At 64.9% G+C, this 55062-nt stretch carries 59 protein-coding genes, 4 tRNA genes, 1 pseudogene and 2 riboswitches (1 of these 66 only partly in view); of the genes and pseudogenes, 26 read left to right on the top strand and 38 right to left on the bottom strand.

Annotation, left to right across the window (positions count from 1 at the left end; all coding sequences use genetic code 11):
• From CH286_RS04075 to CH286_RS04065, 3 genes are all read right to left on the bottom strand, one after another.
• Positions 1–411: the beginning of an AAA family ATPase gene (locus tag CH286_RS04075; protein ID WP_176458130.1), read on the bottom strand. 726 nt of this gene lie to the left of the window's left edge; 411 of the gene's 1137 nt are visible here — the first part of the coding sequence; it begins with the start codon at positions 409–411; its stop codon lies off the left edge, out of view.
• Positions 408–614: a hypothetical protein gene (locus tag CH286_RS04070; RefSeq protein ID WP_094608425.1), complete on the bottom strand. Its 207-nt coding sequence runs from the start codon at positions 612–614 to the stop codon at positions 408–410. Before CH286_RS04070 ends, CH286_RS04075 begins: the two co-directional genes overlap by 4 nt.
• A gap of 551 nt (positions 615–1165) precedes the next feature.
• Positions 1166–1393, bottom strand: coding sequence for a helix-turn-helix transcriptional regulator (locus CH286_RS04065; RefSeq protein WP_094608424.1), 228 nt, complete (start codon positions 1391–1393; stop codon positions 1166–1168).
• Between the two features lie 236 nt (positions 1394–1629).
• Between CH286_RS04065 and CH286_RS04060 the strand changes: the two genes are divergently transcribed.
• Both CH286_RS04060 and CH286_RS04055 read left to right on the top strand, forming a co-directional pair.
• Positions 1630–2199: a hypothetical protein gene (locus CH286_RS04060; RefSeq protein ID WP_176458129.1), complete on the top strand. Its 570-nt coding sequence runs from the start codon at positions 1630–1632 to the stop codon at positions 2197–2199.
• Positions 2196–3356 (top strand): annotated as a pseudogene (locus CH286_RS04055) (tyrosine-type recombinase/integrase); the annotation flags it as partial. The gene CH286_RS04060 and the pseudogene CH286_RS04055, both read left to right, overlap by 4 nt.
• Before the next feature lie 221 nt (positions 3357–3577).
• Here the strand turns inward: CH286_RS04055 and CH286_RS04050 are convergent.
• Both CH286_RS04050 and CH286_RS04045 read right to left on the bottom strand, forming a co-directional pair.
• Positions 3578–3653: transfer RNA gene (locus CH286_RS04050), tRNA-Lys, on the bottom strand.
• Positions 3654–3720: 67 nt separating this feature from the next.
• Positions 3721–4974: a lipase family protein gene (locus tag CH286_RS04045; RefSeq protein ID WP_094608422.1), complete on the bottom strand. Its 1254-nt coding sequence runs from the start codon at positions 4972–4974 to the stop codon at positions 3721–3723.
• Positions 4975–5645: 671 nt separating this feature from the next.
• On the opposite strand from CH286_RS04045, the gene CH286_RS04040 reads away from it, so the two are divergent.
• The 6 genes from CH286_RS04040 (at position 5646) to CH286_RS28005 (ending at position 7870) form a co-directional block, all read left to right on the top strand.
• Positions 5646–6314 carry a TetR/AcrR family transcriptional regulator gene (locus CH286_RS04040; protein WP_032377441.1) on the top strand — a complete coding sequence of 223 codons (669 nt, stop codon included), beginning with the start codon at positions 5646–5648 and terminating at the stop codon, positions 6312–6314.
• 79 nt (positions 6315–6393) lie between these two features.
• Positions 6394–6466: transfer RNA gene (locus tag CH286_RS04035), tRNA-Glu, on the top strand.
• A gap of 124 nt (positions 6467–6590) precedes the next feature.
• Positions 6591–6664 (top strand) — tRNA-Asp (locus tag CH286_RS04030).
• Positions 6665–6720: 56 nt separating this feature from the next.
• Positions 6721–6797: transfer RNA gene (locus CH286_RS04025), tRNA-Phe, on the top strand.
• 117 nt (positions 6798–6914) lie between these two features.
• Positions 6915–7484, top strand: a complete 570-nt coding sequence (locus CH286_RS04020; RefSeq protein WP_094608421.1) for a DUF6584 family protein — start codon at positions 6915–6917, stop codon at positions 7482–7484.
• An 83-nt stretch (positions 7485–7567) separates the two neighbouring features.
• A complete protein-coding gene (locus CH286_RS28005) occupies positions 7568–7870 on the top strand; it encodes a hypothetical protein (RefSeq protein ID WP_032377439.1) in 303 nt (100 codons plus the stop codon).
• A gap of 14 nt (positions 7871–7884) precedes the next feature.
• Here CH286_RS28005 and CH286_RS04010 read toward each other — a convergent pair whose 3' ends face one another.
• Positions 7885–8184 carry an ANTAR domain-containing protein gene (locus CH286_RS04010; protein ID WP_032404421.1) on the bottom strand — a complete coding sequence of 100 codons (300 nt, stop codon included), beginning with the start codon at positions 8182–8184 and terminating at the stop codon, positions 7885–7887.
• Positions 8185–8274: 90 nt separating this feature from the next.
• Positions 8275–8859 carry a helix-turn-helix domain-containing protein gene (locus CH286_RS04005; RefSeq protein WP_032377437.1) on the bottom strand — a complete coding sequence of 195 codons (585 nt, stop codon included), beginning with the start codon at positions 8857–8859 and terminating at the stop codon, positions 8275–8277.
• A 90-nt stretch (positions 8860–8949) separates the two neighbouring features.
• Here CH286_RS04005 and CH286_RS04000 point away from each other — a divergent pair, with 90 nt between their 5' ends.
• Positions 8950–10068 carry a hypothetical protein gene (locus tag CH286_RS04000; protein ID WP_255182560.1) on the top strand — a complete coding sequence of 373 codons (1119 nt, stop codon included), beginning with the start codon at positions 8950–8952 and terminating at the stop codon, positions 10066–10068.
• On the opposite strand, the gene CH286_RS03995 is transcribed toward CH286_RS04000, so the two are convergent.
• The 6 genes from CH286_RS03995 to metE all read right to left on the bottom strand — a co-directional run bounded on the left by CH286_RS03995 (position 9995) and on the right by metE (position 16396).
• Positions 9995–10912, bottom strand: a complete 918-nt coding sequence (locus CH286_RS03995) for a pseudouridine synthase (protein WP_037154942.1) — start codon at positions 10910–10912, stop codon at positions 9995–9997. The genes CH286_RS04000 and CH286_RS03995 overlap by 74 nt on opposite strands.
• Before the next feature lie 89 nt (positions 10913–11001).
• Positions 11002–11997 carry an NADP-dependent oxidoreductase gene (locus CH286_RS03990; RefSeq protein ID WP_037154945.1) on the bottom strand — a complete coding sequence of 332 codons (996 nt, stop codon included), beginning with the start codon at positions 11995–11997 and terminating at the stop codon, positions 11002–11004.
• An 11-nt stretch (positions 11998–12008) separates the two neighbouring features.
• Positions 12009–12434: an organic hydroperoxide resistance protein gene (locus CH286_RS03985; protein WP_032377436.1), complete on the bottom strand. Its 426-nt coding sequence runs from the start codon at positions 12432–12434 to the stop codon at positions 12009–12011.
• A complete protein-coding gene (locus CH286_RS03980) occupies positions 12431–12889 on the bottom strand; it encodes a MarR family winged helix-turn-helix transcriptional regulator (protein WP_094608420.1) in 459 nt (152 codons plus the stop codon). Before CH286_RS03980 ends, CH286_RS03985 begins: the two co-directional genes overlap by 4 nt.
• 97 nt (positions 12890–12986) lie before the next feature.
• Positions 12987–14033 (bottom strand): ABC transporter substrate-binding protein, encoded by a 1047-nt coding sequence (locus CH286_RS03975; RefSeq protein WP_094608419.1) that lies wholly within the window; start codon positions 14031–14033, stop codon positions 12987–12989.
• A 107-nt stretch (positions 14034–14140) separates the two neighbouring features.
• Positions 14141–16396, bottom strand: coding sequence for a 5-methyltetrahydropteroyltriglutamate--homocysteine S-methyltransferase (gene metE, locus CH286_RS03970; RefSeq protein WP_094608418.1), 2256 nt, complete (start codon positions 16394–16396; stop codon positions 14141–14143).
• Between the two features lie 128 nt (positions 16397–16524).
• A riboswitch (cobalamin riboswitch) is annotated at positions 16525–16735 on the bottom strand.
• Positions 16736–16972: 237 nt separating this feature from the next.
• Here metE and CH286_RS03965 point away from each other — a divergent pair.
• Positions 16973–18064, top strand: coding sequence for a 3-deoxy-7-phosphoheptulonate synthase (locus CH286_RS03965; protein ID WP_094608417.1), 1092 nt, complete (start codon positions 16973–16975; stop codon positions 18062–18064).
• Here the strand turns inward: CH286_RS03965 and CH286_RS03960 are convergent.
• Positions 18061–18681, bottom strand: coding sequence for an alpha-ketoglutarate-dependent dioxygenase AlkB (locus CH286_RS03960; RefSeq protein ID WP_032404933.1), 621 nt, complete (start codon positions 18679–18681; stop codon positions 18061–18063). The genes CH286_RS03965 and CH286_RS03960 overlap by 4 nt on opposite strands.
• A gap of 58 nt (positions 18682–18739) precedes the next feature.
• Between CH286_RS03960 and CH286_RS03955 the strand changes: the two genes are divergently transcribed.
• A complete protein-coding gene (locus CH286_RS03955; RefSeq protein ID WP_094608439.1) occupies positions 18740–19165 on the top strand; it encodes a VOC family protein in 426 nt (141 codons plus the stop codon).
• Here CH286_RS03955 and CH286_RS03950 read toward each other — a convergent pair.
• Positions 19158–20183 carry an AraC family transcriptional regulator gene (locus CH286_RS03950; protein ID WP_037154954.1) on the bottom strand — a complete coding sequence of 342 codons (1026 nt, stop codon included), beginning with the start codon at positions 20181–20183 and terminating at the stop codon, positions 19158–19160. The genes CH286_RS03955 and CH286_RS03950 overlap by 8 nt on opposite strands.
• Positions 20180–21352: a pyridoxal phosphate-dependent aminotransferase gene (locus tag CH286_RS03945; protein WP_094608416.1), complete on the bottom strand. Its 1173-nt coding sequence runs from the start codon at positions 21350–21352 to the stop codon at positions 20180–20182. The genes CH286_RS03950 and CH286_RS03945 overlap by 4 nt, the downstream gene beginning before the upstream one ends.
• Before the next feature lie 62 nt (positions 21353–21414).
• Here CH286_RS03945 and CH286_RS03940 point away from each other — a divergent pair, with 62 nt between their 5' ends.
• The gene (locus tag CH286_RS03940) at positions 21415–22401 is read left to right on the top strand and encodes an LLM class F420-dependent oxidoreductase (protein WP_094608415.1); all 987 of its coding nucleotides are present in this window, start codon (positions 21415–21417) and stop codon (positions 22399–22401) included.
• Here the strand turns inward: CH286_RS03940 and CH286_RS03935 are convergent.
• The 3 genes from CH286_RS03935 to CH286_RS03925 all read right to left on the bottom strand — a co-directional run bounded on the left by CH286_RS03935 (position 22382) and on the right by CH286_RS03925 (position 27147).
• The gene (locus CH286_RS03935; RefSeq protein ID WP_037154960.1) at positions 22382–23071 is read right to left on the bottom strand and encodes a DUF3239 domain-containing protein; all 690 of its coding nucleotides are present in this window, start codon (positions 23069–23071) and stop codon (positions 22382–22384) included. The two genes, CH286_RS03940 and CH286_RS03935, sit on opposite strands and share 20 nt — an antisense overlap.
• Positions 23072–23110: 39 nt before the next feature.
• A complete protein-coding gene (locus tag CH286_RS03930) occupies positions 23111–24766 on the bottom strand; it encodes a DNA repair helicase XPB (protein WP_032378320.1) in 1656 nt (551 codons plus the stop codon).
• Between the two features lie 89 nt (positions 24767–24855).
• Positions 24856–27147 carry a helicase-associated domain-containing protein gene (locus CH286_RS03925; RefSeq protein WP_094608414.1) on the bottom strand — a complete coding sequence of 764 codons (2292 nt, stop codon included), beginning with the start codon at positions 27145–27147 and terminating at the stop codon, positions 24856–24858.
• A 61-nt stretch (positions 27148–27208) separates the two neighbouring features.
• Between CH286_RS03925 and CH286_RS03920 the strand changes: the two genes are divergently transcribed.
• Positions 27209–27397, top strand: coding sequence for a hypothetical protein (locus tag CH286_RS03920; RefSeq protein ID WP_032395857.1), 189 nt, complete (start codon positions 27209–27211; stop codon positions 27395–27397).
• A 79-nt stretch (positions 27398–27476) separates the two neighbouring features.
• Here CH286_RS03920 and CH286_RS03915 read toward each other — a convergent pair whose 3' ends face one another.
• The 3 genes from CH286_RS03915 to CH286_RS03905 all read right to left on the bottom strand — a co-directional run bounded on the left by CH286_RS03915 (position 27477) and on the right by CH286_RS03905 (position 29186).
• The gene (locus tag CH286_RS03915) at positions 27477–28088 is read right to left on the bottom strand and encodes a transglycosylase family protein (protein WP_032377425.1); all 612 of its coding nucleotides are present in this window, start codon (positions 28086–28088) and stop codon (positions 27477–27479) included.
• 8 nt (positions 28089–28096) lie between these two features.
• A riboswitch (cyclic di-AMP (ydaO/yuaA leader) is annotated at positions 28097–28298 on the bottom strand.
• A 276-nt stretch (positions 28299–28574) separates the two neighbouring features.
• Positions 28575–28949, bottom strand: a complete 375-nt coding sequence (locus CH286_RS03910; protein ID WP_032377424.1) for a YccF domain-containing protein — start codon at positions 28947–28949, stop codon at positions 28575–28577.
• A 3-nt stretch (positions 28950–28952) separates the two neighbouring features.
• Positions 28953–29186, bottom strand: a complete 234-nt coding sequence (locus CH286_RS03905; protein WP_032404930.1) for a hypothetical protein — start codon at positions 29184–29186, stop codon at positions 28953–28955.
• 188 nt (positions 29187–29374) lie between these two features.
• Here CH286_RS03905 and CH286_RS03900 point away from each other — a divergent pair, with 188 nt between their 5' ends.
• Positions 29375–29791, top strand: a complete 417-nt coding sequence (locus tag CH286_RS03900) for a cold-shock protein (RefSeq protein ID WP_008719325.1) — start codon at positions 29375–29377, stop codon at positions 29789–29791.
• Between the two features lie 12 nt (positions 29792–29803).
• Here the strand turns inward: CH286_RS03900 and CH286_RS03895 are convergent, their stop codons facing one another.
• From CH286_RS03895 to CH286_RS03885, 3 genes are read right to left on the bottom strand one after another with little or no spacing between them, the layout of a single operon-like run.
• Complete coding sequence (locus CH286_RS03895) at positions 29804–30316, bottom strand: DUF2771 family protein (protein WP_032404410.1); 513 nt, start codon at positions 30314–30316, stop codon at positions 29804–29806.
• A complete protein-coding gene (locus CH286_RS03890) occupies positions 30313–32010 on the bottom strand; it encodes an MFS transporter (protein WP_176458128.1) in 1698 nt (565 codons plus the stop codon). The genes CH286_RS03895 and CH286_RS03890 overlap by 4 nt, the downstream gene beginning before the upstream one ends.
• Before the next feature lie 4 nt (positions 32011–32014).
• The gene (locus CH286_RS03885) at positions 32015–32863 is read right to left on the bottom strand and encodes a glutaminyl-peptide cyclotransferase (protein ID WP_441347103.1); all 849 of its coding nucleotides are present in this window, start codon (positions 32861–32863) and stop codon (positions 32015–32017) included.
• Positions 32864–32904: 41 nt separating this feature from the next.
• Here CH286_RS03885 and CH286_RS03880 point away from each other — a divergent pair, with 41 nt between their 5' ends.
• From CH286_RS03880 to CH286_RS03870, 3 genes are read left to right on the top strand one after another with little or no spacing between them, the layout of a single operon-like run.
• Positions 32905–33939 (top strand): DUF3027 domain-containing protein, encoded by a 1035-nt coding sequence (locus CH286_RS03880; RefSeq protein ID WP_094608412.1) that lies wholly within the window; start codon positions 32905–32907, stop codon positions 33937–33939.
• Complete coding sequence (locus CH286_RS03875) at positions 33936–36665, top strand: sacsin N-terminal ATP-binding-like domain-containing protein (protein WP_094608411.1); 2730 nt, start codon at positions 33936–33938, stop codon at positions 36663–36665. The genes CH286_RS03880 and CH286_RS03875 overlap by 4 nt, the downstream gene beginning before the upstream one ends.
• Positions 36655–37206 (top strand): phosphatase PAP2 family protein, encoded by a 552-nt coding sequence (locus CH286_RS03870; protein ID WP_170944571.1) that lies wholly within the window; start codon positions 36655–36657, stop codon positions 37204–37206. Before CH286_RS03875 ends, CH286_RS03870 begins: the two co-directional genes overlap by 11 nt.
• Here the strand turns inward: CH286_RS03870 and CH286_RS27750 are convergent.
• Both CH286_RS27750 and CH286_RS03865 read right to left on the bottom strand, forming a co-directional pair.
• Positions 37175–37318 (bottom strand): hypothetical protein, encoded by a 144-nt coding sequence (locus CH286_RS27750; protein WP_155289340.1) that lies wholly within the window; start codon positions 37316–37318, stop codon positions 37175–37177. The two genes, CH286_RS03870 and CH286_RS27750, sit on opposite strands and share 32 nt — an antisense overlap.
• A gap of 141 nt (positions 37319–37459) precedes the next feature.
• Positions 37460–37699: a DUF2530 domain-containing protein gene (locus tag CH286_RS03865; RefSeq protein ID WP_032377420.1), complete on the bottom strand. Its 240-nt coding sequence runs from the start codon at positions 37697–37699 to the stop codon at positions 37460–37462.
• 59 nt (positions 37700–37758) lie between these two features.
• On the opposite strand from CH286_RS03865, the gene CH286_RS03860 reads away from it, so the two are divergent.
• From CH286_RS03860 to CH286_RS03850, 3 genes are read left to right on the top strand one after another with little or no spacing between them, the layout of a single operon-like run.
• A complete protein-coding gene (locus CH286_RS03860; protein WP_094608410.1) occupies positions 37759–39210 on the top strand; it encodes an NCS2 family permease in 1452 nt (483 codons plus the stop codon).
• Between the two features lie 34 nt (positions 39211–39244).
• Complete coding sequence (locus CH286_RS03855) at positions 39245–39691, top strand: MarR family winged helix-turn-helix transcriptional regulator (protein WP_032377418.1); 447 nt, start codon at positions 39245–39247, stop codon at positions 39689–39691.
• Positions 39692–39748: 57 nt separating this feature from the next.
• Complete coding sequence (locus CH286_RS03850; RefSeq protein WP_032377417.1) at positions 39749–41020, top strand: MFS transporter; 1272 nt, start codon at positions 39749–39751, stop codon at positions 41018–41020.
• 6 nt (positions 41021–41026) lie between these two features.
• On the opposite strand, the gene CH286_RS03845 is transcribed toward CH286_RS03850, so the two are convergent.
• The 5 genes from CH286_RS03845 to CH286_RS03825 are packed head-to-tail and all read right to left on the bottom strand — an operon-like array spanning position 41027 to position 44733.
• On the bottom strand, positions 41027–41632 hold the full coding sequence (locus CH286_RS03845; protein ID WP_032404407.1) for a response regulator transcription factor: 606 nt from the start codon (positions 41630–41632) through the stop codon (positions 41027–41029).
• Entirely contained in the window at positions 41629–42765 is a 1137-nt protein-coding gene (locus CH286_RS03840) for a sensor histidine kinase (RefSeq protein ID WP_052077780.1), read from the bottom strand. The genes CH286_RS03845 and CH286_RS03840 overlap by 4 nt, the downstream gene beginning before the upstream one ends.
• A gap of 38 nt (positions 42766–42803) precedes the next feature.
• Positions 42804–43577 (bottom strand): ABC transporter permease, encoded by a 774-nt coding sequence (locus tag CH286_RS03835; protein ID WP_037154971.1) that lies wholly within the window; start codon positions 43575–43577, stop codon positions 42804–42806.
• Positions 43574–44509: an ABC transporter ATP-binding protein gene (locus tag CH286_RS03830; protein WP_094608409.1), complete on the bottom strand. Its 936-nt coding sequence runs from the start codon at positions 44507–44509 to the stop codon at positions 43574–43576. The genes CH286_RS03835 and CH286_RS03830 overlap by 4 nt, the downstream gene beginning before the upstream one ends.
• Positions 44506–44733: a hypothetical protein gene (locus CH286_RS03825; protein WP_170944570.1), complete on the bottom strand. Its 228-nt coding sequence runs from the start codon at positions 44731–44733 to the stop codon at positions 44506–44508. The genes CH286_RS03830 and CH286_RS03825 overlap by 4 nt, the downstream gene beginning before the upstream one ends.
• A gap of 167 nt (positions 44734–44900) precedes the next feature.
• Between CH286_RS03825 and CH286_RS03820 the strand changes: the two genes are divergently transcribed.
• The 4 genes from CH286_RS03820 to CH286_RS03805 all read left to right on the top strand — a co-directional run bounded on the left by CH286_RS03820 (position 44901) and on the right by CH286_RS03805 (position 48608).
• The gene (locus CH286_RS03820; protein ID WP_032404404.1) at positions 44901–45455 is read left to right on the top strand and encodes a CcdC protein domain-containing protein; all 555 of its coding nucleotides are present in this window, start codon (positions 44901–44903) and stop codon (positions 45453–45455) included.
• Positions 45452–46594, top strand: coding sequence for a sensor histidine kinase (locus CH286_RS03815; RefSeq protein WP_094608408.1), 1143 nt, complete (start codon positions 45452–45454; stop codon positions 46592–46594). The genes CH286_RS03820 and CH286_RS03815 overlap by 4 nt, the downstream gene beginning before the upstream one ends.
• The gene (locus CH286_RS03810; protein ID WP_032404402.1) at positions 46591–47238 is read left to right on the top strand and encodes a response regulator transcription factor; all 648 of its coding nucleotides are present in this window, start codon (positions 46591–46593) and stop codon (positions 47236–47238) included. The genes CH286_RS03815 and CH286_RS03810 overlap by 4 nt, the downstream gene beginning before the upstream one ends.
• A gap of 98 nt (positions 47239–47336) precedes the next feature.
• Positions 47337–48608, top strand: a complete 1272-nt coding sequence (locus CH286_RS03805; protein ID WP_094608407.1) for an MFS transporter — start codon at positions 47337–47339, stop codon at positions 48606–48608.
• On the opposite strand, the gene CH286_RS03800 is transcribed toward CH286_RS03805, so the two are convergent.
• On the bottom strand, positions 48605–49804 hold the full coding sequence (locus CH286_RS03800) for a GNAT family N-acetyltransferase (protein WP_094608406.1): 1200 nt from the start codon (positions 49802–49804) through the stop codon (positions 48605–48607). The genes CH286_RS03805 and CH286_RS03800 overlap by 4 nt on opposite strands.
• Positions 49805–49879: 75 nt before the next feature.
• Between CH286_RS03800 and CH286_RS03795 the strand changes: the two genes are divergently transcribed.
• Complete coding sequence (locus tag CH286_RS03795; protein ID WP_094608405.1) at positions 49880–50683, top strand: TrmH family RNA methyltransferase; 804 nt, start codon at positions 49880–49882, stop codon at positions 50681–50683.
• On the top strand, positions 50680–50949 hold the full coding sequence (locus CH286_RS03790; protein ID WP_032404398.1) for a DUF2537 domain-containing protein: 270 nt from the start codon (positions 50680–50682) through the stop codon (positions 50947–50949). Before CH286_RS03795 ends, CH286_RS03790 begins: the two co-directional genes overlap by 4 nt.
• Before the next feature lie 5 nt (positions 50950–50954).
• Here the strand turns inward: CH286_RS03790 and CH286_RS03785 are convergent, their stop codons facing one another.
• From CH286_RS03785 to CH286_RS03765, 5 genes are all read right to left on the bottom strand, one after another.
• Positions 50955–51725 carry a DUF6928 family protein gene (locus CH286_RS03785; protein WP_094608404.1) on the bottom strand — a complete coding sequence of 257 codons (771 nt, stop codon included), beginning with the start codon at positions 51723–51725 and terminating at the stop codon, positions 50955–50957.
• Positions 51726–51830: 105 nt separating this feature from the next.
• Positions 51831–52724 (bottom strand): septation protein SepH, encoded by an 894-nt coding sequence (gene sepH, locus CH286_RS03780; RefSeq protein ID WP_032404397.1) that lies wholly within the window; start codon positions 52722–52724, stop codon positions 51831–51833.
• 111 nt (positions 52725–52835) lie between these two features.
• On the bottom strand, positions 52836–53507 hold the full coding sequence (locus tag CH286_RS03775; RefSeq protein WP_032404396.1) for a rhomboid-like protein: 672 nt from the start codon (positions 53505–53507) through the stop codon (positions 52836–52838).
• A gap of 96 nt (positions 53508–53603) precedes the next feature.
• Positions 53604–54722, bottom strand: coding sequence for a phosphoserine transaminase (gene serC, locus CH286_RS03770; RefSeq protein WP_094608403.1), 1119 nt, complete (start codon positions 54720–54722; stop codon positions 53604–53606).
• Positions 54723–54791: 69 nt separating this feature from the next.
• Positions 54792–55062 (bottom strand): citrate/2-methylcitrate synthase (locus tag CH286_RS03765; protein ID WP_303396143.1); only part of this gene is annotated, 271 nt, incomplete at its 5' end.

Genomic DNA, 55062 nt, shown 5'->3' with positions numbered 1-55062 from the left:
CAGCCATCCGTCGAGGTCGGTCGGGTCGACACCGGACAGTTCGCACCAGGCGATGAAGCGGGCACGTAGGCCGGTAGCACCCTCTGCCGCGACGTAGACGACCTTCGCGCGTCTCGGGATGCGATGGCCCTCCCAGTTGCTCATCCCGGCTGCGAGTGCGCACGCCATTCCGCCGGCGGCGAACGACTTGTATGAGCCTGGGGCACCGGAGAGTTGGGCAAGGGTGTCGCGGTACAGGACGCCGGAGATGAGCGGTTCGACGGACCCAACTAGGCGCAGGTCGGATACGGACAGGAGCCGTTGCCGGAGGGTTGTGCGTTCCGGCTGTCGTTCCTCGTCGTCCGGTGGTTCCGGGGGTGTCCCCCAGTCGTCGAATGACGGCTGGGGGGACACCGGTATGGAAACAGTCACGGCCACCTCTCGTCTTGCTTCTCTGTGCGGCTGAGGCGCGCGTCGATGGTGCCGAGGGCTTCTGCGATTCGGAACAGTGCTGTGGTTTTGATCAGTTCGAGATCCGCCCTATCCCGGTGGTCCGGCATGTAGGTCGGGCTCTTGAACCTGCGGTGCATGTTTTGCAGGAGCTCGAAGCCTGAGGAGTCGTCAAGCACGGCCATCACTCCTCGCGCGCAACGGATCTCGGTGACCGCTGGCGAGCGGAGGCAGCCGGACAGCTGCGCCCGCCCGTCGAGACCGTCGCTCGACGTACTCAGTGAACGAGCAATGAGCGGTTTCGGATTCGGTTTCGTTAAGCAGGCCGGTGGAAGATTGGGTGTTCACCGCGCGACCGCCGTCTGCCGCTTTTCCCAGGCGTCGAATTCTGCTGCGCGGGCTGCCTTGGCTGCGGGACTGAGTGCCCGCCACGCCTCGACTGACATTGCGGGGCCTGGCCCTTCGTCGTAGGGCGGCTGGTCCTCCTCGGGAGGCATCGCGGGAATAGCCGCTCTGCGAATAGCTTTAGCCTCTGGACTGAGAGCCCGGTATACGTCGACCGATATTGCGTTGGGGCGTTCGGATGCACCGCGGCCAGTGGCTGCGGAGGTACTGATGTGCGAAGATGTCATCAGGTTCAATCCTTCTGGTGAGGTGGTTGTTCGGACCTGGCCCTCGGTGCTCACGCGGTTGCCGCCGCATGAAACTGCGCCGGGGGCAGTTTTTTCTTGGGCGGTCACGCCGCCGGTATTGGTTGACTGGACGACATACCCAGCGCTTCCATAAGCCCGTTGACCGGGACGACGTATTTCTTGCCAAGTCGGAGCACTGGGAACGGAAGTTGATCCCGCTTCGCCAACTCGTAGACGGTTGCGCGACTGATCCCCAAGACCTGTCCGGCCGTAGTTAAGTCTGTTCGGACGCCCAGCGCTTGGACTTGATCGTGCGACCACTGTGTAGCCATTGCGCAAATCCCTTCTATGTTGTTTTGTGACAACCCAGTGATATCACGTTAGTTTGCGTGCGCGCAATACATGGGTAATATGTGTATTCATGACACAAAGCTCTTCGAGGCGGTCGTCTTCGCCAAGCCCATGGGCCAGCTCCTTGACCGCTTCGGTCGGTCAGAGGATCCGAAGCTTTCGCGGCTCGATGAGCGCGCAGGCACTGTCCGATGCTTGTGAAGGACTTGGGTTTTCGGTGCCCAGAAATGTGATTACGAACATCGAAAACGGCCGCCGCGCCGATGTATCCGCAGCAGAACTGCTAGTGCTGGGGAGGGCGCTCGGCATTCCGCCTGCCCTGTTGCTGTTCCCAATTGGTGTGGCTGACGAGATCGAGGTGCTACCTGGCCAGGTGGCACAACCCTGGGCGGCCTACAAGTGGTTCATCGGAGACGAATCGTTCCCGTGGTCGCCTGCGGGCGAACTCGAAGAGCACGGGAGCGGCCCGGTCGACCCTGCCAGTGGAATGCACCGGTGGTACGACGACCCTGAACGGAATTGGCACGAGGGTGCTGCGCCAATATCGCTGTATCACCGGCACGAGCAACAGATGGAAGCGTGGTTCGACGCGAACATCAGGGCCGCCCGATTGCTCGGGGATGACGCAAGTCGCGCGAGTGAGATGAGCGAGCTGGTTTCGACGTGGCGAAAGTCCGCGGAACGCGAGCTGGTCGACGTGCGTACACAGCTCCGAGATCTTGGGTTGACTCCTCCCAAGCTTGACGATCGATTGCAGAAGATCATCGACCAGATGGAGCGACGATGAAGGGGTCAGTGTCGAAGCGCTGCAAATGCCCGGTCGAGTACGACGCCCGCGGCCGCCGTAAGTCCTGCCGCAAGCCGCACGGCTCATGGACGTTTCTCGTGGACATGGGTCCGGACCCGCAGACAGGGAAGCGTCGGCAGGTCCGGAAGTCGGGGTTCAGGACCAGCGACGAGGCGGAAGCAGAACTCGCGAAGTTCCTCGTCGACGTCGGCAACGGACAGGTCGCGCATGACCGGCAGCAGACTGTCGAGCAATACCTGCGCGCGTGGCTCGAATCGAAACGCAACGGCGACACCCGCCCGACGACGCTGCGCAGCTACGAACAACACGTCAACGCGTACCTGGTGCCGCACCTCGGCCGTATCCGTCTCGGTGACCTCCGAGCGCAACACATCGAGAACATGCTGGCGGCGATCGCACAGCCGAAGACCGCACCGGCGGAGGGGGAGCGGATCGGGAAGGGCAAGAGGCGGCACCCGCGCACGTTGTCGAGCGCGACCGTGCGTCGTGTCCACGCGACCATCCGGAGCGCATTGACGTCTGCGCGCAGGAAGCGTCTTGTCGCGTTCAACGCTGCCGAGAACCTCGAACTGCCGCGGGCATCACGCCCGAAGGTTCGGCCGTGGGAGGCGGAGGAACTCGGGACGTTCCTGGACGCCGTCGGTACGGAGCGGCTGGGTGCGTTGTTCGAGGTGTCTGCGATGACCGGACTGCGCCGCGGAGAGGTGTGTGGGCTGCGTTGGGATGACGTCGACATGACGAATCGCTCAATCACCGTCCGGCAGCAGATCGTCGAGATCAGCGGCGACGGCATCGAGTGTGAGTATTGCCACAACGAGCACCGGCAGTTTCAGTTCGGCAAGCCCAAGACCGCGTCAGGTGAGGACCGCGAGGTCGACCTCGATCAGCAGACCGTCGGTGTGCTGCTGGCACAGCGCTTCGCCCAAGACGCCGAGCGCGCGCAATGGGGCGACGCTTATCAGGACCACGGTCTGGTGTTCGCCCGTGAGGACGGATCGCCGATACCGCCTCAGAGCGTCACAGAGCGATTCAAGAAGGTCTGCGCAGAGTTGGGGCTACGTCCAATCAGGTTGCACGATCTGCGGCACGGACAGGCCAGTCTTCTACTCGCAGCGGATGTGCCGCTGGCGATTGTGTCGAAGCGTCTCGGCCATTCGTCGATCACGATCACCGCGGACACGTACTCGCATCTCCTCAAGGGAGTTGGGTCGAAAGCGGCGGAAGCGGCCGCCGGCTTGGTGCCTCGCGCGGGCCGTGACCAGGGGATCCGTGACAGCGTCCGTGACCATTCGGTGACCACTTCGGGTGATTCCGAGGCTCCCGATAATGCCTCTGACCAGGAAATACCTGGTCAAGATGGTGCCCCCAGTAGGACTCGAACCTACGACCTGCGGATTAAAAGTCCGTAGCTCTACCAACTGAGCTATAGGGGCGCGGCTCGAAAGTGTAACGGGCCGCGCAGCGCCGACGGCATGTACCCCCGACACTGCTACCGATGGGTCAGCGTCCGAAGCTGCTGCACCCGCTCGGCGCAGGAATGCCGGCCAGACGATCGTCGATCCAGGCGAACGCACCGGGTATTCCGGTCACCGCGACGACGAGATGCTCGCCGACGTATTCCTCCAATCGGACGCTCGCGCCGTCGGCGCACCACTCGTCGTACAGGTTCTCGGCCCCTTCCGCGGGTATCCAGAACTCTTGCTGCCCGTGATAGATGAAGACGGGGACGGTCGGTGTCCTGTCTCCACCCATGCGTGTCGACGCGATGATCTGCTCGGCGATCGGCGTCCGATCCACGTCCGGAATGTCCGAAAGAGCCTGTGCTGGAATGGGAGCCACCAGGCCTCCCGGGGCGGTGAGATAGATGCACATGTCCTTGGCGATGGTGGCCAGGCGCAGACCGTTGGCGTTCATCAACGAGAACATCTCGGGATACTCTCGGGCGACTCCGAGCGTGGCCGACAGGAACAGTGTGGAGCCCACCGTTCCGTTGAGCGAGTGCAGCAGAATGCGGTAATCGGTGGGTGCACCGCCGAACGCCACGCCGACGAGATTCACGTCCGGGGCGTAGGTGGGAGCCAGCTGCGCGGCCCATCCGGAGGCGATGGCACCCCCGGAATATCCCGTCGCGGCGATCGGAGACTCTGCAGGCAAGCCCAGCTCGGGCAGTTTCACCATCGCGCGGAGGGCGTCCAGGATGGCGTGGCCCGCCATCGGTCCCGCCGCATATCCCTGCCGCGGCCCCTGATGATCGGTGACGACGACGGCGTAGTTCTTCGCAAGGAACGACTGCACCGGAACGATCTCCGGCGCGATTCCGCGAGGGAGGGTCCACGACGGGGCGCAGGTGTTTCCGAGTGAGTCGATGGCCATGTTGTACGCCACTACCGGCCGGCTCCCGGGTCCCGTCCACGGTGCCGAGGGCACGATGATCGTGGTGACACCCGCGACCGGCCGATCCTTGGAATCGTTGGTGCGGAACAGGATTTGCGTCGACCTGACGGGGGTGAACAGCGGCCCGACGGTGACGGGTCGGGTTGCCAGGACGGACCCGGGTGGTTGCTGTTCGTAGCCGGCGGGCGGATCGAACCAGGGCTCGCCGAGCGGGGTGGGCAAGTAGAGGGCAGGGTCGGGAACGGGGGCCACGAAGTTGCCGAAGGGGTCTGCGATCGCCGTGCTGGTCGTCGGGATCAGCAGAAGCGAGACGGCGAAAAGTGTTGTCATGGAACGAAATATTCGGACCGATCCCCTCATGGCGCGCACTCGTTTCCGATAGGCAGAGCCGGATGTGTGATGCAGCTCACAGTAAGCCGATGCGATCGCGAGGGATGTGCGATATGGCGAAAGTGTCGAAAACGTTATCTGCTGGTCTCTTCGATATCGATTATCCAACTTGACATTTGACCGTAGTCGACAAACTGGTGTGCGTAAGGCACTGGTGTGCAATAGATTTGACACGCTAACGAGATTGGCGAACCAATTGATCTCGAGACTTGTTATGGGCAAATATAATTCGGCTTTCAACTGAAAGCGAGGCAGGTGCCCGAGACTGTCGGGCAACGCGTCGACGGTTTCGTTCTCTAGGTGTCGATCGGGCGATGCGCGCGCTTTCGGCCTCGGATCCGGTGACGGCACGGGTGGTCGCGGTAGAGGTGCGGCGCGGTGGAGGTGTGATGAGGACAGGTGGTTGTCGATGGGTGGTACCCCGGTAGTGAAGCGGCTCGAGTGCGCACCCCCTGCAGCGCACTCGAGCCGCGCAGACCATACCATCAGGCTTGTTTTGGTTGCCTAATCAAATTTTCTGTCGGCGGTGCCCGTCGAACCGAACCGCTGGTGAGTCGACTCGTGTGTCGTTCGGGTGAAGTACTCTCTATCTGTACTACCTGTGGATACGCAGGGCGCTTGGGCTCGGAGGCACGAAGTAAATGGCACAACAGGAGCGCGCACGGCGGACCCGGGCGGCCATCGTAGAGGCGGCGGCGGCGGAATTCGCCAAGCGTGGATACGCAGCAGCATCCGTCAACACCATCTTGGAAGGCTCGAACGCCACCAAGGGTGCGATGTATTTCCATTTCCAATCCAAGGAGGATCTGGCCAGAGCGGTGCTCGCGGCCGGGTTGGATCGGTATGTGGCGATAACGGAGAAGTGGGCCGACACCACCGCACACCCCTTCTATGTCATCCGGGGCATCGTGGACGACATAGCGCAGAACTTCCAGAACGACGTGATCGTGCGTGCCGAGTTCCGGCTGATAGTCGAGCCCGAGTTCTACGCCGAGGTGCATTCCGGCGGCGGTCGAGTATGGGGAGCGCAGGGTCACAAGCAGGCCGAGCGTGCTCTGGCGATGGGGGACCTCAAGCCGGAGTTCGACGCGGCCAAGTTCGTCCGCGTGCTCGCTGCGTCGATGGCAGGCCAGCGCTACATGTCCGATCTGGTGGCCGACAACGCGGATCTGCGCGAGCGGTTCGAGGAGTCCGTCGAGGTCGTTCTCCTGGCCATGGCGTCCGAGCGTTGGCTCGCGGAATTCAAACTGCACGGGTGGGAGCACTACGGCGAAAACTGCGCGAAAACCACCTCTGACCTGCCGGTTTGAGATTTACAACGAAAGTGTCCTAAGCTATCCCAGCTCCCAACGGAACGCCGTTGAGGGTAACGTCGAAGCAGTTCGGCGGGCCCCCTTCGTCTAGCGGCCTAGGACGCCGCCCTTTCAAGGCGGTAGCGCGGGTTCGAATCCCGTAGGGGGTACGTAGGAAGAGATCGGTTTGACAACCCGGTCGGCAGTACAGCAGTCTTCGTCTCGCTCTTCACGAGGTGCGGATTTGCAGTTCGGAGAGTTACTGCGCTAGAAATAGCGCGGCAACAACAGCAAGGCCCTGTGGCGCAGTTGGTTAGCGCGCCGCCCTGTCACGGCGGAGGTCGCGGGTTCGAGTCCCGTCAGGGTCGCAACATCGGTGCGAAATCACCGACATTGCGATGGCATTGTTTTACCGGTGCCGCCCGGCCAGGTAGCTCAGTTGGTACGAGCGTCCGCCTGAAAAGCGGAAGGTCGCCGGTTCGATCCCGGCCCTGGCCACCACGGTTTTGGATCGACATGCACGATGAAAGCCCCTTCCGGCATCCGGGAGGGGCTTTTTTGTGGTCACGACGCCTCCGTGCCGAGACGACAGCACTCGTCGAGCGATATGGTCGACGCGTGGACGTGATCGATCGAGCGCAAGAGGATCTGGCGCGTGGAGACACCATCGGTGCTCGGGATCGGCTCGTTCGCGCCCTGCATCGGAACCCGGCCTCGCCGGGCATTCTAGAACTGCTCGCGTACACCCATCTTGTGCTCGGCGACCGCGCGGCCGCAGGCGCAGCTTGGTTCCTCACCGACAAATCCGACGACGATCCAACGGCGTCGGCTGCATTCGCCGCACTGCAGAGGCAGTACCGGTCACCGTTGGCCCTGGCCGAGGCTCTTCCCATCCACGCGCCCTCGGACTGGTATCCGGGCCGGGCTCGGGTCCGCCTCGAACGACTCGAGGCCGCCGTCGAAGCCAACGGTCAGCGCTGGGTGCCGCCGCGTGACGTCGTCTACTTCGACGAGGACGGACTGAACTCCGACGACTTCTACGGCTCGGACGGCGATCAGGACGACTCGGACTACGACCGCGCAGGGTCGAGTTACCGAACGGTGCGGCAGCGCGCGATCGCGGCGACCATCGTCATCGCCATTGCTGCCACCTCGGCATCGGTGGTCCTGGCGCTCGTCTTCGGCTGATGCCGGTTCACGGACGAACTATCCGACGCCGGGCGTAGAGTCGCGAAAGAATTTCCGGCCGACGATCGAGGGTGACGAGTTTCATGGGCACAGCGAACGGCGCGCCGTCACCGGCTCCGCGAGACGACAACTATGCCGTCAACCTCGAACAGGCGAGGGTCTTCGCCCGAGGATTGGCCGAACACATCCAGACGTGCTCGGCGTCCATCGAAAGCGCACAGTCCAAGGCATTTCGAGCACGCGCGGACCGCGCAGAATCCCGAGCCCGAGCGTTCGAGTCCGAGGCGTCGACGCTCCGGGCCGAGCTCTACGAGATGTATCGCCACATCGATGCGATGACGGCCCGGTTTCCGGAACTGCGCACCGACCCGGCTGTGCGCGGTTAACCGGTCTGCGTGGGTCAGACCGCCGCGGAATCGGTGACCGAGCCGAACGTAGCCTCGGCACCGCGTCGGCCGAGGGCCGAGCCCCACACCGCGTACACAGCATCGGTGGTCGAGGATCGCTCGATATCGCGGCCCTCGGCGACGGTGATGAGCGTGCGGGAGAGCTCGAACAGACTGACCCGATGATTTCTCGCGGTCGTGAACAGCTCGTCGATGGCGTCGGCAACGGATCCACCGTGGATGCCGATGAGCACTCCGGTTGCGATGTCCACGTGGGTGCGAGATGCAGGCGATTCGGGAAGTCTGTCGGTCATCTTTTTCCTCGAGATGGTGTGGTCGGTGCGGATGACCGAAGCGGATCCTGGCGTCGAGCGGGCTTCACTGTCTCACACCGACATGACATTTCATACCGTCGGTTTCGCCCGCACGTGCATCCGCTCGCCCTGGGGTCCGAACAGGCTCAGCAGCTCCACCGGCCGGTTCCCGACGGCACCGAACCAGTGCGGTACCCGGGTGTCGAATTCTGCTGCCTCACCGGGTTTCATCGTCAGATCGTGCTCGCCGAGAATCAGCCGCAGGGTGCCGTCGAGCACGTAGAGCCACTCGTACCCCTCGTGCGTTCTGGGGCGAGGCTCGGAGTCCTCGGGTCGGACCAGAAGTTTGTAGGCCTGCAGTCCGCCCGGGCGCAGAGTCAGGGGAAGAATTGTCACGTGTTCGCGTACGGTGGCCGTCGTACGCACCCGAGGGTCGGCGACAGGCGGCGCGGTCACCAGATCGTCGAGCGCCATCTGATGGGCCCGGGCTATCGGCCACAGGAGTTCCAGGCTCGGTTTGCGGTCGCCGGATTCGAGACGTGAGAGCGTGCTGATCGAGATTCCCGTGGTCTCGGACAGTGACGCCAGGGTGGTGTTCTTCTCCATCCTGATGCGTTTGAGGCGGGGACCGAGGCCCGCGATGACCTCGTCGAGGCTTGCCGCTGCTTCCTTCATCCTTGTATTGCAGTTTCAGCAAACGAATTTGTCAAGTCTCGCAGGGGTAAAACTACCCGTGGACGGCGGCGGACGGCACATACTCGCTTCATGACCGCTCGTGCTGGGCGCGTAGGACGTAGGGGCGTGATTCGTGACGCCTACGGTAGCCCCGCGTCCGAGGCCTTCATGGTCGTGGCCATTGCGACCATTCTGATCACCAGGGCGTACCTGGAGGCGACCCACTACCCCCAGGTCGGTGGCAAGTCGCTGCACATCGCGCACGCCCTGTACGGCGGCGCTGCGATGATGTTGGCTCTGCTGGTCGGGTGGATGTTCATCGGGTTCGGCGTTCGAGTGTTCACCGTGCTGCTCGGCGGTGTCGGGTTCGGGTTGTTTCTCGACGAGGTGGGCAAGTTCGTCACCAAGGACAACGACTACTTCTACGGCCCGTCCTCGGAAATCATGTACGTCCTGGTGGTCCTGCTGTTGGTGTTCAGCAGGATCGTTCGCGAGTTCCGTCGGCCCTCTCGGGGCGAGTCGCTGGCCAACGCGGCTGCGATCGCCGCCGATGGCGTCGGGCACGGACTCCCCGATCACCGCCGCGACTGGGCGCTGCGGATGCTCGTGCGGGCCGAGGCGGAGGGAGCCGATCCGGACACCGTGACCGGCATCAGGATGGTGCTCGGCACCTGTGGTCGGTCGACGTCACGCACCCATTCCTTGCGTCAGTTCGTTCCCCGGCTGATCCCGGCGTTCTTCACCAGTGCCCGGTGGGTTCCCGTCGTCGGCTGGGGGCTGGTTCTGATCTCCGGTGCAGGCGTCGTGTTCGGGATCGTCGAACTCGTTCTCGGAGACCTGCACATCGATCGCCGAGACCTGACGATCGACGTCGACGGAATGGGCATCGCCAGCGGAATCCTGTTCGTCAGTGCGTGCATCACGTTCGCCTCGGCGCTCCCGGCGATGCTGCGCTTGCGGAAGGACGGTCCGCTCTGGCCGCTGCGCACCCTCCGCGTGTCGGCGTTGATCTTCACCTTGCTCAACGCGTTGGTGGATTTTGCCCAGGAGGGTTTCACCGCGCTGGGGAACGTGGCGATCGGACTGTTCGCGCTCGCGGTCATCTCGCATCGCATCACGGTGCGCACCACCGAGATCATGGAGAACTCGGTTGTGCTGCAGGAGGATCGAGACTCCGATTGCTCTCGAACCGTCGGATCAGACCAGTGAGGGGATCGACGAATTCGATCGAACGGGCCAGCAGCCGGAGCGGATCGGAGTAGTCGTCGCCGGCGACCTCACGGAACGAGGGATAGAAGTTGTCGCCGACGATCGGAATACCCAACGAGCACAGATGAACCCGAAGTTGATGCGTCTTCCCGGTACGGGGGTGCAGTCGATACAGGCCATAGGACCCAACGGTGTCGATCAGGTCCACGAGTGTCTCGGCATTGGGTTCGCCAGGTACCTCCACGGCCTGAAGAACGCCGCGCTCCTTGACGATTCGACTGCGCACCGTCAACGGGAACCGGAGTTCGTGAGCGAGTGGGGCGATCGCCTCGTACTGCTTGGTGATGGTGCGTTGAGCGAACAGCTCCTGGTACGGCCGGCGAGCCTGCTGACGCACGGTGAACACCAGAACCCCCGCGGTGAGCCTGTCCAGACGGTGCGCCGGGCTCAGCTCGGGCAGGTCGAATCGGCGTCGGAGCAGAACGAGGGCCGAGCGAGCGACGTATGCGCCGCGCGGAGTGGTGGCCAGAAAATGCGGCTTGTCGACCACCAGTAGATTCTCGTCGCGATGGAGGACGTCGAGGGAGAACGGAACTGTCGGCTCCACCGGCGGGTCGCGGTAGAGGTAGATGTCCGCACGTGGCCTCGCGACCGTCGCCGAATCGATGGGTATGCCTGCCGCGTCGACGATTTCGCCGCCCGCCACCTTCTCGGTCAGCCTCGCCGCGTCCTGCGGAAACCGTGCACACAGGTACTCGAGCACGGTGGCCCCGGTTGCGATCTCGGGCATCCGGACCCGAGTGGGGTCGAGGCCGTCGCGCAACGGCAGGGGAGCGGCGGGCATGGTCACGACTGTAATCGGTCGACATGGAAACACCCCGGCCGGAAATTCCGGCCGGGGTGTGGTCTGCGGTGGAACCGTTCGGGTCCGACCTAGATGGTGACGACCATCTTGCCGGTGTTCTCGCCCTTCATCAGACCGATGAACGCCGAGGGAGCGTTGTCGAGACCGTCGACGACCGTCTCGTCGAATTCGATGGCACCGCTGCCCAGCCACTCGGTCATCTTCGTGCGGAACTCCTCGGTGACGTGCGCGTAGGAGCCGACGATGAAGCCCTTGAGCGTCAGCTCCTTGCCGATCGCCAGCGCGAGGTTGCGCGGAGCGGGAGTCGGCTCGGTGGAGTTGTACTGAGCGATGGCTCCGCACATGGCAATTCGGCCGTACTTGTTCATCGAACCGATGGCGGCTTCGAGGTGCTCGCCGCCGACGTTGTCGAAGTACACATCGATGCCGTCCGGTGCCGCCGTGCGGAGCTGCTCGGCAACCGGGCCGTCGTGGTAATCGAATGCTGCGTCGAAACCGAGCTCGAGCAGGCGGGCGACCTTGGCGGGAGATCCGGCACTGCCGATGACGCGGGAAGCGCCGAGCGCCTTGGCGATCTGGCCGACGAGTGACCCGACTGCTCCGGCAGCGCCGGAGACGAAGACGACGTCACCCTCCTTGAACGAGGCGACTTCGGTCAGCCCGGCGTACGCCGTCGTTCCGGTCATTCCCAGTGCGCTCAGGTAGGCGGATGCTTTCGCGGCCGAGAGGTCGACCTTGCTCGCTCCCTTGCCCGGGACGATGGCGAGATCGCGCCAGCCCTTGCCGTGCAGAACCGCGTCGCCCACCGCGAAGCCCTCGGCCTTGGACTCGACGATCTCGCCGACGGCACCGCCGTCGAGCGGGGCGTCGATCTGGAACGGCGGGACGTAGGACTTCACGTCGTTCATCCGACCACGCATGTACGGATCGACCGACATCACGATGTTGCGGACGAGGATCTGCCCGTCCGCGAGCTCGGGGAGATCGACGACCTCCGCGCGAAAGTTGTCTTCGGTCGGCCAGCCTTGTGGGCGGGACGCGAGGTGAATTTCGTGTGCCTTCATGGTGTTTCCTCTTACTCGTCTTCGGTGACTGTGACGGTGACGTCGATGTTGCCGCGGGTGGCGTTGGAGTACGGGCACACCTGATGGGCCTTGTCGGCCAGGGCCTGCGCGTCGTCGCGGCTCAGGTTCGGCAGCGTCACCTCGAGGGTGACGGCGAGCTGGAAGCCGCCTGCGTCGTTGGGGCCGATGTCGACACGAGCGCCGACGGCCGAATCGGTGACGTCGGCCTTGTCCTGGCGCGCCACCATCTGCAGTGCGGAATGGAAGCACGCGGCATAGCCGGCGGCGAAGAGCTGCTCGGGGTTGGTGCCGTTGCCGCTGCCGCCCATGGCCTCCGGGATGGCGAGGTCGAGATCGAGACGTCCGTCGGAGGTGCGGGCGTGGCCATTGCGGCCCTCTCCGGTCGCGAGGGCTTCGGCGGTGTAGATGGTCTTCATGATTCTCCTTCTGTCGTGCTCGAATCGGGTTGATGCAGAGCGCTCGTCAATGCGTCGAGCGCTTCTTTGAGTCTGACGAGATCGTCGATTCCCATGCCGGTCTTCTCGGCCAGCTTGCGCGGGATGTCGAGTGCCTTGGCGCGCATGGCGCTTCCGGTCTCGGTGAGGTGGATCTCGACGCGGCGTTCGTCGGTGCTCAACCGTCGACGCTCGATGAAACCGAGGCCTTCGAGTCTCTTGAGCATCGGTGAGAGAGTGCCGGTGTCCAGGTCGAGTTCGGCGCAGATCTCCTTGACACCGCGCCCGTCCTTCTCCCACAGCACCAGCAGCACGAGGTACTGCGGATACGTGACGCCGAGCTCGTCGAGCATCGGGCGATACACCGCGGTCGTAGCCCGCGATGCGGAGTACAGCGCGAAGCACACCTGACGGTCGAGTGCGAGTTCGTTGGTCACGTCAAGAACAGTAGTGCACGGTTAAGTTGCGCGCAACCTATCTCGCCGAGGTGCATGGAACTTCGTAGTGGGCTACGAAGTTCCATGCACATGGGGGTCAGCTCTGCAGGGCGCTCTTCAGGCCGTCGAGCACGATCGTTGCCGCAGTCGGGCCTGCATTGAGGTACCACGGGTCGTCGTCGACGCGCACGATGTGGTTCTCGGTGGCTGCGCTCATGCCGGTCCAGAGCGGGTTGGTGGTGTACGACGCGGCGCTCGAATCGGCTCCCGCGTCCTGGCTCGATACGAACACCCAGTCGGCGTTCGCGAGCTGAATTTCCTCCTCGCTGAAGTCCTGCGAGGTCTTGTCGAACTGCTGACTTTGCGGCCGTGCCAGACCGGCGTCCCAGGCGATGTAACCGGCGAACGAGGGTACGCCGAACACTCGCGCCCGATCCGCGGTGAAGCGGACGAACGAAACCGTAGGGGTGCCGCTGGTGCCGGCAACCGAGTTACCCAGTGCCGCAGCGTCGGAGGTGAAGGTGTCGATGAAGGTCTGCGCCTGCTCGGTTCGGCCCAACGCGTCGGCGAGCAACAGGAAGTCCTGCTTCCAGTTCACTCCGGTGCCTTCGGTGAGCACGGTCGGCGCGATGGTCGACAGCGTCGGGTAGATGTCCTCGGAGCCGGTCTTGTTCGCCAGGATGAGGTCGGGTTCGATGGCGGCGATGGCCTCGATGTCGACGTCCTGTCGATTACCCACATTCACGAATTGCGTCATCCGGTCCGCGTACTGGGGGAACGAGAAGCTGATGTAATCGGGCACCAGTTCGGCTCCGTCGCCGTACGCGACTCCGGTCGGTACGACGCCCAGTGTGAGGGCTGCGTCGAGCTGACCGGTGGCGATGACGACGACCTTCTTCGGTTCGGCGGGGATCTCGGTGGAGCCGCCGAAGTGGCCGACGGTGCGTGGGAACACTCCGTCGGCCGCTCCCGAACCCATACCGTCGGGGATGCCTGTCGGTCCTGGTGCGTCCGTCACGGCGTCGACGGTGGCAGATTCTGCGCTGGTGGAGGGAGTGACGATCTGCTCGGCGGTGCCGCCGCAGGCGACAGTGGTCAGCGCGGTGACTGCGGCGATCGTGGTGGCCAGGAGTAGACGTTTCACTTCGTTCTCTTTCACAGGACGGGCGTAGGCAGGTAAGCCTAGCCTGTACCTCGCGACCGAGGTGAGCGGAACTTCGTAGCAGGGGTCGAAGTTCCGCTCACCTGGGGTCAGCGCAGCGCGGCCGCCGCCTGCACCATGTTTCTCAACGACCGCTCCACCTCGGCCACCCCGCGGGTCTTGAGTCCGCAGTCGGGATTGACCCAGAGTCTTTCGGCAGGAACGGCTTTCAATGCCGCACGTAGCGATTCGGTGATCTCGTCGACGCTCGGCACCCGCGGTGAATGGATATCGTAGACGCCGGGGCCGACACCGAGGTCGAATCCGACGGAGTTCAGGTCGTCGAGTACCTCCATGTGCGAGCGGGCCGCCTCGATCGACGTCACGTCGGCGTCCAGGTCGACGATCGCGTCGATGATCTCACCAAACTCCGAGTAGCACAGATGCGTGTGAATCTGAGTGTCGTCGGACACCCCGGATGTCGAGATCTTGAACGATCGCACGGCCCACTCCAGGTACGCCGTTGTATCTTTCGAGCGCAGCGGGAGAAGCTCACGAAGGGCAGGTTCGTCCACCTGGACGATGCGAATCCCCGCTCCCTCCAGATCGATCGTCTCGTCGCGAATCGCCAGGGCGATCTGGGCTGCGGATTCGGCCAACGGTATGTCGTCTCGGACGAACGACCACGCGAGAATCGTCACCGGGCCGGTGAGCATGCCTTTGACCGGCTTGTCGGTGAGCGACTGCGCATACTCGGACCAGTGCACGGTCATCGGTTTCGGACGCGAGACGTCGCCGTACAGAATCGGCGGTCGGACGCATCGAGATCCGTACGACTGGACCCAGCCGTTCGACGTGGCCGCGAAGCCACTGAGCTGCTCGGCGAAGTACTGCACCATGTCGTTTCTCTCGGGTTCGCCGTGGACCAGCACGTCGAGGCCGATGTTCTCTTGCAGTGCAACGACATCGGCGATCTCGGATTGCATCCGGGACACGTATTCGGCGTCGTCGATCTCACCGGTGCGCAGGGCTGCCCGAGCGAGTCGAATCTGCGTGGTCTGCGGATACGAACCGATGGTGGTCGTCGGCAACGACGGCAAGTCCAGTCGCACAGCCTGAGCCCGGCGGCGTTCCTCGGCCGGGGTGCGGTCGACGGTAATTCCCGCTTCGAGACGTGCCCGAACGGCCGCGTCGTGCAGACGAGGGTCGGTGCGACGAGTCTCGAAAGCAGTCCTGGCCTGCTCGAGCTCGGACGACACCGATGCGGTCCCATGTCGTAGTGCCCGGGCGAGGACGGACACCTCGGCAACCTTCTCGGCACCGAAGGCCAACCAGGATCGGAGCGGATCGACGATGTCGGTTTCTCCGTCGAGGGTGTACGGAACATGCAGCAGCGAGCACGAACTCGACACCGCAAGCGTGCCGGCACTACCCAACAGGCTCGCCAAGGTTGCCAGCGCCTTGTCGAGATCCGACCGCCAGATGTTGCGCCCGTCCACGACGCCCGCGACTATGTGCTTGCTCGCGAGCGCAGGTACCACGGCAACGTGCTCCACGGTGCCCGGCACCGTCAGATCGATCGACAATCCCTCGATGCCGGTCGACGCGAGCACGGGCAGTACGGCACCGAGGTCACCGAAGTACGACGCCAGCAATATGGCAGGCCTCGTCGACACCGCGCTCAGGTAGTCGTAAGCCTTCTTCGCACAGTCGATCTCGCTCTGGGTGCGATCGGCCACGAGCGCAGGTTCGTCGAGCTGGACCCACTCCGCCCCGGCATCGGCGAGGTTGGTCAGCAGCTCCGCGTACAGCGGCAGAATCTCGTCGAGGCGGTCCAGTAGCGGGGCGCTGCTGCCGACTGCCTTCGACAGCAACAGGAACGTCACCGGTCCTAGGACGACCGGTCGAGCCGGGACATCGAGCGCGCGAGCTTCTTCGAGCTCGGCGAGCACCTTCTCGGGGTGCAGGGAAAAGGTTGTCGCGGGGGAGATTTCGGGCACGAGGTAGTGGTAGTTGGTGTCGAACCACTTGGTCATCTCGAGTGGTGCGACGGTCTCGTTGCCTCGGGCGGCGGCGAAACAGCGGTCCAGCTCGCTGTCGATGCTCCGAACCCGCTCGGGTAGTGCACCGAGCATGACCGCGGTGTCGAGCACGTGGTCGTAGTACGAAAAGGTGTTCACCGGAACGGAATCGAGTCCGGCGGCGACGAGTTCTCGCCAGGTGTTCTCGCGCAATGTCCGCGCAACGGATTCGAGTGCGGGTGCGTCGAGCGTTCCGGCCCAGTAGGATTCGACAGCTTTCTTCAGTTCTCGGTTCGGTCCGATACGGGCCGAACCGAGCACGGTGGCGGTGAATTCGATACTCACGGTAGTTCTCCAGGTGACTGCTGCATCGATGGCGCACCGCCTTCTCGGGCGCGCATCCCGGAGAGCCCCACGAGCAGCCGTACCAGGGTTACGCGCCCATTCCACGAGGCGGTGAACCGCTGCGCACGGCGTGCACAGCACAGACGGCAGGTATTCGGACTCGCGGGCACGTGGACGAAGAGCCCACTCCTACTGGCCGTCGCTTCCCGAAGAGGCCTCTTCAGTGCTGTTGACGGCGGTCGTTCCTGCATACCGCTGCGGGACAGTCCCGGATTCTCACCGGGTTCCCTCTCACGACGCGCCGGAACTTCCGCGCATCGCTTCGGCGCCGTGGTGAACTTCGGGGCTCCTCATGACCACCTGGCGAACCGACTGCAGGGACGAGCATAGATGCATCGTCGGCGCGTCTGTTACGGTGCTCTCCATGCAGCGCACGTATTTCTGGTTTAGCAGGCCGGCCCCGGGTGGGTCAGCCAGCGACGCCATGCGCTGACCTCCACCCCACGAGCCGGATACAGACCGGCTCGAAGTGCGCGTGGAGCATGCTGAGTCGGCCTGGGAACAGGAAACCCTCTCATGACGCTCTCTCTGGACACCCCGTCACTCGATGATCAACGGACGATCAGTATCAGTCCGCTGGTTGCGCCGTCGGTGTTGCGCCGCGAACATGCCGTGGACGACGCGATCTCCGCGACGGTCCGCTCCGGACGCTCCGGCGTGGTCGACATTCTCGACGGCCGCGACGATCGACTGATCGTCGTCGTCGGCCCGTGTTCGGTGCACGACACCGATGCTGCCCTCGATTACGCGCGGCGCCTCGCTGCCACGGCAGCCGAACTGGGCGATCGACTGCACATCGTCATGCGGGTCTACTTCGAGAAGCCCCGGACGACGCTGGGATGGAAAGGACTGATCAACGATCCGCACCTCGACGGCAGCTTCGACATCAATTCCGGACTACGGGTGGGACGCCAACTGCTGCTCGATATTTCGGCGCTCGGCCTGCCTGTCGGATGCGAGTTCCTCGACCCGATCACTCCGCAGTACATCGCAGATCTGGTGAGCTACGGCGCGATCGGTGCACGGACCGCTGCGAGCCAGGTTCACCGCCAGCTGTGCAGTGCGCTGTCGATGCCGGTGGGGATCAAGAACTCCACCGAGGGCGACGTCCAGGTGGCGGTCGACGGCACCCGCGCCGCCGCGGCGAGCCATGTCTTCCCCGGAACCGATCTGGACGGCCAGGCAGCGCTCGTTCGGACCGTCGGAAACCCGGACTGCCACGTCATTCTCCGCGGGGGCGTCGACGGACCGAACTACGATGCCGAATCGGTCGCAGATACCGTGGCGCGCCTGCGTAAGTCGGGTCTGCCGGAGCGCGTCGTCATCGACGCCAGTCACGGCAACAGCCGCAAGGACCACAACAAGCAGGTCGACGTGGTCACCGACGTGGCAGGCCGAGTCGCAGCAGGCGAACACGGCATCGTCGGGCTCATGCTCGAAAGCTTCCTGGTGGCGGGGCGTCAGGATCTCGAACTCGGCCACCGCGACGACCTGGTGTACGGGCAGTCGATCACCGATGCCTGCCTCGACTGGGACACCACGGCAACACAATTGAACGTGCTGGCTGCGGCGGTCGAGGATCGGCGGAACTCCCGAACCGCTCGTTAACGAACCCCGCGCGGTCGGAACTGCACGCTGATGCGTGGGCCGATCGCGCGGGTGGACTTGGGAATCGCATGCTCCCACGTGCGCTGACACGAGCCTCCCATCACCACCAGATCGCCGTGCCCGAGCGTGAACTTGAGCGACGTACCGCCGCCGCGAGGCCGAAGCATGAGTTGTCTTGTCGCACCGAGTGAGACGATCGCCACCATGGTGTCCTCGGTCGCGCTGCGGCCGATGTTGTCGCCGTGCCAGGCGACGCTGTCGGAGCCGTTGCGGTAGTAGCACAGCCCTGCGGTGGCGAACGACTCACCGAGTTCGGCGCGGTAGTGGTCGTCGAGCGCGTCACGCGCCTCGTACAGTGCCGTGTGCGGCCAACGCTCGCGTTCGGCGTAGAAGCGGACCAGGCGTGGCACATCGACTACACGGTCGTACATCTGCCTGCGTTCGGCGCGCCAATCGACGTCGGTCACCAGCGAGTCGAAGAGACGGGTATCGGACAACCAGCCCGGGCGCACGTCGATCCAGGCACCGAGCGTCAGCTCTCGTCGGGTGACGGACTGCAGCGACCCGACGCCACCGTCGTCGTCACCGAACAACGAGCCTTGCATCGCGAGCGACATGCATCGACTGTATCGAACAGGTGTTCCCATTTCCACTGTGCGGCGGTATCTTCGTCGCATGGGCTATCGATTTCAGGTCGTCGTGGACAGTGCCAACCCTCATGCGCTGGCGAAATGGTGGGCACAGACGCTGGGTTGGCAGTCCGAACCCAGCAACGAGGACTTCATTCGCGAGATGGTCGCTGCGGGTCATGCTCGCGAGGAGGACACGACCACCTTCGAGGGCGTTCTGGTGTGGCAGGCGGGCGCGGGAATCGTCGATCCCGACTCACCCGGCTCCCCGCGGGTGCTGTTCCAGTCGGTAGCCGAGCCGAAATCGGTGAAGAATCGGTTGCACCTCGACATCCGCGTCGGTGACGAGCGTGAGTCGGTGGTGACGGAACTCGAAGCGCGGGGTGCGGCGGTACTTCATCGGGGAACTCAGGGTCCCAGCGTCTGGATCACCATGACCGACCCCGAGGGCAACGAATTCTGCGTCAGCTGAGACGGTACGAGCCGGGGGTCTGACCGGTCCAGCGCTTGAAGGCACGGCGGAACGCGCTGGGCTCGGAGAAGCCCAGACGAGCCGAGATGTCGTCGACACTGTCGCCGCGGCTCAACCCGGAAATCGCTGCATCGCGCAGCACTTCTTCGCGCAGTTGGTTGATCGAGGTGCCCTCCTGCCGAAGCACACGTCGAAGGTGCGGCGGGCTGATGTTGAGCATCGCCGCGATGTCCTCGGTTCCCGGTGCGCCGCCTTTGAACCCGGTTTCGAGCGCCCGGCGAACCTGGCTCGACGCGGTGCTGTCGTAGTCTCGGGACGAGAACAGCAGATTGGGTGACTCGGCCAGATACTCGGCGAGGGTCTCCTCGGTCTGCACTATCGGTGCTCGCATCACCGCGCTGTCGAATTCCAGTGTGGCACGGTCGGTTCCGAACTCGACATGCGTCCCGAAGATGGAGTCGTACATCTTGCCGGCCTCGGGCCCGGGAAGCGGGTACGGCAGTTGCACCGACAGCAGTTTGACGCGGTTGCCGATGAGCCACGCCGCGAATCGGTGCAGCAGAATCAACAGGAAGTCGGTGAGCAAGCGTTCGGCGAGGGCGTTGGCTTCCGGGCTCAGATGAGTGGTGGGCGTGACGTGCACCGTCAACACCGTGGAGTCCTCGGTGCGGTCCAATGTCATGGGGCGAACCGGAATCAGCACCCGCATGGTCTCGGACATCCTGATCAGAGCCGCCCAGAGGTTCTCCGAATGAATCAGGGTCTGGCAGATCACGCGAAAGCTGCCGCGCCGCACCGGTACTGCGGCAAGGCCGAACAACTCGTCGCCGGTCATCGCCCAGACGGCCTGGGTGAAGGCAGTGACTTGGCGGGTGGTCAGCCGTTCCGCCGGGTTCCCGAGAATGGTGGGCCCGATCCCGGCCATCGACAACGGGTAGGTCAAGTCCATCCCGCCGCTCGTTGCGAGGTCGACGGCCTGTCGGACGAAATACGCCGGGATCGTCGGTTGCGGAGTCACAATCTCCGTAACCTCTCGGCTGCGTCGGCGAGTACCTCGTCCTGCTTGCAGAAAGCGAAGCGTACCAACGACTTCCAGGGAGCTGGTTCGTCCACGAAGGCCGTGACCGGAACCGCTGCGACGCCCACCAGATCCGGCAGGGAGCGGCAGAATTCGTACGCGTCCCCACGCCCGATGGGCGCGACGTCGGCACACACGAAATATGTTCCCGCGCTGTACTTCACGTCCGCGCCTGCGGCGTCGAGTGCAGCCGAGAGCGTGTCCCGCTTGCGCTGCAGGCCGTCGCGCATCGAGGCGATCCATGGCTGCTCGTGCTCGAGGGCATAGGCGACGGCAGGTTGGAAAGGGGTACCGCCGACGAAGCTCATGAATTGTTTGGCGGCGCGCACGGCATCGATCAAGTGGGCCGGGCCCAGCGCCCAGCCCGTCTTCCACCCCGTTGCGTTGAAGGTTTTCGCCGCACTCGAGACGGTGACGGTGCGCTCGAACATCCCCGGCAGTGTCGCGATCGGCGTGTGCACTGTGCCGTCGAAGGTCAGGTGCTCGTAGACCTCGTCGGTGAGGACGAGCAGGTCGTGTTCGACGGCGATCTCGGCGATGCGGATCATGGTGGCGCGGTCGAAGACGGTACCGGTGGGGTTGTGCGGGGAGTTGACGATGAGCATGCGTGTTCGGGGACCGACGGCACGATCGAGGGCCTCGGTGTCGACCGTCCACCCGTTGCCGTCGGGAACCAGCGGCACGGCGGTACGGGTCGCTCCGGCAAGGGCAATGGCGGCCGCGTAGGAGTCGTAGAACGGCTCGATCAGCAGCACCTCGTCGCCCGGCTCGATCAGGCCGAGCAGTGATGCCGAGATCGCCTCGGTGGCACCGACGGTGATCAGTACCTGCGAGTCGGGGTCGTAGTGCAGCCCGAATCGCCGTTCCCGGTCGGCGGCGACGGCGCTGCGTAGCACCGGCATACCGGGGCCGGGGGAGTACTGATTGAGTCCGTTCGCGATGGCCTCACGTGCGGCCTCGAGCATGGCAGGCGGCCCGTCGGTATCGGGAAAGCCCTGACCGAGGTTGACGGCATTCTTGGCCACCGCGAGGGCGGTCATTTCGGCGAATATCGTCGATGCGAACGGGCGCAGGCGCGCCACGGTGCGCGAGGGCGGCATCTCGGACATTCGTCCAGCGTAGTTCACCGGCCGGAACCGGTCTTTCGCCCTGCGTCTGTACTGTGCCTGTCATGCGATTCGGATTGTTCGTTCCACAGGGGTGGCGCCTGGATCTGGTCGGTATCGACCCCGCCCGGCACTGGAATGTGCTGCGTGACCACGCGCTCGCCGCCGAGGCCGGTCCCTGGGAGTCCCTGTGGGTGTACGACCACTTCCACACAGTTCCCACCGCAACCGACGAGGCGACCCACGAGGCATGGTCGCTGATGTCCGCACTGGCCGCGAGCACCTCCCGGATCAGGCTGGGGCAGATGTGCACTGCGATGTCGTACCGCAACCCGGCCTACCTCGCCAAAGTTGCTGCCACGGTGGACATCTTTTCCGGCGGACGCGTCGAGATGGGCATCGGCGGCGGCTGGCACGAGCACGAGTTCCGCGCCTACGGCTACGGGTTTCCCTCTCCGGGTGAACGATTGGGTCGGCTCGACGAGGGCGTGCAGATCTTCAAGCAGGCATGGACGACCGGCGAGGTGTTCCTCGACGGAAAGCACTACCAGATCGACGGTGCCGTGGTGCGGCCGCTGCCGCTGCAGGAGGGTGGAATCCCGCTGTGGATCGCGGGCGGGGGCGAGAAGGTCACTCTGAAGATCGCCGCGAAGTACGCCAACTACACCAACTTCGATGGAACCCCCACCGGATTCGCCGCCAAATCGGCTCTGCTGCGCGAGCATTGCTCCACCGTGGGTACCGACTTCGACGCCATCGTCCGCTCGGCGAACTACAACGTCGTCATCGCGGCGACCGAGTCGGAAGTGGAAGACAAGCTACGCGCCCTGGAGAGTCGGCTCACCGATTACGTGGGTGCGGACAAAGCCGAAGGAGCCCTGACGGCGTTCCGCGGCATGCCGGCCGTCGGAACCCCGGAACAGATCGTCGACAATCTGACGGCGCTGCAGGAGCAGGGGATGACGTACGGAATCTTCTACTTCCCGGAAGCTGCCTACGATCGCTCCGGAATCGAACTCTTCGAGCGCGAGGTCATCCCGGCTCTCCCGTAGCTCGTCTCAGGTCGTCGGGAAGATCTGCCGGGTCGATGAGCAACTGTTGGTTCTTTGCCTTGCGTACCTTCTCGGACAAGCCGATGTTCGCGTGCAACAGCGCCCACTCGCCCTCGGTGATCTCGTCGGTTGCGCGCGCGAGAACCGTGGTATCGGGAGTGCCCCAGGCGATGGGCATCGCCGAGACCAACTGCCACGTTCGCCCGCCCGTGTTCGCGCCTCGGTCGGCGAGAACCGACACCGAGGGCACCTTCGCTCCCCGCTCCATCGCGTGGCCGGGCAGGGCTCGCACGACCCGGGTGATCAACACGTAGTGCGGATCTTCGACACCCGGCTTCGCGATGTCGACCAAGGCCAGCAACAGCGCTCCGCCAGGTAGTTTCTCGGCCACCATCGCAGGAACCAGATCGCCTGCAGCATATTGCGATTCGATGGACCCCATCTTGCGCGGTGCCCACAGCATCACCCACAGTGAGGTGGCCGCACCGATGCAGAACACGGCACCGAGGATGTACGACCACGGGGTTGCGATCCAGATGAACCACACCCCCAGGGCAGTCAGGATAACGGCAGTGAGCGCCGCCGAGGCGCGCAGCCGGCGAAGCTCGGTGAACGTCTCGTTCACCGACTTCGCGTGGGCTACGTCTACTGGGAACTGGAATCGGCGCACACAACTATTCCTAGCACGCCGCCCATGCCGACAGAAGCGTCAGATCGCCGGACCGAGCAAGTCGTCCGCGTCGGTGATGCGGTACGCGTACCCCTGCTCGGCCAGGAAACGCTGACGGTGCGCGGCGTACTCGGCGTCGAGAGTGTCGCGCGACACCACCGAGTAGAAATGGGCCTGACCGCCGTCGTGCTTGGGTCGGAGCAGTCGGCCCAGTCGCTGCGCCTCCTCCTGTCTCGATCCGAATGTGCCCGAAACCTGTACTGCGACAGATGCTTCGGGTAGATCGATCGAGAAGTTCGCCACCTTGCTCACCACGAGCGTCTGAATCTCGCCCTTGCGGAACGCGTCGAACAGCACTTCACGTTCCTTGTTCTTGGTCGAACCCTGAATGACCGGAGCGTTCAGGGCCTCACCGAGCTCGTTCAACTGGTCGAGGTACGCGCCGATCACCAGCGTCGGAGCGTCCTGGTGTTTGGCGAGGATCGACTTCACGACGGCGATCTTGGTATGAGCCGTCGAGCACAGCTTGTAGCGCTCTTCGGGTTCGGCCACGGCATACGACATGCGCTCGGCATCGGTGAGAGTGACGCGAACCTCGATGCACTCCGCCGGTGCGATCCACCCCTGCGCCTCGATGTCCTTCCACGGCGCGTCGTATCGCTTCGGGCCGATGAGCGAGAAGACGTCACCCTCGCGACCGTCCTCGCGGACGAGCGTTGCAGTAAGACCGAGACGTCGACGCGACTGCAGATCTGCCGTCATGCGAAACACCGGGGCGGGGAGCAGGTGGACCTCGTCGTAGATCACCAGACCCCAGTCGCGGGAATCGAACAGTTCCAGGTGCTTGTATTCACCCTTGGTGCGACGCGTGATCACCTGGTACGTGGCGATTGTCACAGGGCGAATCTCTTTGCGCTCTCCCGAATACTCGCCGATCTCCTCCTCGGTGAGCGAGGTGCGCGCGATCAGCTCGCGCTTCCACTGCCGACCGGCGACGGTGTTGGTGACCAGAATCAGTGTGGTGGCCTTGGCTCGTGCCATCGCCGCTGCGCCGACCATCGTCTTGCCCGCGCCACACGGCAGTACGACGACGCCCGAGCCTCCGGCCCAGAACGAATCCGCCGCCATCTCCTGGTAGTCGCGCAGTGTCCACTTGCCGCCCTCGGTGTCGAGTTCGATGGGGTGAGCTTCGCCGTCCACGTATCCGGCGAGGTCCTCGGCAGGCCAGCCGATCTTGAGCAGCATCTGCTTGAGGTGGCCGCGCTCGCTGGGATGGACGATGACGGTGTCCTCGTCCACCATGGCACCGAGCATCGGCGCAATCTTCTTGTGGCGCATCACTTCTGTGAGCACAGCACGGTCGAGACTGATCAGGGCCAGGCCGTGGATCGGGCTCTTGACCAACTGCAGTCGGCCGTAGCGTGCCATGGTGTCGACGATGTCGACCAGCAGCGGCTGCGGCACCGCGTAACGCGAGAAGTTCACCAGCGCGTCGACCACCTGCTCGGCGTCGTGGCCCGCAGCGCGCGCGTTCCACAAAGCCAGCGGGGTGATGCGATAGGTGTGCACGTGCTCGGGGGCACGTTCGAGCTCCGCGAACGGTGCGATGGCCGCCCGCGCTGCACCCGCGAGTTCGTGATCGATCTCGAGCAACAGCGTTTTGTCGGACTGAACGATCAGCGGGCCGTCGGTCACGGTTCCTCCTAGAGACTTCCGCCGCGCCCGAAAGAGCGCAACTTCTCCATTGTCCACAGGTAGGGGCGCGCGTGCACGTGAGCGTCGAACTACTCGACCAGAGCGACCGACGTTATGCGATGCAGGGTGAAGCGGCGAACCCCTCCGGTAGCGGGATCGAAGGCGTCGAGTTGGCCGCCGCCGATGCTGATCGGATCGACGATCCGGTGGGTCGCGACACCCTGTGCATCGACGTAGCCGATGCTGACGCTGCGTTTGACCTTGGCTGCGGTCTGCAACAGCGTCATCGTCGCGGTGCTGCTGGCGCGAGACCCGTCGGCGCGCACCACCGCACCGCCGTTGCCTGCCGCCCGGTCGGCCGCGCGCATCCCACGCACCAACGAACCCAGCTGTTCCTCGGTGGGAACAGCCGGAGTTCGGAACGTCTGGCGTGGCCGCCGCGCCGATACCCGCGACCCGCGGGCGCGCAGATCGACGATGGTTCCGGACGAGTCCTCACCTGCAGGCGCGAAACCGGCCCCGGCCAGCACCGTGAGCACCTCGGCGAGCGGGGCCTGCGAGATCGCGACGGTCGGGGCGAGGGCTCGAAGGGCCAGCGATTCCGCCGCCGGGGACGCCATCACCTCCGCCAGCAACGCCGGATCCTCGCATCGGACGAACGACGCGGCGACGCCTGCCCGCAGCCGACCGTGTCGACGCGCCACGTCGTCGATGAGATAGGTCAAGGCCTGCGGCACCGGTGTGCGTGAGTGGGTCGCGAACAACGCGTGCAGCTCGGACGCGCTCAGTCCCACATCGAGGGCGCGTCGCAGGCTCGTGTCGCTGATCCGGTACATCGTCGCTGCGCCTGCGGATTCGACGTCGGCGACCAGTTCGATCCGATCGTGCAGGTCCGGCTCGAGCGGACCGGGTGCCACCAGCGTGAGGTCTGCCTGCACCAGGACGTAGTCGATGGGCTCGGGCAGGGCCGCGCGCATGTCGGCCTCGGCGTTGCCGTCGTGCAGCAGCGAGCGTCCCGGGGTCGACATCGCTCCGCGGCCGACGATTCCCAGCGCGGTTGCTTCGGCGATGACGTGTCCGACGGGTGTGACGCCGAAGCGTCCGGACCATCGGGGACGACGCCACGCCAGGATCCGGGCGAGATCCGCAGGCTGGGCCGAGTGTCCGCTGCCGAGTTCGGTGAGCAGTTCCAGGATCATCCGTCGATCCCGCGGTGCTGCCGGAGAGCGAACTTCCTCGGACAGGGCGGCGATGGGCTTGTCGTTGGGGTCGCGCATACCGATGACCCACGGCGCCCGCGGCACCTCGAGCCAGGCGGAGGCGAGCGTGTGCCAGCGGGCCGCCGGGGCAGCGGTGAGCCAGGCATCGACCGCCGGTGTGGGAGCCCAGTAGTCGTCGCCGGTGTCGGATGCGGGAACCGGGTCCGGTGTTCCGCTGGAGATCAGATGCGCTGCCGCCAGCAGTTCGACGAGGATGCTGACTCGGTCGTCGTCGAGGCCGGTCGCCTTGGTGATCTTGCGGAGCTCGCGCACGCCGAGTCCGCCTGCCTTGAGAGCAGGAGCAGGCGACGCGGAGAGGGCTTCGATGATCAGGACGCAGTGCCTACCCAATTCGAGGGCCTCGCCTGCGGCAGCGGCATCGACGTCGTTGAGCGACTGTGTCGTGGTGGCGAGCTTCGGCTCGGCGAGCGACCGTGGATCGGACATCGGCTCGCCGCGCAGAATCTGCCCCACCTGGACGGGCAGTTCGACGGTTTGCTCGTCCAGCCAGATCAGCAGGCCGGCGGCGAGCAGCTTCTGGACCGGCCGGTCGGGCGGAGTGCCCGGTGCCGCGTCTCGGGTGCGGCCGGTCGGGGACGATCTGGCGAGGGTGTCGAGCAGATTGCGTTCCCCCTCGCCAAGTTCGGCGAGAGCTGCGGTGATGTGCGACTCGGTGAGATTGTCGACCGGATCGAGCGCGCGTCCGATGCGCCACGGCACGGCGTCCGCGGCGGTCGCGCTGATCCGGAGGCCGGACGCGTCGCCCCACACCAGCAACCGCTCGCGGAGCTGGGCCAGCGCCTTGTCGACGCTCTTGGCCGGTGCCCGTTTGGCCACGACGGCCAGTAGTGCGGTGCGAGTGACCGGCCGTTCGTAGGCCTCCTCGATGGCGAGGATCTCGAGGACGGTCAAGGCGAGTGTGTCGAGGGTGTCCGCGGTGTGCAGAATCGACCGTCGCTGCTCGGCCCGTCCGGCGAGTACGGCCAGGGAGGCGGGCGGCGGAGCGGTCAGATCCGGACGCAGCGACATGGCCTTGATCAGCTCGGCGTCGGAGCGAGCTGCGATCCACTGCGGTAGATCGGGGGGCGTGTCGGTGTGTCGAGGCACAGTCGTGTCGGTCATCGTCTATCAGATTAGAGACCTGGGCTGGTGCTCGCCGCAGTGCAGGTGTCAAAATAGGCGCATGGTGAACAAGTCGAAGAAGCCCTATGTCGATCCAGGCTGGCCGGACACCGCTCGCGGTGACCACGCGGTGACCGAACTCTCGTCCGCTCGATCGGGTGGCTTGTCGCCCTTCGGCGAGGACACGGAGTTCCCGCTGCCCGTCGAAGACCTGCCGTACGCGCATCCGGTGACCGTGGTCAACCGCTAGCAAAGGCCACGCAGTACCGAAAAAGCCCCCGACGATGTCGGGGGCTTTTTTCGTACGAGATGCGAACCGTCGCGGGCGCTTACTGGGGCAGGAATGCCTTGTTGGCCTGGTAGAAGTTCACGACCTGCGGATCGAGCTGAATGCCCTGCGCTGCGTTCTGGACGAACGAGGCGATCGCCGGATCGTTGGTGAGGTTCTGGACGGCGGTGACGATGCCGTTGACGACCTCGGCCGAGCTGTCGACTGCCGGGATGGACGACAGGTCGGGAAGTGCGGGAACTTCCGGTGCCTTGGGGGTGACCGGAACGCTGCGCTCGGTCGGCGCGCTGCTCAGGCCGAGGCTCGAGGAGCAGGACGGCCATGCGCCCCAGCCCTGCGAGTCGAGGACCTTCTCGGCGACTGCGATCTGCTCTTCGCGGCTGGCCTGGTTGGCCGTGGCTGCGTACTGCTGGCCGCCGTGTGCGTTCCAGGTGCTGGGGGAGAACTGCAACCCGCCCTGGAAGCCGTTGCCGGTGTTGATGCCCCAGTTGCCGCCGGCTTCACACTGTGCAAGGCGATCCCAGTCGGAATCCGGTGCCGCGTTCGCGGTGCCGGTGAAGGCGATGCCCGCGGTGCCCATGATGGCTCCGGTGACAGCAACCTTCGCGACGGTCTTGCCAGTGGTGCTCGGCTTGCGATGACGTCCGCTCATACGAGTTGAAATCCTCTCCACACGCGCCTGCGAGGTCAGCTGTCGGGTTCGGGCTGAGAGGTAGCCCGGCCTTTTCACTCATTCGTCTCGAATGGGCAATTGGGCTTCACCCCAAGGGAAGTCGGTGCAACTTCGTGAGTTGCGACAACTTCCCGGTTGTCCGTGGAGGACGTGGGTCCCCCGTCCTCGTCCCCTGGGTGATCGTCGAGGGTGTTCCGGTATCCGCGGGACGAGGTTTGGCGCTGCGGACCGGAGTTCGGCCGAACTTTCCGGCCGCTGCTGACCGTACTGAAATTCCCGGCTTACGTCACTATTTGGTAACTGTCGATTTCGCGGCGTCGTCCCGAGCACATTTCGTACCTCTTTCGGGCCTCTCGCGTCCGCCCAGCTAGTGGGCGTTGCGGGCAGTGAACCCCGGTCCGTTGCCGGCCTGTTACCTCAGCGTTATGTGATGGAAGTCACAGGTAGCGAGAGTCGTCCGGAAAGTCACCGAACGGCAACGATGTCTTTGCCGAGGGGCATCAGAGATACGGGGATCAACTTCAGGTTCGCGATCGCGAGTGGAATGCCGATGATGGTGATCGCCATTGCGACAGCGGTGACCACATGAGTGAGCGCCAACCACCAGCCGGCGAGGATCAACCAGAGCACGTTCCCGACGAGCGCACCGGACCCGGACCCTGGCTTGTCGACGATCGTCGACCCGAACGGCCACAGTGCGTACACACCGATACGGAACGACGCGATGCCGAACGGGATGGTCACGATCAGGATGCACAGCAGAAGGCCTGCGAAGAAGTAACCGATGGCCAGCCACAGCCCACCGAAGACCAGCCAGATGATGTTCAGGATCAATCGCATGATCTACCGAGCCCGCCGTCCGGACGCCAGCGCGTACACCAAAGCCAGTACGAACCCGGCCGGTGCCGAGAACATGGCCGTCAGATACAGGCTCAGCGGGGGCTTGGAGTCGGAGAAGATCGGAAACAGCAGGATCGCGACGATGGCGACGAGGCCTATCGCGAACAGTGCGAGCGCGATGCGCAGCAGAACGGTGCTGCTCTTACGGGTCCTGCTTTGTCCATGTGTCGTGTCCACGTGCACCACGGTAGTGCGAAGTGCGGGGTGCGAAGAACTCGAATGCTTCATCGGTACTCACCGCGCTAGACTGGTGTATTCGCGTCCTACGTTTTCGTGGGGCGCGAAATTTGTGCAGACCGCAGGTCCGAACATCGGGCCGGCGGACAACGAAACGACCGACAGCAACAGATGAACGGGTGAGCTCAGTGCCGACCGGCAAGGTGAAGTGGTACGACGTCGACAAGGGATTCGGATTCCTCTCTCAGGAGGAAGGCGAGGACGTCTACGTGCGTTCGTCGGCGTTGCCGGAGGGCGTCGAGGGCCTCAAAGCCGGTCAGCGCGTCGAGTTCGGAATGGCCGCGGGCCGTCGCGGACCACAGGCGCTGAGCTTGAAGGTGCTCGAGCCTGCACCGTCGGTGCGGCAGAACACCGGCAGCACGCGCCGTGAGCCCGTCGAGCGCAAGCACACACCCGACGAGCTGCACGGGATGGTCGAGGACATGATCACACTGCTCGAGGCGACGGTGCAGCCCGAACTTCGTAAGGGGAAGTACCCGGATCGCAAGATCGCGCAGCGAATCTCCGAGGTCGTTCGGGCCGTCGCCCGTGAGCTCGACAGCTGACATCCACCGAAACTACGGGCGGGTGCCGATCGACCAGATGGCGTGGCTGACGAACCCTTCCTGATTGGTATCGGTGTCGATGATGCCGGTGGGCAAGCGCACCTCGATGCCGAGCAGCGTCCGGTTGCTGTCGTCCTTCGTGGGAACCGTGACGCTGAGCTTGGTGTCCGGCTCGTTGAACTCGGTGTTCTCCACCACGTCGCCACTGTCGTCGCCGTAGACCACGGCGAGCACCCACGGGGCCGAGTAGATGGGGGCGGGCAGCGAGAGCTGCACCGTCCTGGCGTTGCCGACCTGGACCTCGGTGGTCTCACCGACGTTGGTGCACAGTGGGTCGCTGACAGCGCAGTACAGATACGGCTCCACCACGACGGCGCGACCGTTGGCGTACGCGGTGACGGTCGGTTCCTTCTCCGGTGCTCGCCCGATCAGCAGGGCGAGCACCGCAACGAATGCGACGGCGATGACGACGAGACCGGCGACGATGATCGCCGCGATCTTCTTGGTGCGGGGAGCGAGATTCACTTGGTCACGTTTTCGCCGAAGGAGCCGTCGGACATTTCTTGTTCGACGTGATCGGGGCGGTTGCCGCCGAAGCCGGGTAGGAGCGATCTGCCGCGGTAGGTGAGGAAGGTCTGCACGAGGCCGATCGTAAGCAACACCGACACGACGGTGAAACCGAGCCAGTATTCGGTGGGGAGCAGCACCCCGAGCGTGCCGCCCAGAACCCAGCACAACTGCATGACGGTTTCCGATCGGCCGAATCCCGACGCGATCGATTCCGGCGGCAGATCGGCCTGCAGCGACGCGTCGAGGGAGACCTTGGCCAGCGCGCTGGCACTCGACGCCACCAGCGCTGCCACGGCTGCGGTGAGCAGGCTGTCGGTGATCGCAGCGACGACTGCCACTACCGTCACCGCGATGGTGCACCGTAGGACCACCAACGACGGCCGGCCGAGCTTGATCCTGGCACCGAGCGCGTTACCCGCGAAGTTGCCGAGACCGGCGGCGGCTCCGACGAGTCCGAGCATCGCGGCCTGCTGCAGCGGCTCGTGTTCGGTGCGGGATTTGGCAACGAACGCGATGTAGAGCGTCAGGAAGCCGGTGAGGATGCGGATGGTGCCGTTTCCCCACAGTCCCACGATGACGGCCCGTCCCAGGGGCTGTCTACGGTTCTTCGCTTTGCTCGGCGGCGTGCGGCGCAGATTTTCTGTCGGGGCACTGCTCCCGGCGAAGTCGCTGCCGTTGTGCTGGTCGGCGTGGTAGCTCAGGGTGGCCGGCACTTCACCCTCGGTGATCTCCACCCAGGACGGGATCTGCATGCTGAGGTAGCCGCCGAGCACGGTGATCGCGGCGACGAACCACAGCGCGCCGGGTGAGCCTGCGAAGAAGGCGATGCCGCCGGCGACGGCCCCTGCCGCGATGGTGCCACCGAGCAGGCCGAAGACGGTGAGCCGAGAATTGACGCGGACGAGGTCGATCTCCGGCGGTAGCACCCTCGGTGTGACCGCACTCTTGAGGACTGCAAAGGACTTGCTGAGTACGAGCATCCCCAGGGCAGCGGGGTACAGCACCCAACTGTCGAAGTTGAACACCAGCACTACCGCCAGCACGGTGCGCAACCCGAACGATGTGGCCAGCGCGATGCGTCGACCGTGTTGAAGGCGGTCCAGTAGCGGTCCGATCAACGGTGCGATCAGCGCGAACGGCGCGATGGTGATGACGAGATACAGCGCGACCTTGGTCTTGTCCTCACCGGTGGCCGCAGAGAAGAAGAGTGTGTTGGCCAAGGCGATCGCCAACGCCGCGTCCGACGCGAAATTGGCCATGGTCGCGTAGGTCAGCGCCGTGAGCCCGGACTTGTCCGCACCGTCTGCTTTCGCAGCTCGCTGGAACGATGCGATGCCCTTGCCGGTGAGCTCGCGGCCGCGCATGGCGGCGACGCGAGTGACGGTCAGCTTCTTCGGCATGGGTGGAGGCTTGCGAGCGCCGGTCCGGCCACGCGGAGCGGTGATCTTCTCGGTTCGCGGCGGATGCAGCGGCGGCAACGGTTCGCGGCGACTCGGAACATGGGCGGAGTGAGCAGGTGCGGGCGGGTAGTTGGCCAGACCCGGATGAACCGAGTGATCAGGAGCGGAGCCTGCGGAGTGACCGGACACGCCGTTCTGTTCGGGGTCGTCCGCACCCGGTGGGGTGTGGGGGAGACGGGGATCGGTCACGGGGTCAATTCTGTCCTACGGGCGCGGTATCGGTGAATCGCACCTCGAAGATCTTGGGCCAGAATTTTCCGGTCACGAGGAATCGGTCGGTACCCGGAATCTGTGCGATGCCGTTGAAGACGTCGGCTCCGCCTCGATCGGAGTCGGACATCGAATTCCACAGCGGTGTGCCGTCGATGACGGCCGTCACTTTCCCGGTCTCGGGGTCGATGCGCATGATGTCGAATGTCTGCCACACATTGGCGTAGATCGAGCCGTCCTCGGCACATTCGAGCTCGTTGAGCCGTTCCACCGGATTGCCGTCGAGTGTGACGTCCACCGTGTCGACGGCGTCGAAAGAGGTGGGGTCGCGGAAGGTCAGGGTGGATGTGCCGTCGCTCATGACGAGGCGGTCGTCCGGTGTTCCTCGACCTTCGGTGCAGAGTCCCCAGCCTTCGCCGTCGTAGTTCACTCGACGCTGCTCGGTCAGGGTGTCCCGGTCGCGGGCGATGGCGACTCCGTCTTGCCAGGTGATCTGCCACAGGGTGTCCCCGTCGACGGTGATCCCTTCGCCGAACAGGTCGGACGGCAGATCGACCCGCTCCAGCTCGGTCATGTTCTCGAGTGAGGTGCGCCTGACGAACGACGAGCCTTCCAGCCCGGTGCCCTCGTAGAGCACGTCACCGTCGATCTCGAATCCTTGAGTGAACGCGTCGTCGCCGCGGTCGTATTCGCGCACGACGTCTGCAGTCAGGGTCGGCACCGAGTCCGAGGTCGTCGGAGCTGCGGTCGTCGATCCCGATGTCGACGAGCAGGCGGTGACCGCGAGTGCAGAGATCAGGACGGCGGCGAAGGTACGAGCGCGGACGGTCATTGCATCCATGATGGCAGCCCGAACTGGGCGTCACCGAGTCGATGCGGCAAACTGAATGTGTGAGTTTCGTATCTTCTCCAGAGCTCGATTCCATCCGCCCCGTCTTGGCCGATGCCGTGGACCTCGCGCGGCAGGCTCTGCTCGACCTGGGAGAGGGAGGTGTCGGCGAGTATCTCGGGGTCACCGTCGAGGACGCCAGCGCGGCCACTCACCGGTTCGCCAGCGATCTCGAGGGCTACCGAGGGTGGCAGTGGGCCGTTGTGGTCGCGGCCCCGGAGGACGCCGACCGCGCCACGGTCAGCGAGTTGGTTCTGCTGCCGGGCCCCGACGCTCTGGTGGCACCGTCCTGGGTGCCGTGGGACGAACGTATCCGTCCCGGCGATCTGGGACCTGGCGATCTGCTGTCTCCGCGGCAGGACGACCCACGACTCGTGCCGGGTTACGTCAGCTCCGGTGATCCCGCCATCGACGACGTTGCCGGCGAGATCGGTCTCGGTAGAACGAAGGTCACCAGCCTCGAAGGACGTCTCGACGCCGCCCAACGCTGGCACGACGGCGATTTCGGTCCCGATGCCGAGATGGCCAAGGCTGCGCCGTCGACGTGTGGGCTCTGCGGCTTCTACCTGCCCATCGCCGGATCGTTGTCTGCCGCATTCGGTGTGTGCGGCAACGAATTCGCCGCCGACGGGCGCGTGGTGCATGCGGAGTACGGCTGCGGTGCGCATTCCGATACCGAACTGCCCACCGGAGCAGGATCACCGCAATTCGAGCCGTACGACGACGCGGCTCTCGACGTCACCGTAGCGCCGACGCCTCCGGCCGAGACAAGTACTCCGGTCGAGGCGAGTGCGTCGGACGAGACCGCTTCCACGGGCGAGACCACCGACAGTGTGGACGGGTCCGACGGATCGACCGAGGGAACAGAAACGTCGGCCGCGGCCGAGGCCGTGCAGGTGGAGGCAGTTCAGGAAGCAGACGTACCGGCCGGTGAAACGGCTCCGGTATCTACCGAGTCTGTGGAACCCGAGGTGGCCGATGAGACTGAGCACGAAGAGGATTCGGTATCACCGAGCTGATCGACCCGTTCGATACCGGGTCGCTGCGCGAGTCGATTCTCGCGGCCTGGGGTTCGTCGCCCACGCGACTTCGTGAGGATTCGGCGTCCGAGTCGGATCTGGTGCGCGGAGGCTACCGCGATCGGCTGTTGACCGAGCTTGCGCAGAACGCCGCGGACGCGGCGTCGCGGGCGGGTGTTTCGGGACGGTTGGCTGTCTGGACCGATGACGCCGGTTCCATTCACATCGCCAATACCGGTGCTGCGCTCGATGTTTCCGGTGTACATGCACTGACGGCCCTGAGAGCGTCGGCCAAGTCCGCTGCAGATGGAGGCGTCGGGCAGTTCGGAGTCGGTTTCACCGCGGTGCGATCGGTGTCCGACGAGATCGAGGTGCGATCGCTGGGCGGCGGGGTGCTGTTCAGTGCGCGGCGCACCTCGGCTGCGCTGCGCGAGCGCGGGATGGCCGTGCCCGAGGCGGGCGTGCCGGTATTGAGGTTGGCGTGGCCGGTGGCGGAACCGCTCGCTGCGGGGTTCGACACGGAGATCGTGTTGACGCCGCGAACGGATGCGGACGCGGACTCCTTTGCGTCCGGATGTTCGGACGAGGCCGTGGATTTGCTTCTCGAACTCGAAGCGCTGGACTCGATCGAGATCGAGGGCGTTGTGATCGACTGTGTCAGAACGACACTCGATGCCCAGAGTGCCGACATCGCGATCGGATCACGAACATGGCGACAGTTCACCACCCCTGCCGCGCGCTGGCTGGCTCCGGTGGTCGACGGTCTACCGGTTCCTGCGTCACCCGACGTGTTGCGGGCTCCCACCCGATCGGACGAGCTGATGTCGTTGCCCGCGTTGGTGATTGCCGATGTGCCGATGCAGCCGGACCGGCGGCGCGTGCTGCCGGGTGCCTCGTTCGATGCGGTGGCACGCGGGTACGCAGAATTCGTAGCGTCACTGCCTGCGCCGTCGCGGGTGACGTTCGTGCCCGAGGTCGGATTCGCTCGAAGCGAGGTCGATGGGCAGTTGCGAGAGCTGATCTTCCGCCGATTATCCAGTGCGCCATGGCTTCCCGGTGCGCACGGACGCGACCTCGTACCCGAGCGGTCGAATGTCGTCGCAGACGCCCCCGAGGAACTCGCCTCGGTGCTGATCGACGTCGTACCCGATCTGGTCGACGCGACGCTGTCGGGAGCGCGCCACGCGTCGGCGCTCTCGGCAGTGGGGGTGCACCGGATCGGATTGGCCGGGCTGGCGGAGATGCTCGGTGGTCTGGATCGCGAGCCGCAGTGGTGGCAGCAGTTGTACGACGCGTTGACGCCCCTCGTCGTCGACGGTGTTGCTGCGGAAGAGCTTGCTGCCCTGCCTGTTCCGCTGGCAGATGGCCGCACGGTGACCGGTGCGCGAACAACGGTGATCGGCTCCGACGCCTCGGCAGCGGTGACGTGGGTGCGTCTGGTGCATCCGGGTGCAGTGAGTCCGCTGCTGACGCGGCTCGGTGCCCGCGCGGCAACTGCATTCGAATTGCTGACGGACCCGGCCCTCGAGGCGGCACTCGACGATCTCGACTGGGACAGCCACGACGACGTCGAGACTCTGGTGAATGCCGTTCTCGCCCTGGCCGCAGAGGCGGGTGAATTGCCCGGCTGGATCGGCGGCCTGCCACTCGAAGACGAGCACGGCGAGCTGCGCAGTGCCGACGAATTGTTGCTTCCCGGAGCGCCGTTGGCGAAGCTGCTGGTGCAGGATTCACCGTTCGGCGTACTCGCGCCTGCGGTGGTGACGAGGTTCGGTGAACGGGCGCTGCGCGCGGTGGGCGTCGGGTGGGGTTTCTCGGTGGTACGCGACGAGCTGCCGACGGGGCCCGATCACGACCTCGACGACGAGTCGGCGTGGTGGTCCGGCCTGTCCGCGGAACCGGACACGCTGCTCGCAGTCCGAGATCTCGATCTCGTTCGTTCGGACGCATGGTCCGAGGCGTTGACCGTTCTGCTCGACGATCCGAGTACCCGTGCGGCTCTGACCGATCGGGACGGCTACACCGCGTGGTGGCTCAGGCGTCATGCGCGAATGCAGAGGGTGCCCCTGAGTGCGTTCCGTGCGCCGTCCGACGAGACTTTCGCAGGCCTGCTCGATCCGCTGGATCACCCGCGCGCCGACGAGTTGGAGGCGGTGCTCGCCGCGCCGAAGTGCGAGAGCGTCGAGACAGCTCGTGTACTGCTGCAGGCTCTGTCGGATCCTCAGAGGCATCCGAGTCCCGCGGTGATCGCACGTACTCACACGCTGATCGCGACCGCAGTTGTCGACGGGCGCATCGACGTCGCCGACATCGATCCACCGGATCGAGTTCGCACTCTCGGCGGAGCCGTCATCGACGCGTCGGACGCGTTGGTGATCGACACGCCGTGGCTGGCAAGCGTCGTACCGCCGGAGGTTGCAGTTCTCTCGGACATCCCTACCGCGGCCGCTCTGGCGGACGTTCTCGACATCAGGCCTGCGTCGGAGGCGATCAGCGGAGAAGTGCTCGGAGTCGGACGTGTCAGCTCCTGGGACCGCGAACCTGGAGCTGTATTAGCCTGTGCAGTAATGGGATTGCCGCTGCCATCAGGAGGGGTGGTGGTGCACCGGGAACTGGTGGTCCGATCGACCGGGGACGTCAGTGGTGACCACGCCGTGCCGTTGTGGGTTACCGCAGACGGTACCGTCCACTGTGCGGCGAGTTGGGAGCGACCTCGTGGGCTTTGACGCGACAGTGCTGGACTGGATGGTCGGGCATCGAGTCGACTGGCTCACCACAATGTTCTGGATCATCACCACACTCGGCAACACGGTGTCGATGTTTCTGTTGTCCGCGGTGGTCGTCGTTGCGGTGCTTCGCGTCGGACGCAAATCGGATGCCGTGGTCGTCGCGGGGTCGATGCTCACCGGCTGGGGTCTGATGAATGCGCTCAAATTCGCGTTCGCGAGGGAGCGCCCACCGATGCCGGAGCGGCTGGTGGATATTGCGAGCCATTCGTTTCCGTCGGGCCACGCGATGATGTCGATGTTGCTTGCCACGGTGGCGATCGCGGTGATGATGCGATCGCCGCATCCGTGGCTGCATCGGCCGGTACTGCGTGCGCTACCGGTGGTCGCGTCCCTGCTGATCGGGTTCTCTCGGATCTATCTGGGTGCGCATTGGACCACGGACGTACTGGCCGGCTGGGTGTTCGGTGCCCTGTGGGGGCTGGGATGGATCTATGCCGTCAGGCTGATCAGCGCGAGAAATCCGAGCGCTGGGCGATGACGAGCAGCTCGTCGCGCATGGCCGGGCTGGAGACAGCGTTGGCGCGTGCGTAGAGGGCGCGGAGCGAGCGGACGTGGTTGCGACGGTTGCGGTACTGAGAGACGAGCTTCATGGCCTGGCTTTCGTGGATCAAAGAGGTTGATTAACTGACATAACCCATGGTCCACGTTAACTTTGTGTTACTCAACCGGCTGAGGGGTTAGTTTGCCCACGTCAGGGGCGGTGTGGTGATCGGGCTAACGTGATGCTGGTCTCAATCGAGGCCGCGCTGGGCGGTTTTGCTCCCACGACGTGACGCGGCTCTCTGCATCAGGAAGATTCCGAACCCTACGGCACCGACCGCAATGCCGGACCAGCACGTGGCGAGCGCATCGCCGGTGCGGTCTCCGGTGGCGGTGAACACGACCAGCGCGACGATCCAGCCGAGTATGCCGATCGCCAACACCGGAACCGGATCGGTGAGGCTGCGCGGGATCTGGGGGAGGTCGGCCACAAAATCACGCTACGCCACCATATTTCCCCAAGTCTCGCAGTGTGCTTTATCGTTCGCTCATGCAATTGTCGTCGCGGCTACTCGACAACTACTTCAAGATCACCGAGCGCGGCTCGACGGTGGGGTCCGAGGTACGGGGAGGCGTGGTCACCTTCGTGGCCATGGCCTATATCGTCGTCCTCAATCCGCTCATTCTCGGCAGCTTCTCCGCCGACGACGCAGCGGCCAAGACCGACGTGCTCGGCAACATTCTGCCGGTGGCCCAGGTTGCCGCTGTGACAGCGCTGGTGGCCGGGTTCATGAGCATCGCCTTCGGCATCATCGCGAACTACCCCTTCGGTATCGCGGCAGGCCTGGGCATCAACACGCTGCTCGCCGTGACCATCGCACCTCAGGTGACGTGGCCCGAGGCGATGGGGCTGGTGGTCATCGACGGCATCATCATCGTGTTGCTGGCTGTCACCGGGTTCCGCACAGCGGTCTTCAACGCGATCCCGGCGGAGCTGAAGGCAGCGATCGCCGCCGGTATCGGCGCGTTCATCGCGTTCATCGGGCTGGTCGACTCCGGCTTCGTGCGCCGTATCCCCGACGCCGCAGGTACGACGGTTCCCGTCGGGCTCGGCATCGACGGGTCGATCGCGTCGTGGCCGACGGTCATCTTCGTGTTCGGGCTGCTGCTGATGGGTGTACTGGTGGTGCGCAAGGTCCGCGGCGGACTGCTGATCGGCATCGTCGTCACGACGATCTTCGCGGCGATCGTCGAGGCCGTCACCGATGTGGGACCCTCCAACGGCGTCGACCCCAAGGGGTGGAATCTGTCGGTGCCGCAGTTGCCGAGCCAGTTGGTGCAATCTCCCGATCTGTCGCTCGTCGGCAACGTCGATCTCTTCGGAGCGTTCACACGCATCGGCGTGCTGGCGGCAAGCCTGCTGGTGTTCACGCTCGTGCTCGCCAACTTCTTCGACGCGATGGGCACGATGACCGGCTTGGGCAAGGAAGCGAATCTGGACAAGGACGGGAAACTGCCGAACATCGGTAAGGCTCTGGTGGTCGAGGGTGCCGGCGCGATCGTCGGTGGCGGTGCGTCGGCGTCGTCGAACACCGTGTTCGTGGAATCTGCGTCCGGAATCGCCGAGGGTGCCCGCACGGGGCTGGCCAACGTGGTCACCGGATTGCTGTTCTTGCTGGCCATGTTCTTCACTCCGCTCACGGCCGTCGTCCCGATCGAAGCGGCCGCTCCGGCGCTGGTCGTGGTGGGTGCGCTGATGATCGGGCAGGTACTCGACATCGACTTCCGACGCTTCGATTACGCGCTGCCCGCTTTCTTGACCATCGTGGTGATGCCGTTCACCTACTCGATCGCGAACGGGATCGGCGTCGGTTTCATCACCTGGGTGGTACTCGCGGTCGGATCCGGCCGTGCCAAGTCGGTACATCCCCTGTTGTGGATTGTTGCACTGCTGTTTGTTGCATATTTCGCGGTGGGACCCATCACCGAGGCGGTTACATGACGCGCGGTCGGTACCAGGGCGTATTCTCTGCGCTGTGACGTCGGGAAACGTAGTTAAAGACAACCGGGAATTGGCAAGCGATCTGTCGCTTGCGGTGGTGAGGCTGACTCGCCACCTTCGAGGTAGGCGAGTGGACTCGCAAGTATCACTGACGCAGCTGTCGGCTCTGGCCACGCTGAGCCGGGAGGGCGACATGACGCCCGGTGCGTTGGCTGCGCGGGAGAGGGTGCAGCCGCCGTCGATGACGCGAGTGATCGCGTCGTTGGCCGAACTCGGCCTCGTGGTGCGCACTCCGCACCCCACCGACGGACGCCAGGTGATCGTCTCGCTCTCGCCTGCCGGTCAGGAGCTGATCGCCGACGAGGCGAGCGCGCGCGAGGCGTGGATGACCGCCCAGCTCGCGGGCCTCACAGCCGAGCAACTCGACATCCTGCGTGACGCGGTGAACATCATCGGTGCCCTGGTGAGCGACTCCGAGTAGTTACCTAGGTTTATTATCTGAATGGTGGCCCCTGCTTCCTCTACATCCGGTTCGTCGATGTTCGCTGCTCTGAAGACTCGCAACTACCGATTGTGGGCGTCGGGGCAGATCGTCTCGCTGGTGGGAACGTGGATGCAGCGGGTTGCCCAGGACTGGCTCGTGCTGACGCTGTCCGGCGGCAACGGCTTCGCCGTCGGCATCGTCATGGCCCTGCAATTCGGGCCGACGCTGTTTCTCTCGGTCTGGGGTGGGGTACTGGCAGACCGGTACGACAAGCGCAAGCTCCTCATGATCACCCAGGTGTTCGCCGCAGTCTGTGGTCTGGTGCTCGGCGTGCTCGACGTCGGCAACATGGTCGAGCTGTGGCACGTCTACGTCATTGCCTTCATCCTCGGCTGCTCGTCCGCCATCGACGCGCCGGTGCGGCAGTCGTTCACCATCGAGATGGTCGGCAAGGAAACTCTCTCCAACGCGATCGCGTTGAACTCGATGACGTTCAACATGGCGCGGATCGTCGGGCCTGCGGTGTCCGGAGTTCTCATCACCCTCGTCGGTACCGGCTGGGTGTTTCTCATCAACGCGGTGTCGTTCGCCGCGGTGTTCGGTGCCCTGGTGGCGATGAACGTCGGCCAGCTCTTCCGTGTCGAACCGGCCCCGCGAGCCAAAGGGCAGGTGCGCGAAGGCTTCCGGTACGTCTGGGGACGGGGAGACCTTCGCGTGCTGCTGGCGACGGTGTTCATGGTCTCGACGTTCGGACTCAACTTTCCCCTGAGTCTGTCGGTGTTGGCGCGCAACACGTTCGGCAGCGGAGCCGACGCATACGGATTGCTCTCGACCACCCTCGCGGTCGGCACGTTGGCGGGAGCGACCCTGGCGGCCCGGCGCGCCACGGCCCCGCGATTGCGGCTCTTCATCGGTGCCGTCATCGCGTTCGGGCTGTTCGAACTGCTCGTGGGGTTGATGCCCAATTACGTTCTGGTGGCCATTCTGTTGGTGCCCACCGGCGCGTTGACGCTGACGTTCACGACGTCGGCGATGAACATTCTGCAGATGTCGGTACCGTCCGACATGCGCGGGCGCGTGATGGGCATCTACATGCTGTGCTTCCTGGGCGGAACCCCGCTGGGCAGCCCGGTGCTCGGCTGGCTCGCCGACGTCCTCGACCCACGCGCACCGCTCGTGTTCGGCGGCGTCATCTCACTGGCGACGGGTCTCTTCGCAGCCGTGTATCTACTGCGGCACAACAACTTGCGGATCACCGTGGTGCCGCCTGCCGACGGTCACCGGCTGCCCACTCTCGACACGGTGGCCGTCGGAAGCAAGGTCTGACGCTCGTCAGATCCACCCGTGGCGTCGGGCCAGTGCGCAGGCCTCGTGCCGGTTCGCCGCCCCGAGTTTCGCGGCCGCCGCGGACAGGTAGTTACGAGTGGTCCCCGGCGACAGATGCGCGCGCTGTGCGATCTCCGCGATCGATGCGCCGTCGGCGGCGAACTCGAGCACATCGGCCTCACGCGGTGTGAGCGGTGAGTCCCCGGCCCCGATGGCTTCTGCGGCGAGTGTCGGATCGACGTAGCGCCCGCCGCCGTGCACGGTGCGCACCACCTCGGCCAGGGTGGCGGCCGAGGTGGTCTTCGGCAGGAACCCCCGCACGCCTGCTTCGAGCGCCTTCTTCAGGTAGCCCGGCCGACCGTGACTGGTGACGATGATCGACGCGCAGGCGGGCAGTGTCTCGGCAATCTTCTGGGCCGTCTCGATGCCGTCGATCCCGCCCATCTGCAAGTCCAGCACCGCCACGTCGGGTGTGTGGGTGGCCGCCACGGTCAGTGCCATCTCGCCGGAGTCGGCCTGGCCGACGATCTCGATATCGTCCTCGAGATCGAGCATGGTCGCCAACGCCGATCGAATCAGATTCTCGTCGTCGGCTAACAGGACTCGGATCATGGTGTGGTCCTCGGGTTCTGGGTTGATGTCGGCAAAATCGCCGTGAGGGTGAAGTCGTCGCTGGTCTGTTCCGCGGTCACGGTGCCTCCGACTGCGACCAACCTTTCGCGCAGGCCGCTCAGGCCGGTGCCGTCGTCGCGACCGGTCGATGGTTGCGGATGATCGTTTATCAGTCGAATGCTGTTGTCGGTCAGCTCGATCCGGCAGTAGGTGGCCGCGGAATGTCGCAGAATGTTCGTCACTCCCTCGCGGACCACCCAGGCGGCCGCCTCGGCCGCACGCTCGGACAGGACCGAGGTCTCGTCGACCAGTTCGGTGGAGATGCCTGCCGCGGACAGCAGTGATCGAGCTCCGTCGAGTTCCGACGCCACATCGACCGATCGGTAGCCCCGGACCAGCTTTCTGGCGTCGGCCATGGATTCCTGGGCCAGAACGCGAACCTCGTCCATCTGGCCGGCCGCTCGGTCGTCCCCCCGACGAGCCAGCGTCGCGGCGAGTTCGCTCTTGACGGCTATGGCCGAGAGTGCGCGTCCGACGACGTCGTGCAGATCTCGCGAGAATCGCAAACGCTCCTCGGCCACCGAGAGGGCGGCGGCGGCGTCGCGGGTGGCGTCGAGTTCGGTGACGATGCGCAGCAACCACGCCGACAGTTGCACGGTGAACGCCATGAAGGCGATGAAGATGCCGAGTATCAGAGTTTCCACTGCCGGGGTTCCCAGAGCCGCAGCAAGCGCAGCGGCGGCCACGGCCGCGGCCAGGGACCATCGCAACGGAATCAGGGTCGCGACCGCAGTGGTGACGAGTACGGCGGCCCACAGTGCGTTGCTCGTGGTCCCTCCGGCAACCAGCACTACAGCGGCGACGGCCATGATCGCCAACGGGATTCGTGGGTTGGCCGTCGACTCGCCGCCGAGTGCGGGGGTGCGCTGCACAACTACGAAAGCGGCGGCGGCACACACTGCTGCCGCCGCCGTCGATAGATAATCGTCGTACTGAAGCGTTGTCAGCATCGCGCCGCCGGCAACACCGACGGTGATGAGCAGGAAGGACTGGCGGGTGTAGACGCGTACCTTGTCCACTGCACTGCTGTCGTTCCAGCCGTGCAGTGGATTGAGGTACTCGTACAGCTTCATGATCTCCAGCCTTGCAGACGGACGGCGACAGGTGCGATCTAGGACCGCGGTTCCCAGCGGAAGTGCGTACGGGCGATCAGGACGCTCCCGACGATCCAGGCGAGCATCACCGCGAGAGGCATAACGGCCTCGCCGAAGGTGCCGGCGAATCCGATCGACGTGTCGCCGGGCGTGGTGGTACCGAACCAGCCCAGATTCAGCAGGTCCGACACGGCCGCCATCGGAGTCAGTTCGATGACCTTGCTCAGCGAATCCGGAAGTACGTCGCGCAGCAGGGACGAACCGGCCATGGCGATCAGGATGACCGGCAGGCTGGTGATCTGCGCCGCTTCGGCGTTGCGGGTGAAGGCAGACGTGATCAATGCCAGAGCGGCGAACAATGCGGCACCGCCGAGAAGGGCAACGGCGACGAGCAAAGCATTGGTGGGAACCGGGCCGCCGAAGGCCACCACAACGGCACCGACGATCAGACCGAGTGCGACGGTGAGAATCAGCGAGGGTATCGCCGGTCCGAGAAGGATCTGAACGTCCGAGCTCTCCCCGGTACGAAGTCGCTTGAGCACCAACTCGTCTCGACGTGTGGCGTAGATCGAGAGCATGTTGTAGTAGACCATGAACACCAACAGGAACAGGGCGAAGATCTCGAGCGCCGCTCCGACGCCGGTGTCGGTCAGTCCGTCGTCGCCCCGGCTGCCGACGATCAGCAGCACGACGGGGAAGATCAACGGCATGACGACCGCGTTGAACAGCAGTACTCGGTTGCGTCCGAGCAGCGTGAACTCTGCTCGCGACAGGGCGGTCATCGTGTTCATGCGCTCATCACCTTCTGGTCTGTGAAGTCCGGCTTGTCGAATTCATCTGCGATGGAAAGGAATACGGTCTCGAGTGATGCCGCTCGGGCGTCCAGGCCGTGGAGCGTCACCCCGCTGGTGCGGGCCCACAGCAGCAGATCGGTCAGCGTCTCCTGAACCGAGGACGTCTGGATCGAGATCGTGTCACCCGAGACGTCCATCGACGTGCCCGGCAGCGACGGCAGTGCCGTGCCCGGGGCCTTCAGTTCGATCTTCGCCGGATGGTCGGCGACCACCTCGTCCACGGTGCCACTGCGAACAACCCTGCCGCGGTGCATGATCGCGAGTCGATCGCACAGCGACTCGGCCTCGTCCAGGTAGTGCGTCGTCAACATGATCGTCACGCCGGAGTTCTTCAGCTCCTGAATCAACCGCCATGTGTTGCGTCGACTTTCGGGATCGAGACCGGTGGTGGGCTCGTCCAGGAACAGGATGCGCGGACGGCTGATGATCGCGCAGGCGAGGTCCAGCCTGCGCTGCTCGCCGCCGGAGAGAAACTTCACCCGAGTATCGGCGCGATCGGCCAGGTCGACGCGACCGAGTACCTCGGTCACCGGCAACGGATCGCTGCAGGTGCCGGCCCACATTCGCAGACTCTCGGCGGTCGTCAGATCCTGTGGCAGGCCACCCTTCTGCAACATGATGCCCAGAGCCGGCCGCACCTTACGGCGATCGGACACAGGATCCATTCCCATGATCCGTACCGTGCCCTTGCTGGGCCGCGAAAGGCCCTGAATCACTTCGAGAGTCGAGGTCTTGCCGGCACCGTTGGTGCCCAGTAATCCGAACAGCTCACCCTCGGCGATATGCAGATCCAGAGCCTGGACGGCCTCGTACGCATTCTTGCCCGAGCCGTAGCGACGCGTCATGCCGTCGACGTCGATGATGGTCATGATTGCTTTCCCCACTGGCGCAGTCCGATGACGAACCGGACGCCCATGAAGGCGACTATGACGCCGAGTGCGACGAACGCCGGAAGCGACGTACCGACGATCGCGAACAGCACAGCGATAATCGCGAGACTGATGACGATGACGACGATCTCACGCGCCATGGTCGGAGCCGGTCCGAGCTCCATCAGATCGGTGAACAAATTTCCTTCGTCTGGTTGCTTCATGACTACGAGTCTGCTGCGCCAGAACCACCGAAAACAGTGCAGCGCATCATGACCTGAAGTGACACCGTCACGGTCCAGCCATGACAAAAGTCATGACTGTCGTTCTCCACCCGATCTCCACCCGTGGGTCGATTCGCTACCACCGCGATCTTCGTAGCGTTACCGCCATGAACATTGCAACGATTGCTCTCGTAGTCCTCCTGGTCGGATACCTGCTGGTGCGGCGCATGACCGGCCAGCTCATGGAAGCCCGGCGCATGCTGGTGCTGCCGGCGATTCTGGCCCTCGTCGGGTTGGCATCACTGAACTCGACGGACCTGTCGGCCACGGCCATCGGGTTCCTGCTCCTCGGCTGCATCGTCGGCGTGGGCTTCGGCGTGATTCGCGGCTACACCGTCAGAATCTCCGAGCGGGACGGGACGGCCTGGATGCGGTACTCGGTCGCGTCGATCGGCCTGTGGATCGCCGCCATCGCCGTCCGCGTGCTGCTGATTCCGGTGGAGAGCGCCATCGATCCGACCGCGGCGTCCGTCGCCGGTCAGGCCACGATGCTGGCCGTGGGCATCGGATTCCTCGCCGAGTCGATCGCCGTTCTCTACCGCGCCATGCACTCCGACGCCACCATCGTCTGGCGCGCCGACAAGTCCGGTCACCACACGATCTCGCCTACGCTGTCCGACATGCACAATCGGGTTCGCGGCGGAGGAACGAAGATTCGGTGACATCGGCACCCAACCCCGACGTACGGTTGCCCACGCTCGACAGCCTCAGGCTGTCGAGCCGGCCGTATGTTGCGGCCATCGTGATCGTCGCGGCCTTTGCCACCTCGGACCTGAGCAATCCGATTCTGCTCGCGCTGCTCGTCGTCAACAGTGCCGTGCTGATGGCATCGGCGATTCCGCGGCGGTTCGTGGGTCCGCGTTCGTCTCTGGTCGGTGCGGGTGTCGCGCTGGTCGCGTCTGCAGCGATGCTTCCCCTCGGGGGCACCACTGCGGCAACGCTGTTCCCGTTTCTGTTCGCGGGACATGCGGGGTGGCGATTCAAGCCGTCGATCTCGTTCCCGTTCGCGATCGCGCTCAGCGTGGCGTGCGCAACCGCGCTGTGGATCGCCGAGCACAATGGTGTCGACGGATGGCCATGGGCTACAGGGCTGTTCGCGGGTTGGCCGGTGCTGATCGGGTACTCACGGCGCAGTCGGCTGGACGCACTGCGTAATGCGCGCCGCGCCACCGATGCCGAACTCCGCGAGCATGCCCTGGCCGAGCGTGCCCGCATCGCCCGCGACATTCACGACGTTCTCGCGCACTCGCTGTCCGGGGTCAACATGCAACTCGAAGTCGCCGACGCGTTGCTCGACGCCGGCCGCGCCGAGGAGGCCAGAGCGGCAGTGGGCAAGGCGCAGAGTCTCGTTCGGGAAGGACTCACCGAGACCCGCCGTGCCGTACGGACTTTGCGTCAGGATGCGCTGCCCCTCGTGCCGACGTTGGCCGCTCTCGTGGGCGAGGACGCGAGCTTCCGTGTCGACGGCACGGCGTGCGATCTCGATACTCCGCAGGCCCAGTTCATGGTTCGGTGCGCGCAGGAGGCGATGACCAACGCACGCAACCACGCCCCCGGGGCTGCTGTCGATGTAGTGCTTCGGTTCGATGCCGGATCGGTCGAACTCTCCGTGGCCAACGGCCCAGCCCTGTCGCCACCGGACCCGGTCGAGAGCACAGGAATGGGGCTTGTCGGTATGCGCGAGCGCGCCGCGCTCGTCGGCGGGTCGGTCACTGCCGGTCCCGACGGGCGCGGTTGGATCGTGCGTGCCCGGGTTCCTCTGCACAACCGCGCAGAACCGGATACGGAAACGAGAGCATGAGCATTCGGATAGTGATCGCCGACGATCAGGCGTCGGTGCGTGAGGCGCTGGCCACGATGTTGGACCTCATCGAGGACATCACCGTGGTTGCGACCGCTGCCGACGGAGCGAGCGCGGTCACCGAGGTGACCGCGGCGATGAGCGACGATCCCCTCGACGTGGTGCTGATGGATCTGCGGATGCCGGGAACCGACGGAATCGAAGCCACGCGAATCCTGAAGGGGCGCTTCCCCGACTTGCCCGTGGTGGTGTTGACGACCTTCTCGGACGAACGCTCGATACTCGATGCACTCGGCGCTGGCGCACGCGGATATCTCACCAAGGACGCCGGACGGGTCGAGATCGCGGCGGCATTGCGCGCGGCAGCAGCGGGGCAGGCGGTGCTGAACCCGGAGGTCCAGGCACGATTGCTCGGAGCCGTCGAAGCGCCTCGCACGCAGCAGATCCCGGCCGGGTTGACGCCACGCGAGCTGGACGTCCTTCGCGCGATCGCCGCCGGCCTCTCGAATCGGGAGATCGCTCAGCAGATGTTCGTCAGCGAGGCGACGGTCAAAACACACATCAATCATCTGTTCGCCAAGGCACAACTACGTGACCGGGCTCAGGCCGTGCATTTCGCATTCACCCACGGTTTGGCGGGATAAGCGGCTCACCTGCGGGAACGCACCTGTTCGGGTACTTTCAGCTCGTGAATCGTACCGACCCGGCGAGGCCGGCAGTTGGACCTGGCCGTCGTACACAGATGCGCGTCATTCTGGTGGGCTCGGTGCCCAACCTCGTGCAGTGGTTCAACCTGTACCTCTACGCGACGTTCGCGCCGTACTTTCGGACCGAATTCTTCGATCCGGCCTCGACGAACTCACTCGTGTACGTCTACGGACTCTTCGCACTGACCTTCGTCGTGCGCCCGCTCGGCTCCTGGCTGTTCGGCAGGCTCGCGGACGTTCGAGGCCGACAGTTCGCGCTCGTCGCGGCGGTCACGCTCATGTCGGCCGGATCGGTTGCTCTGGCGGTCACTCCCACGGTCCACGACATCGGTGCCTGGGCAGCGGTGATCCTCGCGGTCGTGAGCATCGTCCAGGGCATCGCAACCGGTGGCGAGTACGCGGCGGCGACGGTGTTGCTCTCCGAGTCGGGCACCCGAGGTCATCGCGGATTCTTCGCCTCGTTCCAGGCCGCGACCATCGTCGGCGGCCTCGTGCTCGCGCAGACGTGCCTACTCGTGCTGCTCGCGAGCACCGACCGTGCGGCAATCTCCGAGTGGGGCTTTCGCCTCGCGTTCGCCGCGGGAGGCGCGGCCGGCCTGGCGTCTCTGTGGTGGGCGCGCGGACTCGATCGCGCCCCGCGAGAACCGACGGCACCGCAGGCGGACCGGGACGCCACGATGGGAGCGCTGTTTCGCGATCACTGGCGTCCGCTGTTGTGGGTGTTCCTGCTGACCGCGGGAGGAAGCGCGGCGTTCTACACCTACACCGTCACGGTTCCCTCGATCGTTCGCGAGACGTTCTTCGCCGCGGACGGGGCCAGGGGAGAGCTCACCGCGACCGGCCTCGTACTCGCGGCCTTCGTTGTGCTCATGGTGCTGCAGCCGGTCGGCGGTGCACTGAGCGACCGCATCGGCAGAAAGCCCTTGCTCGTCGTATTCGGGTCGCTGGGGATACCCGCTACCGGGGCGTTGGTGCTGGCCACCACCCGGGTCACGTCCCCGCCCGCGGTCTTCGTCATCCTGGTGAGCGCATTCCTCGTACTCATGTGTTACCTGTCGGTGAACGGCATCGCCAAGGCGGAAGTATTTCCCCCACACATCCGAGCGCTGGGCGTCGGCTTCGGCTACGCCGTGGCGAACTCGCTGTTCGGGGGTACGGCACCGTTGATCTACCACGCCACGAGCGGTCACGGCAGTGTCGAATTCATCGCCTACATGACGGTGCTGCTCGCGGTGACGCTGTACGCCGCCCTCCGGATGCAGGGCGGCTCGGCGACTGCGCTCGACAAGCCGAACGGGACGGTCTAGAAACCCCAACCCATGACGGCCGGGCGTGCTGTTCCGAACGTCAGATCCAGCGCATGCAGAGATTCCTCGTTGCGGGCGGTGAGGCGATTGGCCGCGGCGAACAACCTGGCCCGGTGCGTGCCGAAGTAGATGCTGGCGAGCACATCGATGTCGAGTTCGATGTCCGGTTCGGATTCCACCCGGGTGCAGGTCGCTGTGCCATCGGTCACGGTGAACGAGTAGGTACCGCCCGCTTCGAGGAACGGATCTCGCACGGCGATGATCAGAGACGTGTCGAGAGCGTACGTGCGCGCCTCGAGCGCTGCCTCGACGTGCATGATGCGGGCCCACAGAGCGTCGTGGTGAGCCGTGACCTTCGGTAGCCGGTTGTTGGTCAGCAGGAACGGCAGTGCTTCGTCCCGTGCCTGCCTGACCTCGATGGTGTCGACCAGGTCGACCCCCACCAGGATCTGCCACAGCGCGGCGTACGCGTCGTCGGTCACGGCGATGAATTCCTGCACCACCACCCGGCTTGGATTGCGTCCGCGGCGGTAGGCGACGTAGCCGTCGGCATGGACGATGAAGAACAGTGCGGTCAATCCGTCGCGTCGGTTCTCGCGATCGGCGAAGAAGCGCTCCCAGCGGATCGGCGGCTTGGGCTGGGCACCTGCGGTCTGCTGCTGCCACCGGTGGTAGATGTCCGGGAGCAGTTCGGTGGCCTCGGCCGATTCGATCAGCCGCACACCCGTCGCCGGGGGAGCGTCCTTGCGGAACTGCGCGAACCGGCGGTCGATCGAGACGCTGATCTCCTCGGTCACCGGCCCGTACCCGAAGCGTCCGTAGATCGTCGCCTCGCTGGCTGTCAGCAGAGACAGGGGCGCACCCGCGTCGTTCAGAGCGCGGTGTTGCTGGGTGAACATCGATCGCAGGATGCCGCGTCGGCGATGCGTCGGTGCGACCGACACCCAGGACACTCCGGAGGCCTCGACCTGCGCGCCGCCCGGAACGGTCACCGACATCGGGAAGTGCATGGCGACACCCACCGGGGTCTCGCCGTCCCATGCCAGGTACACGTGCTCGGACTTGGTGAGGATCTGCGTCTCGGCAAGATCCTCGGCGTTCTGGTGCTCGCCGAACGCGTGGGCGTCGAGTAGCGCGACGGCATCCCAGTCGTGGTCGGAGGCGGTGCGGATGGTGATCGATTCGTCGGTAGTCATCGCTCTTTACTTTTCCATACAGATGTAGGCCTTCGCCGACGGACTGCCGGAAAGGCCGGGTGACAAGATGAGCGGGTGGTTCATGTAATCGATGTCGACGATCCTCTCGACCCCCGGCTGGACGATTTTCGCGACCTCAACTCCTCGGACAGGCGACCCGATCTGCCCGAGGGCAAGGGTTTGGTGATCGCCGAGGGGGTGCTTGTCGCGCAGCGCCTGTTGACCTCGCGTTTTCCGATGATCAGCCTGCTCGGCGTGGATCGACGACTCGACGCGTTGCGCGACGATCTCGCAGAATCGGATGTCCCGTTCTATCGGACGTCGGCCGAGGTGATGGCCGAGGTCGTCGGCTTCCATCTCAATCGTGGAGTGCTGGCGGCGGCGAACAGGCCGCAGGCCCTCGAACTGGACGAGGTGCTGGCCGGCGCGAACACGGTGGCGATTCTCGAGGGGGTCAACGACCACGAGAATCTCGGGTCGATGTTCCGGAATGCGGCCGGCCTCGGCGTCGATGCCGTGCTGTTCGGTGCCGCGTGCGCCGATCCGCTGTACCGGCGGTCGGTACGGGTGTCCATGGGGCACGTTCTGCGCGTGCCGTTCGCGAAGGTGCCCGAGTGGCCGCGTGGTCTCGATCGTGTTCGCGCGCACGGTTTTCAGCTGATCTCACTGACGCCCAATCCGGAGGCCGTATCGCTGGCCACGGCGATGACGGGGGAGAAGGTCGCGTTGCTGCTCGGCGCAGAGGGTCCGGGTCTGACCGAACATGCCATGCGCGCCACAGACATTCGGGCTCGTATCCCGATGGCACCGGGTACCGATTCACTCAACGTCGCGACGGCTGCGGCAATGGGATTCTACGAACGGGTGCGTCTGACGTGACCGATCGAGACCCGGGTGTTCGCTGGACAGGTCTTCCGATCGCCCTGATCTCGGCGACACTGGTGGCAGTGGCACTGACGGCATTCGGCCTGGAACTGGCCAGAATTCAACCGCTGCTCGCGATCGGCTTGAACATCATCGTCGTGGCAGGCGCAGCCCCGACGGTCCTGCGATGGATCGCCGTCCCGGTCTGGCGCTGGGCCGTCTACGGTGCGAGTGCCGGTGCGCTACTGAGCTTCGTGGCACTCGCGGCCCTGGCCTTCTGACTCGCCTATTTGCGCGAGAACCAACGCTTCTTCGGTCGCGGTGCCGTCTGGTCCGAGGCGTCCGACATGGGGGCCTGGCCACTCGAACCGTTCGAGCCTCGGCTCTGCTGGTTCGGCGGCGGTGGCTCCTGCCCGGGAACGTACATCGTGAAGCCGCAGACCGGCAGTGTGGCCGGATCGAATTCACCGGGGTGCGGGGCACCGGTGTAGCGGAATCCGAGCCATTGGGCGTTGGCGGCCTCGGCGAATTCCTGCGGGTGAAACGGCAGAGACTGAGGATCCGGCATCACTCCGGGGGGATAGATCAGCGGATGCTCACCGGCCCAGAACGAGCGCTCCCACACCAGCGGTAGGCCCGCGTCCTCGTAGATGTACACCGGAGTAGCGCTGAACGATCGACGAAATTCACCGCGTTCCCAGTAGGCGAAGGCACCCCACGCGTGCTGGGGATCCGATGCGACGAGATAGGTGTGCTCGGATGCCAGAGGGCGAGTGAAGGATTCGGGAAGCGTCGACGGTGTCGGGACCGAAATATTGGACCCGCACACCACGGTCACGCCCGGATAGCAGCCGATGAAGACGTGATCGTCGTCCACACCCGCCGATGTCGATATCGGACCCTGAGCGAGGGGCACAGCGGTCAGGTGGGGGTACAGACGGCCGACGAGGGCCGTCGCAGCATTCCAGTCCGAGGTGGTCGCCTCTCGGAGGACAGAAATCGGATCCGGTGTGTCCACGTACCAGATCGTTGACGCTTTGGCCCCCACTGCCGGCACCTCTCTCTCCGTAAGCTTCGTCGGAAGCCTACGGCGTGAGCGTCGGCAATTTGTCACCGAGCGGTAAATCGGTCATTCGACGAAGTCAGTCGTGCATCGACGAAGTCAGTTGTGACCGCTGCTACGGACGCCGAGCAGGACGTCTTCCCAGGACGGCATGGCCGGTTTGCCGCGTTTGTCCTTACCGCCGTGACCGGGTGCAGCTTTGGGCGCGGGCTTGGGGTCTCTGGCCACCGGCTCGTGCGGCTGATCGACTTCGGGGGCCGGGGTCTCGTCGGCCTCGATCTCGACCGTCTCGGCGTCGAGTTCGCTGTCCGAGGTGGTTCCGTAGTACTCGTCGAAGCTCTGCTGCGAGGCTTCGTCGTCTGCCGATGCGGGCGCGAGGGCGCGTACCGGAGCGAGGCCGCGTAGCTGACGTCCGAAGTCGGGGTCGATCAGTTCGTGTGCGGTGTCGTCGAGCGGCGCGATGGTGCCGCCGTGTCCGTCGGGCAGGAACTGCCAGTGCGCCTTGTTGGTGGTGCGTCCCGCCTGCCACTTCAGCTGTGCGACCCACTTGTTGTCCTCGTCGCGCCACGCGTCCCACTCGGCGTCGTCGAGATTGTGGCCACGAGCGCGGAAAGCAAGGGTGACGATGTCGAGCAGAGTCTGGACGGCGGGTCCGTCGTGGCGCAGCGGATGACCGGCCTGAGCCATCGACGCGGCCTGCGAGCGCTCGAGCAGAACGGGGTGAGCGAACACCTCGACGCGGCTGACGGCCATTCCGGAATCGGCGGCGACCTGTTCGATGGTCGCTCCACTCCGAATTCGAGCCTGGATTTCCTTCGGCCGAAGCAAGCTGTCCATTTCGATCTCAATCTGTCCTAGTCGAGCGATGTCGCCGCGTGAGGCCGCGCGGAGTTTGTCGTCGGCCGGAAGCCGGAATCTGTCGCCGGTCTTGGGATCTGCGCACACGACGAACTTTCCGTCGGCCTCGAGACCCACCACGTGTAAGTCTCGCACTGTGACCTCCTCATCGCGCCGGCTCGCGATACCGTCGAATTCGACCCTAGTTCACCGGGTGTCCTCGGTGGGTGTTCGACACGCATCGCTGCGCCGGCGATCGTTTCTCCATCAGAGAGTAGACAGCTGCGGGCTCGGCTGCACTCGATCGGCCGATGTTGCGTCAATTGTCTTGTGACGCAACATCGATGCGTCCCTCTGTAAGTACAACGTGCCCAGGCCGAGGCCGATGCTCAGGGCGACCGCGTGTCCGACGGCGGTGAACGACGGGTTCGATATTCCGCTGACGGCGACGACCGCGATCCAGAGCGCGGCCCAGCCCAGCCGCCACGGCATCGGTAGGTAACGAATCATGGATCCGGCCACCGCTGCAGCTGCGTAGCTGACCCCGACGTCGACTGCCATTGCCAGTGAGTCGGCCAACCAATCGACGCGTATGCCGATGAACAGTCCGACCGCAACCAGAGCCGTCGCGCCGATGTGGCCGGCGCTGAACGTGACCAGGAAGCGTCGCCAACCGGATATCCATTCGGCGACGGCGAACAGGAATGCGACTCCGGCGAGCCACAGCCAATTCACCCGACCCTCGGTGAGAAAGACGCTCGTGACGAGGGTGGCGAGGTGGCCGTCGGTCAGATTGTGGAGGTTGGTACTCGCCGCATGCAGCACGTGCCACCGGTCGTGCGGCCCGATCTGGCCGAGCGCTACCGTGCCTGCCGCCGCGAGGATGCAGTAGACCAGCGTCACGCGAATCCGCAGCGCGAATGCCAGGAGCCTGAACATACGAGCGCTCCCTCCGAGGTCGTTACGCTTGCGTACTTGAATGCAAGTGTAGGCCTCGAAGGGAGCACCCCAGCTGGGAGCTTGCTGGCAACTAGCTCACAGCGCGGAGACGACCCAGTCGATGCTCTTCGTCAGTGCGGTGATGTCGTCCGGCTCGATGGCCGGGAACATACCGACACGCAACTGGTTGCGGCCGAGCTTGCGGTACGGCTCGGTGTCGACGACGCCGTTGGCGCGCAGGATCTTGGCGACCTGAGCTGCGTCGACCTTCTCGTCGAAGTCGATGGTTCCGACAACCTGGCTGCGGTGATCCGGGTTGGTCACGAACGGCGTTGCGAACTCGCTCTTCTCGGCCCAGTCGTACAGGCGCGAGGACGAATCGGCGGTGCGCTTGGTGGCCCAATCCAGGCCGCCCTTGCCGTTGAGCCATTCGATCTGATCGGCGAACAGCAGCAGTGTCGCCACCGCCGGGGTGTTGTACGTCTGGTCCTTGCTGCTGTTGTCGACGGCGATCGGCAGCGACAGGAAGTCCGGAACCCAACGGCCGCTCGAGGCGATCTCGTCGACGCGGGCAAGCGCGGCCGGGCTCATCAGCGCGACCCACAGCCCGCCGTCGGCGGCGAAGCACTTCTGCGGCGCGAAGTAGTAGACGTCGGAATCTGCGACGTTCACCGGAAGACCGCCCGCACCGGAGGTGGCGTCGATCGCGATGAGGGCGTTCTCGGAGCCGGCCGGACGGCTGACCGGGATGGCCACGCCTGTGGACGTCTCGTTGTGTGCCCAACCGATGAGGTCGACGGACGGGTCGGAGGTGGGCTCGGGTGCACTGCCCGGCTCGGCCTTGACGACGATGGGATCGCCGATGAAGGGGTTGTTCTTGGCCACCGAGGCGAATTTCGAGCTGAACTCGCCGTTGGTGAGGTGCAGCGACTTCTCGCGAATGAGGCCGAACGCAGCGGCGTCCCAGAACGCGGTGGTGCCACCGTTGCCGAGCACTACCTGGTAGCCCTCGGGGAGCGAGAACAGATCTTTCAAGCCACTGCGTACGCGTCCGACGACGTCCTTGACGGGCTTCTGTCGGTGGCTGGTGCCGAACACGGACGCGCCGACGTCGACCAGGGATTGCAGCTGCTCGGGGCGAACCTTGGACGGGCCGCAACCGAAGCGTCCGTCGGCGGGCAGGAGATCGGCGGGAATGATCGGCAAATCGGCCATGGAGTAGCGCGTCCTAGCGTCGATGGAATATGGCACCCACAGGGTAGTCGGGTACCGCCATGGCTTCGACTACCGGATCAGATCCCAGCCGTCGACGGACTCGGGCGTGCGGGGTTCGGGGCCGGTGTACAGGGCGGCGGGGCGGACGAGTTTGCCGAGGCGTTTCTGCTCGAGGATGTGCGCGCACCAGCCTGCGGTGCGTCCGCAGGTGAACATGGCGGGCATCATGTGGGCGGGGACCTCGGCGAAGTCGAGGATCACTGCGGCCCAGAATTCGACGTTGGTTTCGATGGCGCGGTCGGGGCGGCGTTCACGTAGTTCGGTCAACGCGGCTTGTTCG

It is taken from the genome of Rhodococcus sp. WWJCD1, assembly GCF_002258735.1.
In the GTDB taxonomy this organism is placed as follows: Bacteria; Actinomycetota; Actinomycetes; order Mycobacteriales; family Mycobacteriaceae; genus Rhodococcoides.
This window is presented reverse-complemented; position numbering and strand designations above follow the sequence as displayed.

Excerpts from the sequence above, each read along its gene's own strand:
- CH286_RS03910 (WP_032377424.1), bottom strand. The coding sequence starts at position 28,949 with ATGCGATTGATCCTGAACATCATCTGGCTGGTCTTCGGTGGGCTGTGG.
- CH286_RS04040 (WP_032377441.1), top strand. The coding sequence starts at position 5,646 with ATGGCACAACAGGAGCGCGCACGGCGGACCCGGGCGGCCATCGTAGAG.
- CH286_RS03850 (WP_032377417.1), top strand. The coding sequence starts at position 39,749 with ATGTTCGCTGCTCTGAAGACTCGCAACTACCGATTGTGGGCGTCGGGG.
- CH286_RS04065 (WP_094608424.1), bottom strand. The coding sequence starts at position 1,393 with ATGGCTACACAGTGGTCGCACGATCAAGTCCAAGCGCTGGGCGTCCGA.
- CH286_RS04010 (WP_032404421.1), bottom strand. The coding sequence starts at position 8,184 with ATGACCGACAGACTTCCCGAATCGCCTGCATCTCGCACCCACGTGGAC.
- CH286_RS03810 (WP_032404402.1), top strand. The coding sequence starts at position 46,591 with ATGAGCATTCGGATAGTGATCGCCGACGATCAGGCGTCGGTGCGTGAG.
- CH286_RS04045 (WP_094608422.1), bottom strand. The coding sequence starts at position 4,974 with ATGAGGGGATCGGTCCGAATATTTCGTTCCATGACAACACTTTTCGCC.
- CH286_RS03840 (WP_052077780.1), bottom strand. The coding sequence starts at position 42,765 with ATGAAGCTGTACGAGTACCTCAATCCACTGCACGGCTGGAACGACAGC.
- CH286_RS03885 (WP_441347103.1), bottom strand. The coding sequence starts at position 32,863 with ATGACCGTCCGCGCTCGTACCTTCGCCGCCGTCCTGATCTCTGCACTC.
- CH286_RS03805 (WP_094608407.1), top strand. The coding sequence starts at position 47,337 with ATGCGCGTCATTCTGGTGGGCTCGGTGCCCAACCTCGTGCAGTGGTTC.
- CH286_RS03965 (WP_094608417.1), top strand. The coding sequence starts at position 16,973 with ATGACGCTCTCTCTGGACACCCCGTCACTCGATGATCAACGGACGATC.
- CH286_RS04070 (WP_094608425.1), bottom strand. The coding sequence starts at position 614 with ATGGCCGTGCTTGACGACTCCTCAGGCTTCGAGCTCCTGCAAAACATG.
- CH286_RS04000 (WP_255182560.1), top strand. The coding sequence starts at position 8,950 with ATGACCGCTCGTGCTGGGCGCGTAGGACGTAGGGGCGTGATTCGTGAC.
- CH286_RS03990 (WP_037154945.1), bottom strand. The coding sequence starts at position 11,997 with ATGAAGGCACACGAAATTCACCTCGCGTCCCGCCCACAAGGCTGGCCG.
- CH286_RS04005 (WP_032377437.1), bottom strand. The coding sequence starts at position 8,859 with ATGAAGGAAGCAGCGGCAAGCCTCGACGAGGTCATCGCGGGCCTCGGT.
- CH286_RS03825 (WP_170944570.1), bottom strand. The coding sequence starts at position 44,733 with ATGAAGCAACCAGACGAAGGAAATTTGTTCACCGATCTGATGGAGCTC.
- CH286_RS03835 (WP_037154971.1), bottom strand. The coding sequence starts at position 43,577 with ATGAACACGATGACCGCCCTGTCGCGAGCAGAGTTCACGCTGCTCGGA.
- CH286_RS03845 (WP_032404407.1), bottom strand. The coding sequence starts at position 41,632 with ATGATCCGAGTCCTGTTAGCCGACGACGAGAATCTGATTCGATCGGCG.
- CH286_RS03860 (WP_094608410.1), top strand. The coding sequence starts at position 37,759 with ATGCAATTGTCGTCGCGGCTACTCGACAACTACTTCAAGATCACCGAG.
- CH286_RS03960 (WP_032404933.1), bottom strand. The coding sequence starts at position 18,681 with ATGTCGCTCGCGATGCAAGGCTCGTTGTTCGGTGACGACGACGGTGGC.
- CH286_RS03775 (WP_032404396.1), bottom strand. The coding sequence starts at position 53,507 with ATGTTCAGGCTCCTGGCATTCGCGCTGCGGATTCGCGTGACGCTGGTC.
- CH286_RS03880 (WP_094608412.1), top strand. The coding sequence starts at position 32,905 with ATGCGGCAAACTGAATGTGTGAGTTTCGTATCTTCTCCAGAGCTCGAT.
- CH286_RS03920 (WP_032395857.1), top strand. The coding sequence starts at position 27,209 with ATGGTGAACAAGTCGAAGAAGCCCTATGTCGATCCAGGCTGGCCGGAC.
- serC (WP_094608403.1), bottom strand. The coding sequence starts at position 54,722 with ATGGCCGATTTGCCGATCATTCCCGCCGATCTCCTGCCCGCCGACGGA.
- CH286_RS03955 (WP_094608439.1), top strand. The coding sequence starts at position 18,740 with ATGGGCTATCGATTTCAGGTCGTCGTGGACAGTGCCAACCCTCATGCG.
- CH286_RS03830 (WP_094608409.1), bottom strand. The coding sequence starts at position 44,509 with ATGACCATCATCGACGTCGACGGCATGACGCGTCGCTACGGCTCGGGC.
- CH286_RS03985 (WP_032377436.1), bottom strand. The coding sequence starts at position 12,434 with ATGAAGACCATCTACACCGCCGAAGCCCTCGCGACCGGAGAGGGCCGC.
- CH286_RS03915 (WP_032377425.1), bottom strand. The coding sequence starts at position 28,088 with ATGAGCGGACGTCATCGCAAGCCGAGCACCACTGGCAAGACCGTCGCG.
- CH286_RS03940 (WP_094608415.1), top strand. The coding sequence starts at position 21,415 with ATGCGATTCGGATTGTTCGTTCCACAGGGGTGGCGCCTGGATCTGGTC.
- CH286_RS27750 (WP_155289340.1), bottom strand. The coding sequence starts at position 37,318 with ATGAAGCTCGTCTCTCAGTACCGCAACCGTCGCAACCACGTCCGCTCG.
- CH286_RS03945 (WP_094608416.1), bottom strand. The coding sequence starts at position 21,352 with ATGTCCGAGATGCCGCCCTCGCGCACCGTGGCGCGCCTGCGCCCGTTC.
- CH286_RS28005 (WP_032377439.1), top strand. The coding sequence starts at position 7,568 with ATGGGCACAGCGAACGGCGCGCCGTCACCGGCTCCGCGAGACGACAAC.
- CH286_RS03925 (WP_094608414.1), bottom strand. The coding sequence starts at position 27,147 with ATGACCGACACGACTGTGCCTCGACACACCGACACGCCCCCCGATCTA.
- CH286_RS03995 (WP_037154942.1), bottom strand. The coding sequence starts at position 10,912 with ATGCCCGCCGCTCCCCTGCCGTTGCGCGACGGCCTCGACCCCACTCGG.
- CH286_RS03820 (WP_032404404.1), top strand. The coding sequence starts at position 44,901 with ATGAACATTGCAACGATTGCTCTCGTAGTCCTCCTGGTCGGATACCTG.
- CH286_RS03800 (WP_094608406.1), bottom strand. The coding sequence starts at position 49,804 with ATGACTACCGACGAATCGATCACCATCCGCACCGCCTCCGACCACGAC.